Here is a 57,671-nt window from a genome sequence, read left to right on the forward strand (position 1 = left end):
AGTCGTATCCTAAAGATATTGCTGCGGTTACATAATCGCCCACTTCCAAAAATCTGGAAACTCCATTTCTTTCTTTCAAGGTTTTCTTGGTGTCATTCCAGCCGGCAATCCGATCCCCTACATAGTAAGCGCTCGCTCCTATTTTAAGTCCTTTTACATAATTATTGAAGGTATAAAAAACCGAGGCATTTGCCGTAGTTGCAGGCGTTCTTACCAATCTCTGATTTTCGACATAGCCGAAATCTGCAGGCGTATCTAAATAAACAGAATGGTTATAGGATGCTCCGGCGATAATGGATAAATTCGGATAAGGATTCCCGGTAATGTCCAATTCTACACCCTGGCTTCTCATTTTACCGGCAAACTCTTTAATATCTTTGCCCGACGTGTTTCCCTCAATAGCCTGGTAAAAGTTGCGGTTTTCAATCTGATAGAGAGACAGGTTTAGTGCCACAGCATTGTTCCAGAAATTCTTCTTCATCCCCACTTCAAACTGGTCGATGATCGAAGGTTTCAGCGCATTGTCATTAATGTCAACGCCCGAGTTCGCACTGAATGAATTGGTGTACGTTGCGAACAGTGATAAGTTATCATTTGGCATATAAACCAATCCTGCTTTTGGGGAGAATGCGCGGTTTGCGCTGCCGCTTGAGAAAGCAGTTTCGTTATTTGCGAAAGTTTTCTTTTCGGAATCTTTATTTTCAATGTAGGAATATCTTAAACCGGCCAACACTTTAAATTTGTCTGAAAGCTCAATGAAATCCTGTGCATAGATCCCGAATCTCTGCGTCGGGATTCTGTTTCTGTCTCTTATTTCTGCGGTGGGAGCTGCTCCCGAAACCCAGGTCGAGGGATCATCTAAATAAATCGTGCCGTCGGTACTTCCGTTGGTTCCGTAAAAGGCTTGCGAAAGATTGTACCCATAAGAGTCACTTGTTCCATAATCACCATCGGTACCGACCAAAATTTTATGGTTTACACTTCCGGTTTTAATTTCTCCGTTCACATTAATTTGGAGTGAGGTGTAATTCTGCTCAGCATAGGATCTCCCGACCGGTCTTTTCCAGTTCAGCCGGTCAGCTGCGTCATAAGACCACTGCACCCTTTCGGTAGAAAAATAATCCTTGGTATAATTCTGATAAGAAGCCACTGCATTCAAAGTCCAGAAATCATTGAACTGATGATTAAATGTAATTCCTGCCGTGGCCTGTTCCACATTCTGATATTGCCAGTCTGCGCCTACAAAAGCGTTTCGCGGCAACAAATTATTTACCGAGTAAGAACCGTTCTTATTGGTAATTGAGCCAATTCCGAAATCGGGCGTAAAATCATTTTTAAGATAATCTGCTTCTACAATCAGTTGCGATTTTTCACCGATATTAAAAGCGAAAGACGGATTGAAATAATATTTCTGGGATTCTACCACATCGCGGAAACTGTCTGCAGTTTCAAAAGCACCGTTAACACGGAAAGCTACATTTTTCGAAAGCGGTCCGTAAAAATCTACGGTAGGTTTATAGGAATTCCAGCTTCCGGCGCTAAAACCCACACTTCCGCCAAAATCAAATCTTGGTTTTTTAGTAATTAAGTTTACAACGCCACCCGCTGCTACATTTCCGTAGAGCATTGCGTTACCACCTTTCAACACTTCAACTCTTTCTAAACCGGAAACTTCAGGAAAAACGCCGCTGTTCACTCTTGCACCGTTCTTAAAAATATTGTCATTTCCAAAATTAAAACCCCGGCCACCGAAACTGTCCTGCGAATTCCCACGCGAGGAGGTAATGTATAGTCCATTCACGTTCTGCAGAACATCGCTCAACTGTTTGGCCTGCTGCTGCTCGATGATTTCGTGGGTAACGATCGCTACCGGCTGCGGGTTTTCCATAATCGTTAAATTCGATTTCGAGGAAAGTGGGCGCGCCTTGTTGGGATTCCCGGTTTTGTGAAGATTAATATCTTCGATCAGCTGAATCTTAATGGTGTCGCTCACAGGCTCATATTTCATCTGAGCATGCGCCGAAATGGTCACCGCAAGAACGCCGAGGGTTAAAATCTGTTTTTTCATTTTAAACTTATTTAGACTAATTTTAAATAACGGCTCAAAAGTAGAAAACCGTTTTTATACAGCCAAATCTATTTGGACTAATTCTAAATAAAATTAAAACAATTGTTTAATTCCCTGAAAATGAAAGAGCGAGAAAAACTGATATTTATCAGGTTTTACATTTCACCAGAAAACCGGCGGCAATAAAAGTGACATTAATGAAGAAATATAAAAGACCGTTCGGCGCAAAAGCAGTTCCCGCGAGAACAATTAAAATTCCGAAAACCGCAAAAACTGCCATTATCCTTTTTAAGAATAAATTACCCGGAAATATTCTTTGGTTGAACAGCCTGAAGAGTCCCAGAAACAGCGCACCATTTACACAGTAAATAAAAATAATTGGAATGGCAGACAGGTCGAAATTGCGCTGGTTAAAATAGGAATTGGTGTTGGTAAAATAATATACAAACATATAAAATACAACAATTACCAAGCCCAGAAACGCACTGTTGACCGGCATATTTGTCCTCTCGCTCAATTGGTTAAGGTTCCAGAATTTTCTTGATTTTTCCAGATTGGCAAACTGAAAAGGAACTCGGATTGTCGCCAAAAGCAAACCGTTTGCAGTTCCAAGAACAGAAATAATAATGAAAAGCTGCATGATCAAAGCACCGATATTCGAAGCAGTTTTCCGGGCAAATTCCGTTATGTAAGTATCTTTCAGTTTAATGATTTCGTCACTGCTCATGCGGAAAACAATGCCCAAATAGTACGAAATGTAAATCACCATTACGGCAAATGTGCCTATAATCAGAGCTTTCGGTAGATTCTTCGCTGAGTTCCTGATCTCACCGGAAATTTGGGTGGCAATATACCAACCATCAAAAGCAAAAGAAATCGGTATAAATGCTGCGGACAGCAGAAGCAAAAAAGACAGGTTATTTGTCGCACCTCCGGCGCTGGCTGAAAGTGTGCTGCCCGCCGCCACATCACCTTTCATCAAACTTAAAATACCGAGCGAAGCAATAAAAATCAGCGGTAAAACTTTCAGTACAGTTGTGAGTTGCTGGAAAATTCCACTGGCTCTGGGCCGGAGAATATTCAAGGCAAAAAAGATGAACAGATTCGCTAAACCAATCACGGTGAAATGCAGAAATGTAGGTTCAAAATTCAGGAATTCCGCACACAGGTGCGCGATGTAAATCCCGGAAACCGTAAACAAAACTGCCGTAAGTACCGGATAAAACAGGCTCATATACATCCACCCCACAAAATAACTGGCCGTGGTTCCAAAGCGGTAATTTACATAATTCAGGATCCCACCGTCCGTGGGAAGGATTTCTGCATAGTTTGCCATAGAAATACCCGCAAATACAACGCTGATCCCGACAATCACAAAACCAAGCAAGCCGGCTAAAACATTTCCCTGCGTGGCGAGAAGTACATCATCAACCTTAAAGAAAATGCCGGAGCCGATCACCTGACCGATGACCATAGAAATCGCGGTGAAAAGGCCGTATTTAGCTTCCAGCTTCTGTTCGTTCTTCATTTTTTCACCACAATTTTTATGAGTTTTTTAGCGGTTGTTATAAATGATTTTCATTAAATCTAATAAAACTGATTTACGTTCATTAATGGTTTTTAACAATCATTCATGTAATTCCAGCCAGCGCATTTCAAGATCCTGAATTTTTTCAGTCAAACTTTCAAGTTCTTTGGATAAGGCCGCGATTTTTTTATAATCGGTTTCTTTGTTCAGCTCGGCGAGGATTTCCTCCCTTCGCTTTTCGAGTCTGGGAATTTCCTTATCAATATTTTTTAATTCCTGCTGCTCATTGAAGGTTAATTTCTTGGCGGTGGAGTTTGCAGGAGTTGTAGTTGCAGCAGCTTTGGGCGCAGGCACGGCGATTTCTGCAGGTTTCTTATTCTGCTGCTGTGATTTCTTTTCGCGGTATTCGGTGAAATTCCCTACAAAATCTTTTATAATACCCTCACCTTCAAAAGCAAGAACGTGATCCACAATTCGGTCCATAAAATACCTGTCGTGAGACACGATGATCAGGCAGCCCTGGAACTGCAGCAGGAAATTCTCCAAAACGGTGAGTGTCGGCAGATCAAGATCGTTGGTCGGTTCATCAAAAATCAGGAAATTGGGATTCTGATAAAGAACGTACATCAAATGCAGTCTTCGCTTTTCGCCGCCCGAAAGTTTAGATATCGGCGCGTACTGCGTCTGGTCATCGAAAAGGAAAAGCCTTAAAAACTGCGAGGCAGAAATCGTCCGTCCATTGGCAAGCGGAAAATTCTCGGAAATATCTTTAATGAAATCTATGACGCGCTGATCCTCTTTATACTGCAGACCTTTTTGAGCAAAATAACCGAACTTGATCGTTTCGCCGGTTTCTATTTCTCCGGAATCATAAGGCTCCAAACCCTGAATTATATTTAAAAGTGTCGATTTGCCGGCACCGTTTTTCCCGACGATGCCCACTTTTTCGCCGCGCTGAAACTGATAAGAAAAATTTTTCAGCAGCAACTTATCACCAAAACTTTTGTTGATGTCTCTTAATTCAAGGATCTTGTTTCCCAGTCTTTTCATTTCAAAATCGAGTTCGAGTTTTTCTTTTCGTGTATCGGTTTTGGCTATTTTTTCAGTTTCGTAAAAGTCTTCCTGCCGTGATTTCGATTTTGTAGTTCGGGCTTTTGGCTGGCGGCGCATCCATTCCAGCTCTTTTCGGTAAAGGTTTTGCGCTTTATCGATGGTGGAATCCAGATTTTCTTCGCGAATGATCTTGTTTTCCAGATAAGTGGCGTAAGATCCGTTGTGCACATAAAGCTGGTGATCTTCCATCTCCCAGATGATATCGCAAACAGCATCCAGAAAATAACGGTCGTGTGTGACCAGAAGCAAAGTGACCATAGCTTTGGACAGGTAATTCTCCAGCCATTCCACCATATCCACATCCAGGTGATTTGTCGGCTCATCCATGATAAGAAGGGTGTGGCGGTGTTGCGCGCGGGTTTCCACCAACAGTTTTGCCAGCGCAACCCTTTTGATTTGGCCGCCGGAAAGGGTTTTCATTTTCGCTTCCAGATCGGTGATTTTCAACTGCGTGAGTATCTGGCTCATTTCATTCTCCAGATCCCAGGCTTCATGAATTTCCATTTCATTCAGCGCTTTATCCATATCATCGGGATCACCGGAAAGTAATGCATAATGGTAGTTTTTAAGTGCCATGATCGGTGCCGAATCCAAGGTCATCATAAACTGCTCCACATTCAGCTCACCTTCAAAATCAATTTCCTGATCGAAAAGCACCACCTGAATATCTTTATTAATGACCACAGTTCCGGAATCAGCGATTTCCTTTCCCATTAAAATTTTCAGCAACGTGGATTTTCCCGAGCCGTTCTTAGCTACAATTGCAATTTTATCGCCTTCATTAATATGAAAGGTAATGTCTTTGAAAAGCGTTTTCACGCCATAGGATTTCGAAAGGTTTTCTGTGGTAATGTAATTCATTTTCAGCGGGATAAAAGCAGGTATTTTAAAGCCGCAAAAGTACGCAATTTTGGCGTCTTAAAATCCGGCAGAATAAACACCAGGAAAGCCAGGTCGCATTTTACTTCCGTTAAACTGTGTTAAAACATTCTTTTTGTCAGTTTATGGAATGTTTTCTGTACGTTTTTAGCAAGTAACCACAAAAAGTACATAAAATGGAAAACGAAAAAGTAGTTGATCTGCTCAACGATTTGCTCACCAAAAATTACGACGCTGAAAAAGGCTATAAGGAAGCCGCAGAAAAAGTTGAACATCAGGCATTGCGCTCCTATTTCACAGCGCAGGCAAAAAACCGTTATGATTTTGGCCACGAAATAAAAGGTTTAATTGCAAAATACGGTGGCGAACCGGACAAAGGCACGAGCGTGGCCGGTGACATACACAGAACGTGGATTGCAATCCGCGATGCGTTCTCAAGTGGCGATAAAAACATTTATGAAGAATGCATTCGCGGCGAAGAAACATTTTCTGAGGAATACGGCGAAGTTCTAAATGAAACCGGCATTCCGTCCGATGTTGCTGAAACGGTTCGTAAGCAGAAAGCTTCCGTAGACAGAGCGCTCCTTTCACTAAGAACGATGGAAGATTTTGCTTAAAGAAGAACTTATCATTCAGTGGTTTTCAGTTTTGGAAACCATTTTTGTTGTGTTTTACAAGCGATTCAGTCCAGCGTCATTCTTTTTAAAGACCATAAACTTCCGTTATAGACATTAAGGTCGACCTTGGTATTGATGCCGTATACAATTCCGTTCTCCGTAAACTGCCAGATATCCCAGTCATCATCCGGCGAGGGTTGCGGTACATTATTATAGTTCGCAAGCCAGATCGGATAACCTTCGAATTCGCCACGCAGGAAATCTTTGTAGTAGTGATAATACGTGTATATGATTGGCTTTTTGCCGTAAGTTTCCTCCACAATGCGGCACCAGATCTTTAAATCATCCAGCAGTTTTCTTGTGGATTTGCGCCGCGGAATCTTTTCGATATCCAGAATCGGTGGCAGATCTCCGGATTCCAGCTTTACGTTGGCGAGGAAATTATTAGCCTGCATCACCGGATCTTCATCGGCACGGTAAAAATGGTAGGCTCCGCGAATAAGGCTGTTTTTTTTGGAGAGTTTCCAAAACTCCGCAAAGTGTTTGTCGGCTGAGCGGTTTCCCATAGTAGCACGTAAAACGACAAATTTTATGGGAATCGAGCGATTGGCAATGGTTAAACTGTCCCATTCAATATCTTCTTTTCTCTGATAATGCGAAACATCCATACCGAAAGTCTTATCGGCATAATCTGCAATGATCCCATTGATTCGGTCTTCTTCGGCTTCGGTATTTGAAAGTTTTTTGTGGGTAAACCTGTTGAAGTACATGGCGTAATAAAAGCCGATCTTCTGCTTTAAATAAAAGCCGGTCCCTAATAATGCAAGAGTGAGAAACAGTAGAAGAATTTCCCTGCGCAGCAGAAAATGTCTGCGGCGTTTTTTATGAATTTTACGCGCGGTTTTCCGTTTAATTTTTCGCTTGGCCATGGTTTGCAAAAATAGATTTTTTGCTACAAAATGCCTATAATTTGAAAGCTGATATCTCCCTTTGTCAGGCTTTAGTTCAAAAAAAATTCTTTCATAGAGAAAGAATTTGTTGTTTATTAAATTGCTTAATTACCATAAGGGAAATTACGCGAAACTTTTCTCATCATATGTTCCACTACGTCATCGGTTGACGTCATGATATTATCATCTAAGGTCTTGAAAAATCTCCACAGCAAATCACCACTTTGTCCATCATTAACGCTTAGTGTCAGAGTTCCTGTACCAGTTTTGCCACCAAAGCCGCCTAACAGTACTGCTGATGCAATTGCCCCAGCTTCAGATTTAGTCTGCTCAATTTCGTACTTTCCTCCAATCACTGCATCCACCCCAAGAATTTTCGCAATTTCATCTGCAGTCGTTTCGTCAAGTTTTTTATCTATTCCTGCCTTCTTTAACAATATATTTGTCTTGTCAACGTCTTGAAACTGTACACTATATTTATCTTTTTTCCTTAATAAAAAGGTATACATACTGCTTTGTATATTTTTGGACATTTTTTGTTCCTGTGCATCATTTTCCTCCTTGTTAAAATTTTTAGGAATTTTTTTGTAAGTTATTGTAACTAAAAACGGTACGATTGCAACCGTTTTTTGTTCTTTAATTTTTGTCTGTAATTCGGGAGCTTCAAAAATCTGCTTCTGGCCATTAATAGAAACGCCAACCATCAATAAGACAGCAATAAATAAAATTTTTTTCATAATTTATAATTTTTTTACAAAAATAATTTAATTTGGAAATGACGCAAGTTATTTTTAAAAAAAATCGCAAAAATGTTAGACATAATTTTTGTTATAAACCAAAACATATTTACCGGAATTTTATATCCTGGCCAAAAGCGTTAATTTAGAGTTAAAATTATTTCGCGGCTGAAGTTGGCTTAAAATGTGAAATTGATTGTAAATTCAACAAAAATATTTATCAGCAATGAAAACGAAATTATTAACCTTAGGAGCGCTCACCATATTTGCGGTTACAGTTTCTGCACAGGAAACAAAACCGACTTTAAAACAGGAAGTGAAAAAAGATGCAAAAGCAGTGGGCACAAGTGTGAAACAGGGCGCAGAATGGACGGGTGAAACCATAAAAAAAGGCGCGAAAGCCACTGAAAAAGGCATTAAAAAAGGTGCGAAGTGGACGGAAAAAACCGCGAAAAAAGGAGGGAAAGCCGTAAAAGAAGGGTACGAAGACACCAAAGATTATGTGAGAAAGGAAACGAAATAATGTCCAGAAAGATTAATAAAAAGAAAACCACGCGGACCGCGTGGTTGTTCTTTGATGTTTAAATCTTAAGCTCCGTAAGGAATCCAGATATTTTTAATTTCAGTCGCGTGGCGCAGAAATTCCGGACCTTCGCCCTGGCGCACATCGAGCCAGTTCCTGTACTTCCCGAAATTCACCCAGGAGCGTTTCATAGAATCCGTGGACAGCAGTTCCACATTCCGGCTGCCTTCTTTGGTACCGAAATACCAAATACCTTCAACATTATAATGTTTGGCGAGTTCCGCAGAAAGTTCTTCTTTTGGACCTGTTACAATATTTACCGTTCCCGCGGGAACATCTGAAGTTTCCAGAATCTGGTAAAAATCAGTTGCCGACAGCGGATGTTTTTGCGAAGGGACCACCACTACCCTGTTTCCCATGGCGATTGCCGGGATTACCGTCGAAATAAATCCCAGAAGCGGATTTTCTTCGGGGCAGATAAGCGCCATCACACCAACTGCTTCCGGCATGGCCAAAGTCACCATCCGCTGCACGGTAGAATGTGCGGCACCATCGTATTTATCGGCGTAAGCAGCGTAGGTATAAATTCTTTCAATGGATTTTTCAACCTCATCCTTTGCGGACTCCAACGATTGATTGGTCATCTCTACAATTCTTTCGGCAAATTCTTCACCACGGACGGCGAGGTTTTCGGCGATATAATAAAGGACCTGCGCGCGGGCATGACCGGTCATTCCACTCCAGGACTTTTCGGCATGAGCCGCCTCAACCGCATTTCTGATGTCTTTTCTGTTTCCTTCTGAAACTTCGCCGATATAGGTTCCGAAGGCATTTTTAATTTCCATGCTGTAACCGCCATCGGGTCGGGCCTGCTTGCCACCGATATACATTTTGGTCGTGCGGTCGATATCTGCAAGGCTGTTTGCGGTTTTAGCGGAACTTTTTGGTTTTTCAGTTTTTTGGTTGATGGGTTCTGCTGTAAATTCAGCTTCTACTTTTGGTTTGATGTATTCATATAAACCTTCTTTCCCGCCTTCGCGGCCAAACCCCGACTCGCGGTAACCACCAAAGCCGGCAGCGGCATCGAACTGATTTGTACAGTTGATCCAAACGCTTCCTGCCTTAATTTTGGGTGCAATATCCAGAGCCAGATTTATATTCTCTGTCCAGACGCTGGCAGCAAGTCCATATCTTGTATTATTCGCCAGCGCCAAAGCTTCGCCGTGTGACCTGAAAGTCATTGCGACCAAAACGGGTCCGAAGATCTCTTCCTGTGCGATTACTGCACTGGTAGGAACATCGGTGAATAAAGTCGGCGGATAGAACCAGCCATTTTCCGGCACAGCGTGTTTCGGTTGGTAGATATTGCAGCCTTCGCTGATGCCCACGTTCACCATATCGGTAATTGTTTTGAGCTGAACTTTATCGACAATAGAACCCACATCTACCGTTTTATCCATAGGATCGCCGATGCGAAGGGTATCCATTCTTACACGGAGTTTTTTATAAAATTTCTCAGCAACCGATTCCTGCACCAGAAGTCTGGAGCCTGCACAGCAAACCTGCCCCTGGTTAAACCAAATGGCATCCACGATTCCTTCGACTGCTGAATCCAGATCGGCATCTTCAAAAACGATGAAAGGTGATTTCCCGCCGAGTTCGAGAGAAATTTTCTTTCCGGTTCCGGCGATGTTCGTCCGCAGGATCTTGCCGACTTTCGTAGAACCTGTAAAGGCAACTTTCTGGATATCCGGATGATTTACAAGTGCATCGCCAGCGACAGTTCCCAAACCGGTGACGATATTAACCACGCCTTTCGGCAGGCCAATCTTTTCGCAAATCTCGGCAAATAGCAACGATGTTAAAGAAGTGTATTCCGCAGGTTTTAACACAATGGTATTTCCCATTGCCAGAGCTGGAGCCACTTTCCAGGCTAACATCATGAGCGGGAAATTCCAGGGAATGATCTGACCGATGACACCCACTGCCTCGTAATCACGAAATTCTGTATCCATGAGTTTTGCCCAACCTGCGTGGTGATAGAAATGTCTCGCCGCGATGGGAATATCGATATCGCGCGTTTCACGAATGGGTTTGCCGTTGTCCAGAGTTTCCAGAACTGCGAAAAGACGCGAATGTTTCTGGATCTGGCGCGCGATGGCATACAGATATTTTGACCGCTCGAAACCGCCGATCGCCACCCATTCCGGCAGCGCCCTTTTGGCTGCTTTTACAGCGCGGTCCACATCCATTTCGTCTGCGGCTGCAATCTTTGCGAGAAATTCTTTGTTGGATGGATTGGTGGAATCCATATATTTTTTCGAGGCTGGTTTTACCGATTCGCCACCGATGAAGAGTTCAAAATTTCGGTTGTGATTTTCCAGGAACTCTACAGCAGGAGCTGCACTTTCGGGAGCGGGACCGTAAACCATGGTGTCGTATATTTCTTTGATTTCCATTTTAATGAAGGTGTTGATGTGATGATTTGAGCAAGCTTAGAGACACAAATGTCACAATTCTGTTATTTTCAATTTTTCGGGAAACAGAATATTTAGTTTTCTGAAAACCTTATATGCTGTTTAATTATCCCTTTTCTGTTTAACTTTCCCGACTGCGCCCCGGCTTGAACGGAGCTCTTTTTGTGCAACGCAGTGGAACAAAAAAGCGGGAGTGGAAGACGGAAAAAGGCGCCCAAATTTTTACAAATGTCTGCCGGATCACGCCATCGGATGTCTGAAACCTGCACTGTAGCGGCCGGTGACGTAATGCTCCAACTGTCTTTCTATATCGCCCAGCAGGGAACTGGCGCCAAATCTGAACAGGTCTGGAGTTAACCAGTCGTTGCCCAATTCTTCTTTGATGAGCATCAGGTAATCCAGCGCCTGCTTGGCTTTCTGAATTCCGCCCGCCGGTTTGTAGCCCACTTTCACGCCGGTAAGTTCGTAATATTCCCGAATGCAGCGGATCATGACGAGACTTACCGCCAAGGTCGCATTTACAGATTCTTTTCCCGTGGAGGTTTTTATAAAGTCGGAACCGGCCATCATGGCTACCCACGAGGCTTTTGCTACTTTGGTATAAGTTGGAATTTCGCCGGTCGCAAGAATGGTTTTCATGTGTGCGTTTCCGCAAGCTGCACGGCATAATTTTATTTCGTCATAAAGTTCTTTCCACTTGGATTCGAGAACGAGGTCGCGTGAGATGACAATATCGATCTCAGAAGCGCCTGCTGCAACAGATTTTTTAATTTCGGTAATTTTATCCTCAAGAGAAATCTTACCGGCCGGAAATCCTGTGGAAACGGCGGCAATAGGAATGTGAGTTCCACGCAAAGCTTCTTTGGCAAATGGAATCAGGTTGTGATACACGCAAACGGCACCTGTTGTAAGGTGCGCGTCCTGCATACCCAAGGCACGGAGAATATCAGCACGCACAGGATTTTTCGCTTTTTCGCACAGCCGCAGCACATTGCCGCGCGTATCATCGCCTGCGAGAGTGGTTAGGTCGATCATAGAAACCGCCTTTAAAAGCCAGGCTGCCTGAAATTCTTTCTTCACGCTTCGGCGGCCGGGAAGTGTGGCGACCCTACGTTCCACTGCACTCCGGTTAATGTTGATCGCGTCGAAATACCGTGTGTTATAGGGCAAACCTTCATTTCGGACTTCTTCTGTGTGTGAAGCAGTTACGGAATGATTGTCCTCTAATATTTTATTCATAATACGGAATTTACTGTCATTTGTTAACAGTGTAAATTTAACCATTTCTGATTGAATGGAGTAAAATTTTATAAATTGTTGTCCTGCACAAATGCAGAACCTACAATGTGGCAGAATAAGGCAAACCGGCCTGGCGGGCAGTTATACTTTTAGCTGTCGGTTAATGCTCTGCTCCAGGGAAATGAAAGTTTCGGTTCTGGTAACACCTTTCAAATGCTGAAGTTTGTTCAGGATCTGCATCAGATGATCATTATCGCGGCAAAGCACCTTCAAAAAAATAGTATAGTTTCCCGTGGTGTAATGTGCTTCTACAACTTCATTTACATCGCGCAATGCCTTTACTGCTTCGGGATAATGGCTGGGCTGCTCCAGAAAAACGCCGATATACGAAACTACATTGTAGCCAATCTTCCGCGGATTTAAAAAAGAGATAGAATTTTCAATGACTCCCGCCTGCTCCAGCTTTTTGATCCGCTGGTGTACGGCGGTAGTGGAAATTCCCACGTTTTTGGAGATATGCGCCAACGAGGTCTTTGCATTATCCATTAGCATATAAATAATATCTTTATCGATAGGATCTAAATAATAACCTGAATTTTTCGCGCTTTTCATTTATTTTATTTTATTCGTAATTACTGATTAATTTTTCCCACTCCACGACAATCGGAAAATGGTCACTGTATCCACCTAAATATCTTGTGCCGGCATATGTACGGAACGGACGGCCCTCAAATTTCCGGTCCCAACTCGCGAGCTGCGGTGGGTTAAAAACTTCTGCAGCTCTGTACTGCAGCGGAAAATCTGAATTAAAGAAGTTATTGGACAGCACCACCTGGTCAAAAAGCAAGCCATCTTCCCGATGGAAGGTGGAGAAATTCCTGCTTTCGAAAAGATCGTAGAAAGGGTTTTTTAAAAATTCATTTTTTTCATCATCGTAACGCAAATCTTTTATATAATTTTCATCAGGGTTTTCGTTAAAATCACCGCATATCACTACGGCTTCATTTTGACCGGAAGTAAGCTGTAAAACAGTTTTACGCAATTCCCGGAGCATATATTGCCGTTTCGGCAGGTTCACATCATCTTCTCTTTTTGAAGGCAGATGAAGCACGAATACATTCAGAATCCTGCCTTCATACTGCAATCTGCAGTGCAGGATATCTCTGGTGGTATCGTAGTTTGCCGGATTATTGTCGGCTATTTCGAAGAAGTAAGTAAGTGGCTCCGAAGAAAGGAGCTGAAGTTTGGCTTTATCATACAGCAGGGCCACATCAATACCACGCTCGTCGAGCGAATCGTAGTGTACAACACCATAATTTGAATCGAAAGGCGCCATCGCCGCCAGTTCATCAAGGGGTTTCTGGCCCTGTATCTCGGAAAGGCCGATGAGCATGGGAAGTACGCCGTGTTTTTCCTGTATTAAGCCAAAAACATGCGCAATCTTGAAAAGCTTATTGTCGTATCTTTTTTGATCCCAGTTCCGTAATCCCGAGTTGGTGGGATCCAATCTATGTACCGGCGGAGGATCCGGTGAGAATAAATTCTCTACATTATAAAAGGAAATAAGTTCCTTGGAATCTGAGTATGGCATCAATTGAGACTTTCCTTTTTAGCAACGGTAAAATTAGGAAAATAATCCCTGATAAACCATACTATTGCAGCATATCAGGTCTCTTTTCTGCAGTAATTTTTACGGCTTGCTCATGAAGCCAGTCTTCAATTTTCTTTGAATTGCCGCTGAGTAAAATTTCAGGAACACTTAAACCCCGGTAAGTCGCAGGTCTCGTATAGATCGGCGGCGAAAGTAAATCATCCTGAAAACTGTCTGTAAGTGCGCTCTGCTCATCATTTAAAACGCCTGGTAATAGCCTGATTACCGCATCTGCCAGGACGCAAGCCGCCAGTTCACCACCTGTCAACACATAATCGCCAATGGATATTTCTTTGGTAATATGCAGTTCGCGGAGCCGCTGGTCAATTCCTTTATAATGACCACACAGGAAGATCAGATTTTTCTTTAGTGAAAGTGTATTCGCGATCTTTTGATTCAGTGTCTGTCCGTCGGGTGTTAAGTAAATTACTTCATCGTAGGTCCGCTGGGTTTTTAACTCCGAAATGCACTTGTCTATAGGCTCGACCATCATGACCATACCCGCACCGCCACCATACGGTTCATCATCGACCTGACGGTGTTTCCCGAGACCAAAGTCTCTGAGCTGATGAAAATGAACTTCGGCAACGCCTTTGTCTACGGCTCTTTTTAAAATAGATGTCTGGAACGGGCTCGCCATAAGTTCCGGCAGTACACTAATTATGTCTATTCTCATTGCTCGGTATTATTCTTATTGTTCGGAATAATGATGAGGCGCAGTGAGGAATCTTTATTAATGTAACTCCACATCCAGTTGAAGAAAATTGCAATTTTATTTCGGACAGAAAGTATCAGCATCAAGTGAAGAAACATCCAAAAATACCAGGCTATTACTCCCTGAAATTTAAAGTTGGGCAAATCGACTACCGCGCGGTGTTTCCCAATGGTCGCCAGACTTCCGCGGTCTATATATTCGTATTCTTTCCAGTCTGCGGGAGATTTTTTCAACAGGTTAGAAGCCAGATTTTTTCCCTGATTGATTGCTACATTAGCCACCTGTGGATGCGCGTCGGGATATTTTGGTGTTTCCATGTGGGCAATGTCGCCGATGGCAAATATATTTTCATAACCTTTTACACGGTTATATCGGTCGGTTACATATCTGTTTCTGATGATATATTCGGGCTTGATGCCGCTTATAATATTTCCGGTTACGCCGGCGGCCCAGATCACATTGTTGGAGGGAATTTCCTTTCCGCTTTTCATTACCACGCGGTCACCATCATAGCCTGTTACAAATTCATCTTTTAGGTATTCTACGCCAAATTCCTTCAAGTATTTCTCCGACATTTCCTGTGACTGCTCGCTCATATTACTCAGCGGCTTGTCGGTAGAGCTGATCAGGATTATCTTGAGATCGTCAAAATTCATGTTTGGATAGTCGCGCGGCAGAATATATTTTTTCATCTCGGCAAAAGCGCCCGCCAGCTCTACACCGGTGGGGCCACTACCCACGATCACAATATTCCAGTTACCGTCGTCGCTACGGCGGCGTTCGATGATCAGTTTTTCGAAAGTCAGCAGCACGTGATTCCGTATTGCAATTGCTTCCTGCGTATTTTTCATGCCAAAAGCAAGATGCTCCATCTGTTCATTACCAAAAAAATTGGTGCGGCAGCCGGTTGCGATCACCAGTTTATCGTAGGTAAATTCAGCATCGCAGGTAATGATTTTATTTTCTTCGGGAACTATTTTTTCCACTTCGCACATTCGGTACTGAATGTTGTGAGAGCGCTGGAAGATTTTGCGGAATGGGAAAGATATATTGCTCGGCTCAATCCTGCCGCAGGCTACCTGATAGAATAAAGGCTGAAACATATGGTGATTCACCTTATCGATGACGATCACTTTTTTTCTTTTACCGTTGAGTTTTTTTGCAAATTGCAAGCCTGCAAAGCCTCCACCGATCACTATAATTTTTTCCCTGGTTTCCATAATAACAAAATTACAGAATATTTTAGACTTTTATTATTCAGCGTAAAGCCATAAAAGCAAAAATCCCTGATTGCTCGGGGATTTTAGTTATTGTTGTTTTACGATTTGCGTCACTTTCTGCGTGTTGTCACTTAGCGTGTAGCGCATGAGGTATTTGCCGGGTCGGAGTTTATCCAGACGGATTTCACCTGAATTCATATTCACAGCGTATTCCGCAACCTGCATTCCGAGGATGGAATAAAAGGTAACTGATTTTATTTTTAAACCGTTGTCTTTGGATTTTACAATTATAAAATCCTTGGCAGGATTAGGATAGGCTATAATCACACCGTCATCGGACTTCTGTGTAGCAGAAATCTGATCCCGACTGACAGTTTGTGCGGAAACTTTTTCCGAGAAAACTGTTAAACTGCCGATAAATATTAAAGAAAATAATAATTTTTTCACCTTATAAAGATTTGATTTTATAATTATCCCTACAAATGTAAGAATTAGATAGAAATATACAATAGCTTTTTTAATAAAGTATATTTAAATTTGCAGAACCTAATTCAAATACTATTCCAAAACAATGATCATATATTCCAGAAACCGCAGATTACGTACGACTCCCGCTCTCAGAGCCTTGGTGCAGGAAACCGTTTTAACTACCAGCGATCTGGTCATGCCACTTTTCGTTATGGAGGGAACGCAGACCGAAATAGCTATTTCCAGTATGCCCGGCATCCTGCGCCGGACTATGGATCTCACGGTGAAAGAATGTAAAGAACTCTTTTCATTAGGCGTAAAAGGTGTCAATCTCTACATGAAAGTCTCGGAAAATTTAAAGGATAACCTTGGTACAGAATCCTGGAACAGAAACGGTCTCATGCAAAACACCATCAAAGCCATTAAAGACGCGGTTCCGGGAATGGTGGTCATGCCTGATGTAGCCCTTGATCCCTACTCGATTTATGGCCATGACGGAATCATCAGTAACGGAAAAATTGATAACGATGCCACTAATGACGCGCTGGTAAAAATGTCGGTGTCGCACGCCGAAGCCGGCGCAGATATCATCGCACCAAGTGATATGATGGATGGCAGGGTTGCCGCCATACGAACCGGCCTGGAAGAAGGTGGATTTACTGATGTTGGAATTCTGAGCTACGCGGCAAAATATGCAAGTTCATTTTACGGTCCTTTCCGCAATGCGCTCGATTCGGCACCCGTTGATAATGTAGAAATTCCGAAGGATAAAAAAACATATCAGATGGATTTTCACAATTCCCGCGAAGCCATGGATGAAGTGATGAAAGACATAGCCGAAGGCGCCGATATCATCATGATCAAACCGGGAATGCCCTATCTGGATATTGTATCAAAAGTTCGCGAAGCCATCGACCTTCCAATTGCTGTCTATAACGTAAGCGGAGAGTACGCCATGTTGAAGGCAGCTGCCCAAAACGGCTGGCTCGATAATGACAAAGCGATAATCGAAAGCCTAACCTGCATCAAGCGCGCGGGCGCAGACATGATCTTTACCTACGCCGCAAAAGAAGCGGCAATACTGCTCAACGGTTAACAGACCGACTTACAGGACATTTAAAACCAGGATTTTTTGTTCTGCACATAGGTCCGGTCAAACTGTTCGTCGCTCATGGTGAGGTAAATGATGCCTTCGATCAGTGGTACTACAGTTGCGATGCCGCAAGTGACAATATTCAGTACGATCTGAATAATTCCTTCAGTTATATACCCCAGGAAAAACTTGTTTGCACCAAAGGCTCCGAGCAGAATTCCCAATAAGCCAGCTGCAAGCTTTTTTTCGGATTTGTATGTATTGTTTGAAACAGGATTTGGACCTGTGTTTGGGCTGTTGTATCCGTAAGTTTCCATAATATTTTTTGTTAATAGTTTCAGGATCAGTCGAACACACTCACAGATTGTTACATCAAATATTTCCCAGATAGAAGAGGCCCAGGCATTTTTGGTTTTCACCGAGACCTAAAAAAGGGTTCAGATATTGAATCAAACCAGGCGAACTCCAGTAGCAGCCAATTTGATTGGCATTGCAGGTGAGATACATGTTTTGAACGGCCATCGCTGTAGAGGCGATCTCCTCCCATTCGGGAACTAAACCGCTGAAATTTACCGAAATAGTGATGATCGCCGCGGATTTGCCGATTTTTTCGGGAATATCCAGGTATTTTTTTTGAAGAAAATTTTGGGGTAAGACTGTTTCTTTGTAGATATCCGCGAGATGCCGGCCCAGCAGATCTTTTTCTGCGCCGCGAAAAACACGGAACAGCGATGGGTTTGTGCGCTTATGTTGTGGCGCAAACTGCGCCGAATTTAAAATTTCCTCTAAAACCCTATCTTCAATTTCACCACCGGCATAATTTTTTGGGAAGGTACTTTTGCGTGTTTCTATAATTTCTTTTAAGACTTCGGCCTTTTCCATTTTCATTTTTAAAAGATTACATGATGCTTTCGATTGTCTGGCTGATATTATTAAGAATAAAGGAATCACCCGGTCGTTTGCCAAACATGGTTTTGGCCATAGGACTTTCTTCGGAGATGGCGTAAAAGCGGTCGCCCTCGTAGAAAAATTCTCCCAGGGACACAGAAATGTAAAAGCGAGCTTTATTGGTAAAGACCACGGAACCGACCTGCACATGATCGGTGGGCGTATTTAAGACTTTGGTGAGTTTTTGCCGCAAGCTGTTTAAAAAGGCAAGCTGTTTCTGCATGCGGTAAATTTCCTCCTGCATTTCCTCGCGTATAGAATCGTATTTGGGCGTTTTCTTAACCTCCCGACTGGCTTCCGATGTGAACTCCATAAATTTCTTAAGCTTGTCGATCTTCCCCGCGATAATATCTCTCACGTGGTTTCGGACATCTGCTTTCAGAATGGTTTTGTTCTGCATTAACTTTAATTTTTAAATAAATATATAAAATTCTTTTTCAAAAAGCAGAAGTTGAAAAAATCAGGTCTGGCATTTTCGGAAAAGGAAAATCACAAAAAATAAAAGTTTAGAATAATTGCAGAAGTATTTAATATCGATTTAAGAAACGCCGTGCAGTTTTTGTCGCAAAGCTTCATAAAGTATTGCACCACAGGCCACAGACACATTAAGCGATTGTGTTTTGCCCTCTATCGGCAGTTTGATCTTTTCGTCGGAGTGATGCAAAACTTCTTTCGAGATTCCCGTTTCTTCATTACCCATCACCAAAGCGCAGGGTTGTGTAAAATCAACATCATAAATAAGTTTTTGCGCCTTTTCGGAGGCGGCAAAGATCTGAAGCCCCGACTGCTGAAGGAAATCCACCGTATGCGCAAGATTTTTTTCTTTGCAGATCTTCAGATTGTAAATTGCGCCGGCAGATGTTTTTATCGCGTCAGAATTAATGGGTGCGGCTCCCTTTTCCGGCAAAATCACGGCGTGCACGCCTACACATTCTGCGGTCCTGCATATCGCGCCAAAATTTCTTACATCTGTTAACCTGTCCAGAATTAAAAGAAAAGGCGTTTTTCCTTCTTCAAAAAGTTGGGGCAGAACATCTTCGATGCTTTCGAAAGGAACATCGGAAATAAAAGCGACAACGCCCTGGTGGTTTTTACGCGTGAAGCGGTTAAGCTTCTCTACCGGAACATAATTCGCGCGGATCTTATGCTTGGCCAACAGGTTCTTCAGTTCATGATAAATCTCGCCCTGCAGCGCATTCTGCAAAAATATCTTGTCGATGGTTTTTCCTGCTTCCAGCGCCTCCATAACGGGACGTAAACCAAATATAAAATCGTCTTTCATTTAATTCTTGTAATTTTTTTGATGAAACTTTCATCATATTAAAATTCGGAAGGACTTAAAATTCCTCTCCTATCAATGCCCGCTTTTGAGCCATCGCATAACCCAGGTGTTGGGACTCGTGCATGTTGTTGAAAATAATGGCGTCCTGAATGTTTTTCAGATCCAGTCCGAAACTCGTAGTATACGGCGTATAGTCTGAAAAAAAATCAGCATCGTAATCCTTCATGAGGATCTTTGATGTTTCTGTAAGCAGGAAAGCGAGATCATCGACTTCAGACTGCTGTACATTCAGGTTTGGCAAAGTTCCTTTTTTATAAGTTTCGATCCAGTACTTATCAATCCGGAAAGGATTTCCGCTGAGGTAATAATGGAGCAGTTGCTGTGTGGCCACGGTGTGCGCAATATTCCAGTAAATATTGTTATTGAAACCGTCGGGGATCAGCATAAGATCCTGCGCCGAAGTATCCTGTAAAATTTCGAGCAAATTTCTGCGAACCTGGCGGTGTGCCTGAAAATGATAATTCATTTATACTGGTTTTAATGGGTCAAAATTAGGTTAATTAACTGAAAAAGACAATAATGTAGAACTCAATTAACCCGCTGCGCGGTTATTCAGCAACAATCACAATGTTTCTGTGCTCCGGCTTTTTCTTTTCTAAAGTTAATTTGGACTGAACACCTTTAATAAAAGAGAATACAAAGGGCTTTAAAACAGCTTACCTGAAAAGTAAGAAAACAAAGATTTCGTCCAGCTAAACACACCCACTTTGATGCTCAACCTACTTCTGATAGCTTTTAGGCAAAATCCTTTTAACAAACTTTAACGCATCCTTGGCATTAATTGTGTTGACTGGTCAGCGTATTTATTGGAACTTTACACCTTAAACTCTTTATTAATAATGTCAGAATTACATCAGGCGGAAGATATCAGACAACTCACCGAAAAAGTACGGGAACAGAATTACTTTTTCACACTACTGAAACAGGAAATCAACAAAGCAATCATTGGCCAGGAATATATGGTAGACCGCTTACTTATCGGTTTGCTGGGCAACGGCCATGTTTTGTTGGAAGGTGTTCCCGGTCTTGCCAAAACCCTGGCGATCAAAACCCTGGCCGACGCTGTGGAAGGTGAATATTCGCGAATTCAGTTTACACCCGACCTTTTGCCTGCCGACGTAGTTGGAACCATGATCTACAGCATCAAGGAAAATGATTTTTCCATAAAACGCGGTCCCGTATTTGCCAATTTTGTACTTGCTGATGAGATCAACCGTGCTCCTTCCAAGGTACAGTCGGCGCTGCTCGAAGCAATGCAGGAAAAACAGGTAACTATTGGCGATGAAACTATGGCGCTGCCCAAACCTTTTCTGGTCCTGGCTACACAGAATCCGATCGATCAGGAAGGAACCTACCTTTTACCCGAAGCGCAAAGCGACCGTTTTATGCTGAAATGCAACATCACTTATCCTGATTTTGAAGACGAAAGAAAAATCATGCAGATGATTGCCACATCGCATATGCCGGAAATACGGCCGGTCATTTCCCTGCAGAATGTTGTAGAAGCCAAGGAACTTGTAAACAAGATCTACCTCGACGAGAAGATTGAGAAATATATCCTGGATATGGTTTTTGCTACGCGTTTTCCCGAGAAATACGGCCTGCCGGAATTAAAAAATCTGATCAGTTTTGGAGCATCACCCCGGGCGTCAATCAATCTTGCGATCGCTGCCCGGGCAATGGCATTTCTGAAAAACCGCGCTTTTGTAATACCGGAAGATGTAAAAGAAATTGCCAAAGACGTGCTGCGACACAGGATCGGATTAAGTTTCGAGGCGGAGGCCGAAGAAATAACTGCTGATCAAATTGTTGATAAAATTTTAGCGAAAGTTCAAGCTCCTTAAAAAATTCTAAATCGTAAATTCTAAATTTTAAATTTTAAATCAATTCAGATCGATCATTTAAAATCCAGAAATCAAAATCCAAAATAATTTCAGTGCAGATAAAAGACATCATTAAAAAAGTAAAGCAGATCGAAATCCGCACAAAAAGGAAGTCGGAAGCTACTTTGATGGGTCAGTATCACAGTGCCTTCAAAGGTCAGGGAATGACTTTTTCCGAAGTGCGCCCCTACCAGTTTGGTGACGAGATCCGCCGCATCGACTGGAATAAAACAGCGCGTTTCCGCGAACCTTTTGTAAAGGTGATGGAAGAAGAGCGCGAACTCATCATCATGCTGCTGGTAGACATTTCTGCTTCAATGGATTATGGCACCAAAACACAGCTCAAACGCGAGTTCGTGGCCGAGATCGCCGCAAGTCTGGGTTTTTCCGCCGCCGGCAATAACGATAAGGTTGGCCTCATTTTGTTTGCTGACAAAGTGTACAAAGTCATTCCGCCGCAAAAAGGGCGCAAACATATTCTGGCTATTATCAGCACAATTCTGTCGGCAGAATATGTTCCTGCACCTTCTAAATTTGATGCGGCTTTGCAGTACATGATGGGTATTTTCAAAAAAAGATCCTTCATATTTTTATTCTCAGATTTTGAGGATTCTTATGACCTGAAAATCCTGCGCGTAGCCTCGCAGAAACATCAGATCCTCGGCATGCGGATTTACGATGAAAAAGACAATGAGATTCCTGATATCGGTTATGCTCTTTTTCAGGATGCTGAAACCGGGAAACAGATTTATGTAAATACCTCCAATGCAAGATGGCGCTATGAGTTTGCCGAAAAACAGAAACAGAAAGTGAAAAACCTTGAGGAAGACTTCGCCAGTTCCGCCGGAACACTCATTAATATAAATACCGGCGAAGATTATTCTAAAGTACTTTACCGGTATTTTAAAAAATAAGACTGGAAGGGATATTGAAATATCCGCCGATTTTCCCTCCTTTAATAAATGTCATTAGTTTTGAAAAAAATATTATTACTCGTTTTCATTCTCAGCTGTTCCGCGGCCTTCCCACAAGTCCTGGGCAGCAGGCTCGACAAGGAAACCCTGGCTCTGGGCGAAGTTGGAACCTTCAGGATCTCAATTTCCGATCTGCAGGGCAAAGATGTAGTTTCGGCCCCCAAGAATGAACTGCTGCCTTTTCATTTTGAGGAAATAAAAGACAGCATCGATAAACAGGCTGACAGTTACACCAGGATCATTGAGTTTGCCGTTTTCGAAGAAGGTAAATTCACCATTCCCGCGTTGGACTTCCGCATCGGCGGAAAGCTTTACCACACCATCCCTTACGAAGTTGAAGTCGTGAACACCGCTCAAAAAGGTGATCAGATCAACGATATCATGAAGAATAAAGAAGTCAAACTTGTTCTTCAGGATTACTGGCAGTTATATAAATGGTATATTTTAGGCGCCCTGATCGTACTTGCGCTCATATTTATCATTTATCAGCTCATTAAATATGGCAAACGCAGAAAAAGTTCGCCCGTAGTCATGACAAACCAAACGCTGAAAGATCTTGAAAACCTAAAGAAGAAAAAATTCATCGAAACCGGAAATTACCGCGCTTTCTATGTAGAGCTTCTGGACATTTCCCGAAATTTCCTGACCAAACAATACAGGATTCCGGCAGATGTACTGCTGACCGATGACCTGATCGGGGTCTTGAAGGAAACAAATTCCGTCTCCCCGGAAAATGAGCAGTTACTTTCGGATATTTTCCTTCGTGGCGACCTGGTGAAATTTGCAAAAACTTTCCCCGGCGAAGCGGACATGCAGAACGATTTTAATGGAATTAAGAATTTCGTGAAACGCTCCGCAAAAGATCTGGAGGCAGAAACTTTAAGAAGCGGTGTATAACCTGTAGAATATGGCATTTAATTTATTTAATTTTGAATTTTACAGTCCGTGGTTTTTGCTGCTGTTCCTGGTTTTTCTTCCCCTGATCATTCGCGATACGCGGAAAAATGAACGCACAGGAATTAAGGTGCCTACGATCAACAATATGCAGGAAAGCCGCGGTATCAGCGCTGTGCTGTTTTTCCTGAAAATATCGAAATACCTCCTGCTTTCCGGACTGATCATTGCCATGGCGCGGCCGCGGACATTCACCATTTCTCAGAATGAAGACGACAGCAAAGGCATTGACATCATGCTTTCCGTAGATGTTTCACTGAGCATGCTCGCAAAAGACCTGGAACCTGACCGCTTGACCGCACTGAAAAATATTGCCAAAAAATTTGTAAGCCAGCGGCCGGGCGACCGAATTGGACTTGTAACATACTCAGGCGAAGCTTTTACCAAAGTTCCGGTCACATCCGATCATACGGTGGTTATTGACGAACTCGAAAATCTGAATCCGCTCGAACTGCAGCCGGGAACCGCGATTGGCGAAGGACTTTCCGTAGCTGTAAGTCACCTTCGGAACAGCAAAGCCAAGTCTAAGATCATTATTTTGATGACCGATGGCGTGAATACCATTGAGAACGCATTGCCGCCGCAGGTAGGCGCTCAACTCGCTAAGACAAATGGTATAAAAGTGTATGCAATTGGTATTGGCACAAATGGTTACGCGCTCATGCCGACACAAACCGATATTTTTGGCGACCTTGTATTTACAGAAGCTGAAGTGAAAATCGATGAACCTGTACTGCGCGAAATTGCCAGTACCACGGGCGGAAAATATTTCCGTGCAACTTCAAATGAAAGTCTGGAGGAAGTTTATAACGAAATTAACCAACTGGAAAAATCTGAACTCAAAGTGTCAAAACTTTACAACTATCAGGAATATTTCCGGATGTTCCTTTGGTTTTCGCTGGGAATTCTGCTTTTAGATGCACTTTTGCGTTGGGTCGTTTATAAATTTTTAAGTTAGAATGTATTTTTTTAGGAGCAACCAAAAGTGAGTTTCTCCGCGGACCGAGCCCGTCTTCCGTTCCGCCTTGCAGGCTCACTGCACCCGGGGCTAGAAGTTCAGGTAGTTTGTCTCCCCAAAAGAAATTAATAATAAAAGCTGAAACTCAGATTAAAGTTCGGTTTTTTGAAAAAATAAAATGAACTGGTATTTAGGAAATTATTGGTATCTCTTACTGCTGCTGCTTTTGCCGCTGCTTGGATTTCTTATTGTGAATTATCTGCGCTGGAAAAGCCGCAGGAAAAATGCTTTCGCAGAAGCCCGTTTTCAGGAAAATCTTTTCGAGAAAACATCGCGCTTCTCCGGGATCTTTCCACTGCTTTATCTTTTAGCTACTTTGTTTCTGATTCTTTCCATTGTCGATCTGCTCAGCGGCAACGAAGAAATAAAGACAAAACAGAAAATGAACAACGTCATTTTTCTGCTCGATGTTTCCAATTCCATGAATGCCCAGGATGTTGAACCCAACCGTTTGGATGAGGCCAAAAACATCATCATCAACACCATGGCGAAAATGAAAAACGACAAAGTGGGAATTGTAGTTTTTGCCGGCGAAGCTTCTTCGATAATGCCTTTAACAACAGACCTTACTGCTGTAGAAACGTATATCGGAGCGGTTGAAACAAATATTGTAAAAATTCAGGGAACGGATTTTCTGGCAGGGATGAAAACTGTGGTTGATAAATTCAGGAATATTCCGAAAGGCGCGCGAAAAGTCATCATACTGAGTGACGGCGAGGATAACGAATCCAATGCGAAACCTGCCATGAAATTAGCCCGGAAAGAAGGCATCAGCATACTTTCCGTAGGAATTGGAACAGAAGAAGGCGCACCTATTCCTGAGTATGTGTTCGGTCAGTTGATGGGTTACAAAACCGATGTCAATGGCCAGACCGTGATCTCCAAAAGAGAAGTGAACGCACTGCAAGAGATGGCCGCTGAAACCGGCGGCTCCTATGTAGACGGCAACAATCTGGAGAGCGCTACCGCCCAGATCATAGATGATCTCCAAAATAACAGATCATCTTCGGAAACGTACGTGAAATCGCAGAACGCCATTCATTATTATGCCTGGTTTCTTGGGGTTTCCATTTTATTTTTTCTTCTTATCTTTCTCCTCAATCCGAAGAAAGACTTTAATATCTAGCGTATTAATCGGACTTTAACCCAACTTTAACAATTTTTGACAAAAACCTTAACAATAAAAGGAATAATTTTGTGGCAATGAACTGCAAATCAATTTTTTCGGTGTTTCTTGTGCTTATGGCGGGACTGTTTTTATCGGCCCAGGAAAATTACAATACCCTTGTTTTTGAAGGTAACAAAGAATTCAACAAAAAAAATTACGAAACCTCCGCTTCCAAATACACCGAAGCTGTAAAACGCAATGATAAAGATTTCACTGCGCATTACAATTTGGGGAACGCTCTTTATAAAAGAAAGCTTTATGAGGAAGCGAAAGCCGAATATGAGAAAGCCGGTGAACGTGCTGCAACACTTCAGGACAAAGCTGCCGCGCTTTACAATTTAGGCAACGCAAACATGCAGCTTAATGACTCTAAAAAAGCGGCGGACCTTTACAAAAAAGCATTGAAGCAGGATCCATACAATGAGAATATTCGGAAGAATTATGAAATTGCCATGCTGAAAGAAAAAGAAAAGGATCAGAAAAAAAACGACAAAGATCAGTCCGGTGGCGGTGGCGATGATAAAAATAAAGATCAGAACAAAGGCCAGGACAAAGGAAACACGCCGGATACGCAGGGAGGCAGCGGCAAGAAAGATAAAGGCGAAGGCCAGGGAAACGATCCCAATGAAAATAAAAATGACAATGCCGGCAAAATGCCGAAGGATCTGGAAAACTCCCTGATGAACCGGATTGAAAATAAAGAACGGGAAACCGCAAAACGGATCCTGAACAAAAACTCCTACTCGATGCCGCAAAGCAACGAAAAGGATTGGTGATGAAAAAATCTATTTCTTATATAACATTTCTTTTCTTATCTGTTCTCAGTTACGGGCAGGTCACTTTGGCCGTGTCTGAAGTGAAGGATCCCAAAGTGAACCAGCGCTTTAACTTAACTGTGCTGCTGGAGATCAGCGGTGAAAATATGGAACAGGAAACACCCCTTAGGATGCCGGATCTGTCCAAATTTGAAGTCATAGGTTCAGCTTCCGAACAGAACACGATCGTTGTCGACGCTAAGAAAGGCGATGTCATCAACCAGATGATCTATCAGTGGGTGCTTACACCTAAGCAGGCCGGTCGGGTTAAATTTGGTTCTGTGCTGGTGACCGTAAATGGCAAGATTTACAAAACCGAACCATTCGACATCAATGTAAGGGAAAACGAAAAAAAGGCTTCGGTAGCCGCGGTTGATGATGATGTGTATCTCAATCTGGAAGTTGACGACCGCACAGTGTACGCCAATCAACCCGCAATTGCGGTCTTGCGCGCTTACAGCAGGAATTACGGAAGTTTCCGGAAAGTGAGCGGAATTCATTATCCTACGCAGAAAAACATCAGGATCAAACCGATTAGTTTTGCGAAATCTGAAATTGAATCAACTTCGGGTATCGCTTCGCAGGTGATCGCTGCCTTCATGATTTTTCCTTCGGAAGCCGGAAATATCGAAATAAGTCCTGTAATTGCAAAATATTTAAATGCATCGAAAGAAAACCGAATTTCTTCTAACCGTATAAAACTGAATGTAAAAAAACTTCCGGCCGGAATGCCGCTGGATTTCAAAAATGCAGTAGGAAAATTCAATGCTACGGTCACCCACACCAATGCGACAGAGATACCGGAGGTAGAAAAACCTGTGAATATAAGTCTGCGACTCAACGGTACAGGAAACTTCGGTACGATGCAGATCCCGACTCTAAAACAATCCGAAAATTACACTTTTTTTCCGCCGCAGATCTCCACCAAAACCACGGCCAAAGAAACCGGGCTGGCGGGTGAGATCATCGCCGATTATGTGGTGATACCTAAAAAACCCGGACTTATTTCGATCGCATTTGAACCGTTTTCATTCTTCGATCCCAATACAAAAAAATACGTGGACCTTGGTGAGAAATCAGTAATGCTCAATGTAAAAACCCACGCCGAAATCCTGGACGGAAAATCGCCGCTGGAAAAAATGAATGACTACACCAATACCGTGCTCGAGACAGTGAACACGCCGGTCTTGCAGACACACAATCTTAAAATTAAAAGTAAAGACGAGATCAACTGGAAAATTGTTTTGGGAAATCTGGCACTGCTGACCGGTGTTTTTGCGATGTTCTTACTGGTGCAGAAAAAAGTGCGGAAGCAAAGACTGAAACCGGTTCCTGCCGTGAAAACTGTCACTACAGTTGCACAAACCGAAGAACTTATCCGCGATCAATGGGATCCGCATTTTGATGATCACTTGGCTTATTTGAAAAAACTTGCGGAAAATAAAGATTTCGATCAATTTTTTGCAGCGTACGACGAGCTTAAAAAAGACACCAAAAGATATTACAAACTCGCCGGCGAAAGCGATTTCAAAAACTGGCTCGAAGAAAAAGGCGGCACTCAGTATCTGGAGAAATACAGGTCGTTAACCGAACAGATACAGATTGAAAAGTTCGCACCTTTTCATACTGAAGAACATATCGAGACAATTCTCAAAACGATTGAAATGCTTTACGCAGAAATTATAAAATAATCAATTTATTTTTATATTTTTGCGAAATTAATAATTCCAGAAAAAATGCTTGATGAGTTCTCTTTAAAAGAAACGCTAACCGCGACTATGGTTCTTTTCGCTGTCATAGATATTGTCGGTTCCATTCCTATTATTGTAGGTTTGAAAAAAAAATTCGGAAAGATCGAGGCTGAACGTGCTTCGATCGTGGCAGGTATTTTAATGATCGCGTTTCTTTTTATAGGTAACAAAATTTTGAAACTTATCGGAGTTGATGCCAACTCTTTTGCGATTGCCGGCGCATTTGTCATTTTTATCATCGCTATAGAAATGATTTTGGGAATTGAAATCCAGAAAAATTCCGAATCGAAATCGGCCTCGATCGTGCCGATTGCTTTTCCGCTGATCGCCGGTGCCGGAACTCTTACCACTACCCTTTCACTCCGCGCAGAATATCATGACATCAACATTATCTGCGGCATTATTCTGAACACAATTTTCGTATATTTGGTGCTGAAATCTGCGAACTGGCTCGAAAACAAACTGGGCGACGGAACACTTCAGGTTCTTCAGAAAGTTTTTGGAATAATTCTGCTTGCGATCTCAATTAAACTGTTTACCGCGAATTTCGCACAACTTTTTTCGACTTACGTTAAATTTTAAATAAAGCAAAATGCAACTCTTCTATAAAATATTCCTCATTCTTTTCGTCATCTTCATCGGTTTCAATCTTTATGTAATGGAATGGGATTTGGGTTTCTGGCATGAGGAAAACGCCAAGTTTATCTTCTCGATCTCGGCAGCTGTAGTGGGAATCATTATTGTAGGGATTATGCACCAGATGAGTAAGCTGAGTGCAAAAAACAAATAGACTGCGGCAAAATTTCTTTAGAAATTCATTACATCTTTTACCACGCCATTATTTTGTGTAAACTGTAACAGTTCTTTCACAATAAATTCCTTTATCCTGTCTTCCTGTTTATTGGCCGGGAAAAGCAGATGCACATTCGCACCGGCATCAAGGGTAAAAGATAAAGGCAGACCGGTTTCTTTTCGGAATTCCCAGATCTTGTTGATGACATTTAATGTACCGCTTTTCATCAGTATAAATGCGGGCTCACTCATCATCATCATCGCGTGCAGGGTTAATGCTTCGTGTTCTACAAGCTGAAAAAAAGCGGTAAGGTCGCCCGTTTTCAATATTCGTTTCAATGTCGAAAAATTTTCGTGCGCTTCCTGAAAACGCCTTTCTGCGTACGGATTGGTATTCATTAAGGAATGTCCGACTGTGGAACTCACGGATTTTTCGCCCTCATGAATGAGCAACACCCAGTCATTGAAATTCCGGAAAACATCGTGAATGTCCGAATCCGGATAAGGTACTGCGTAGAGATCAGAACTTCCTGCAACCTCCCTGGTTTCCCCCCACACCACCAAACCGTCATAAAGACTACGGCATGCACTGCCGCTGCCGAGTCTCGCCAGAAAACTCTCTTTTCTAAGTTTGGTATCGCAGTCTAAACTTCCCGAAAAAATTTCATCGAGTGCCATAAGACACTTTGCTACGGCGCCAAACCCAGAAGCCGAACTCGCGATGCCGGAACTGTGCGGAAAAGTGTTTTCAGTTCTTATGATGTATTTCCCTTTTAAAATCCACGGCAGATACTCCTCAATACTTTTAAAATATTTTTCGATTTTTGATGCAAATTTTACTTCTTCTTTTCCCGCTAAAAAAGTCTGCACCGAAAACTTGTCTTCTGCAATGAATTCCAGTTCCGTATTGGTTTTGCAGTTGCTTAGCGTATAACTGATGCTGGGATTTGCAGGAATCTGGCCGGCATATTTCCCCCAGTATTTGATCAGAGCAATATTCGACGGGCAGCTTTGCGCCACCTTTTGAGATGAGATTTTAAAGTAGGTATTTCCGGAAAATTCGGTCATTTTTTTGAGGTTTAGCAGTGATTTTTATTGTTCCACATTTAGGAACTGTACATTTTGTCGATAGTGTCGGCGTATTTCTGAAGCACGACTTTTCTTTTCACTTTGAGCGTAGGTGTAATTTCTCCGCTGCCGACTTCAAATTCTGCAGGCAAAAGCACAAATTTTTTCACCTTCTCAAATCCGGTAAAATGTTTCTGAATACTGTCGATCCTCGCCTGATAAAGGTCACGTATTTTATCCATTCCTACAATATCTGTCCAGTTGGTAAAAGTAATGTTCAACTTCGGAAGTTCTGCCTGCAGCGATTCAAAATTCGGAATAATCACCGCAGTTACATACGGTTTTCCTTCTGCCACAAGCATCACATGATCGATTAAACCGTCATTGGAAAGAAGGTTCTCGATAGGCTGCGGTGCGATATATTTTCCGTTGCTGGTTTTCATCAGATCTTTGATCCGGTCGGTGATGAAAAGATTTCCGGCATCATCAAATTTTCCGGCATCGCCGGTCTTAAACCAGCCATCGCCGGTAAAAACTTCGGCGGTTTCCTGCGGTTTTTTGTAATATCCCTTCATAATACCGCTTCCTTTGGCCAAAATCTCGTCATTCTCACCAATTTTCAGCTGCGTGTCACCCAAGGGTATACCCGCAGAACCGTGCACATAATGGTGAAAAGGAAAGGCCGTGAGCGTGGCCGTAGTCTCGGTAAGCCCATAACCAACGGTCATGTGGATTCCCAATGCATCAAAAAAGCGCGTGACTTCCGGCGAAACGGAAGCACCGCCACAAGGCATGAACCAAAGCCGGCCGCCCATTTTATTCTTGATTTTATTAAAGACGAGTGAACCTGCAATTTTATTTTTGATAAGTAAAGGCAGCGGAACAGGTTGATCCAATCGTTGGAGTTCAGCCACCTGCGAGCCGATTTGAAGCGCCCAATCGAAGATTTTCTTTTTGGTAGGCGACCCTTTTTCAACTGTTTCAAGTACACCGGCGTAGATTTTCTGATAAAACCTCGGCACCGCGCACATCATGGTCGGTTTTCTTTCCGCCAGCGCGCTCGCGATCAGTTTGGTATTTTCCAGGAAATACACCTTAGCTCCGCCATACAGTGCAAGGATAGTCCAGCTGCGCTCAAATACATGAGTTAATGGTAAAAAGGCGAGCGAAGTTTCATTTTCAAAATTTTTAAATTTAAAGAAATCGAAATGCGCCTCTACGGAAGTGTAAAAATTTCCGTGTGTGATCATGACGCCTTTCGGCACGCCTGTAGTGCCCGACGTATATATGATCGTCGCCAAATCCGCGTTTTCTTTTTTTGAAATCTCAAAGTCTTCCGCACCATCAGCAATAAAATCACTGAAATACTGGCTGCGGTCTTTTTTGATCCAGATCGATTTTTTAGCGGCAACGATCTCCTTTAAATAAACACTATCAGTTAAGATGCCGTAGGAATAATCATACTGCTCCTGATTCCCGACAAGTATAAGCCTGCACTCAGATTCGTGGAGTATATAAGCCGCCTGTTCCTGGTTGTTGGTTGAATAGATCGGCACCGTGATTGCTCCCAATGCCAAAATTGCCAGATCGAAAACGATCCATTCCGCGGAGTTGTCGGAAAAAATAGCAACTTTGTCGTTTTCCTTAACACCGGCGGCCTGAAGCGCGTTGGCTGTTTTAAAAACAATGCGTCGGAAATCTTTCCAGCTGAGTTCGGTCCACCGGTCTTTTTTCTTGAATCCAATCGCTGATTTAAATGGAAATTTTCCGGCGTTTATATTTAATAATTCTGCAATATTCATTTTAAAGGTTCGCTTTTTTATGCGAGATATAGTTTTTTAAATGAAAATCTATACTTTCGGAAACCGGTATAAATTTATAACCGAGGCGCTCTCTGAGCTTTTTGCTGGAGACCTCGTGGTGGGAAGTTACGGCTTCTACATTTACTTTTGTCAAAAGCCGCAGCTGTGGAAAAAGCCAACCGAAAAAGAAGTTTATGATCCGGCCAATTTCCAGCAAAGTTTTGGGAATTACTCTGGCCTGGGATTTACCGAGTTTTTGTCGGACTTGATTGGCGAGCTCAATGATTTTTTTATTTTCTGAGACCAGAATAAATCTTTCATCCACCATATTTTTCTCCATCAATGTAATGGCTATTTCTGCCACGTCACGTACATCCACGTAATTTGAACTGCCGCTCATGGCGTAAGGATATTTTTCGAAAGCCTCGAAAATCTCGCCGCTGCTTGATTTCCAGTTGCCGCTACCCAAAATCACACCCGGATTTACAATCACGGTTTGAAGTCCTTCTGCAGAGGCGCGCCAAACTTCCATTTCTGCAAAATGTTTGGATTTGGCATAGGAAGAGTGTGGGACTTTTGGGTTGAACTCTGAATCTTCGGTGACATTGCCCGTTTCATCAACACCATCGAAAACCGCAATTGAGCTTATGAAACAAAACTTCTTCACAGTGGAATTTTCACAGGCATAAAGCAGATTCCGCGTGCCGACTATATTGGAGTGATACATTTCCTGCCGGTCATCGGGATGAAAACTGACTTTAGCGGCGCAGTGATATACTTCTGTCACACCGATCAAGGCTTCCTGCAAAGAAAATACATCATCAAAATTAACCTCAATCCAGTTTATCTGAGCGAAAAGTTCCTCAGCATTGTCGGTGTAAAAACTGAAAGAACTTTCAACGTCCTGAAGGTTGCTGGTTTTCCGTTTCGTGGCGCGCACGGTTTTTCCGCGCTTCAGCAGATCCAAAACGATCACTCTTCCGAGGATTCCTGTAGCGCCTGTAACTAAAACCATTTATAATTTTAAATAAAATATCGGGTACAAATTGCCAAATTAAGCTTCGTCTTCGGAAAGGAAATTTCTTACCGCTTCGCTGAAATCCTTTGGATTTTCTGCCTGTACCCAGTGTCCGGCATTTTTCACAGTCACGATCGAAGAGTTCGGAAACTGCTGTTTTATCTGATATTCATCCTGCGGTAAAATATACTGGGATTTTGCCCCGGCAATAAATAAAGTTTTCCCATTGAAAACACCAAATTTAACTGCATTTGATACAAACTCATGATACTTTGCCGCAAGTGTGTCCAGGTTAAACCGCCAGGCAAGTTTTTTATCATCGGTCCAATAAAGGCTTTTAGTCAAAAACTGAATTACCGATTTCTCGGGAATGTAGTGCGAAAGGACATCCTCCGCTTCCTGTCTGGAAGTCACTGTATTAAAATCTACACTTTGGAGCGCCTTCAGAATTCCCTGATGATGCGGTGGATATGATTTTGGTGAGATATCAACGACAATTAACTGATGCACTTTTGAAGGATAAGTTAATGCAAACTGCATTACGGCCTTTCCGCCAAGCGAATGACCGAGCAAATTTGCCTGCGATAAATTGTGGAACTCCATATAGTGCAGAATGTCCTGCGCAAGATCATCGTGCGACATTTCCGAAGAGTGAAAACTCTTGCCATGGTTTCGCAGATCAATAAGGTGAACGGGAAAAAGCTCGCCCATCTCCTTGCCGAAACTTCCCCAGTTATCGAGCATTCCAAAAAGCCCGTGAAATACAAGCAAGGGCATTCCCGGTTTTTCCCCGCCATAAATCTTTGAATGTAAAATATGCTGCGTTTCCAAAAGCTAAAATTTAAATAATGTTAATAAAACTTCATCATGAAAGTTTTAAAAAAGAATTTCAAAGATAATTATTAATTGTGAAGAACCTCGATTTACCATTTTGCCAGCCGCTTCAGATATGCCTGAACCGTATTTTCCAGGCCCATGTACAACGCCTCCGAGATCAGGGCATGACCAATTGAAACTTCAAGAAGATTCGGGATATTATCGGAAAAATATTTTAGGTTTTCAAGGCTCAGGTCATGACCGGCATTAATGCCAAGTCCGTATTTATCGGCTTCTACTGCCGCTTCAATATACATTTTTATCGCGTCTTTCTTATTTGCCGCATAATTTGCAGCGTAAGCTTCAGTATATAATTCAATGCGGTCGGTGCCGGTTTCTTTTGCAAATTTCACCATTGCCGGATTTGGATCCAGAAAAACCGATGTTCGGATACCGGCGTTTTTAAATTCAGAAATCACATTCTGCAAAAAGCCAAGATTTTTTTCGCAGTCCCAGCCGGCATTTGAAGTGATCGCATCTTCGGCATCGGGAACTAAGGTAACCTGGTCCGGTTTTATCTCCAGAACCATATCGATGAAAGGACGGTGCGGATTGCCCTCAATATTGAATTCGGTGTGAACAAGCGGTTTCAGGTCATAAACATCTTTCCGCGTGATGTGCCGCTGGTCAGGTCTCGGATGAATTGTAATTCCCTGCGCACCAAACTCCTGAAGTTTTACTGCTGTTTCAGTTACGCTCGGCAGATCGCCGCCCCGCGCATTTCGAAGGGTTGCAATTTTGTTGATATTGACACTGAGTTTCGTCATTTTTTAAAATTTTGTAAACTGTATGATTTCCAGATCGAAGTCCTTGGAAGCCACTAAAAGGTGATCGAAGATATCTGCCAGGATCGCCTCATATTTTTCCCAGGCAGAATCGTTTGTAAAGCAGTAAATCTCCAGCGGCATGCCGTGCGGCGTATTCTCGAGCTGGCGAACCATAATAGTTCCTTTTTGATCTATATGCTCACTGTTCTTTAAGTAATTAAAGGCATACTCACGGAAAACGCCAATATTGGTCAGCTGCCGGCCATTGATCACCAGATCTGCATTCTCCAGCGTTTCTCTTTCTTTTACGATCTCTTCTTTCTTTTCGGTAAGATAACCTTTAATTAAATTAATCTTGGAGAGGCGGTTCACCTCATCAAGATTTAAAAATTTAAAAGAGTTAATATTAAAGATTATAGCACGTTTAATTCGGCGGGTATTACTTTCGGACATCACCTGCAGATTCCTGATCTCGGTTGTCAACAGGTCGTAAGTGGGAATCGTAGAAATCGTTTTATCGAAATTCTGGATCTTTGTTGTTAACAGATTCAGATCTTCAATCGTACCTTCCAGATTATATTTCGGGATGCCGATCCAATCGCCTACCTTAAGATTTTTTGAGGTTGCTACGTGAATCCCGGTCACAAAGCCCAGGATCGTATCGCGGAAAACCAATACCAGCACTGCGGTGATCGCTCCCAAACTCCCCACAATTGCCGAACCGCTGATGCCGAAGATAACACAGATCGCAATGACTGAAGAAACAAAAATCCCGAAAATCTTCACGGTCTGGGAAACAGCATTTAGTGCGATAATTTTGTAATAATCCTGCTTCAGTACGAAATAGTTCCGCAAGGCTGTAAGTCCACGGTAAAGCATGCCGGCTACCACCAATACGATTACCAGACTCACCATCCTTTCAAGGAAGATAAAACTTTTCGGGTGTCGGTAAAAAATCGAGAACAGCGCAAAGCTTCCGACCAGTAAAGCGATCAGGTGGGCAAGGGAATTCGTAATCCGCGACTGATAAATCGATTTAAGTACCGGATATTTTTTATTGTCGAAGAAAACTCTGAAAACAGTGTTAATCAGAAGCGCAATAAGAAAATCTACAAGATAGATCAGCGCAATAAGAAAAAGGAATTTGAAAAGGATCTGAAAGAACAAAACCCAACTGTCGGGGAAATGATCTTTGACAAAAAAGTGAATGGTATCACTCAGTGTCTGCAGAAAATCTTTGGTATCTATAAATTCCTTTTTCATCCCTGCAAAATTAAGAATATTGTTTGTCTTTCCCCGATTTATAACTACTTTTAACAAAATTTACCATTCATGGAGAGTTCACTGATAATCCTGGTTTGTGTCATATTATTAATTCTTGGGATGGCCGGTACATTTCTGCCTGTACTTCCCGGACTGCTGCTGAGCCTGGCCGGTTTGCTGATTTACAAGTTCGGTACCGATGCGCCTTTGCCGATGATTTACATCTATATTTTTATTGCGCTCACTATTATTTCTACCATACTCAATTACGTAATCCCGGCACGTACCAACCGCAAATATGGCGGCACGCGCTGGGGAAGTGTGGGGTCTGTCGTAGGAACAATCGCAGGTATGTTATTTATTCCGCTTCCGTTTGGTTTTTTGATCGGTATGTTTCTGGGTGTTTTTCTGGGCGAGCTTCTGCACGATGCTTCAGATAAAAAGAAAGCCTGGAACTCAACCAAAGGAGCACTGATTGGCTTTTTGTACGGTACGGGATTTAATTTCATCGTGGCTTTGGCAATGTTTTTGGTTGTTCTTTTCGATATCTTTAAAAGTTAAACTTATGATACACAGACTGATCCTTTCCACTATAAGTATGCTCACACTTGCAACCTGCCAGAATCAGGCAGTCAACACGCAGAGCAGCAGTGAAAAAACCGAAATTAAAACAACGCCAAAATCCACGCCCATTAAACCTTCAAAATCAACCGAGCCGGAAATGTCCACAGGATTGCCGCCCGATAAAGAAGCAGTGAGAATTGCAGAAGAAGAAAAAGCGAGTGCTGCATCCGCTCAGGCCGGAGTTGTCTATTTAAAGGAGGGCGAGAATAAATTCCTGAAGGCATATGAAATGAATGTCACCTTTAAAAAAATGATTGAGGACAGCCGCTGCCCCAAAGATGTAAATTGCGTCTGGGCAGGAGTTGCCACGGCAGAAGTCGAACTTATAGGTCTTGCCACGCGGCCGGTCACCGTAAAACTAAGCACTGTGAGCGATGCAAACCGCGGCTACAGCAAAGCTGAACAATTCAACGGTTACCAGATCTCGCTCGTGAATGTAGCGCCGGAAACTACCGCAGCCAAAGGTTACAGTTCACTTAAAGGCAATTACCAAATTGGAATTAAAATTCAGAAAGAGGGCGCGGGGACTTCAACTACCGAACGCGGCGGAACTACCACGAAATAGGCGCTCTGTTTTTTGACTTTAAAAAATCATTGATACTCGAGAAAGGCTTGCTGCCGTAGAAACCACGATAGACCGAAAAAGGAGAAGGATGTGCAGCCTTTAATATAAAATGTTTGGTCCCGTCAATAAGCGGGGCTTTTTTTTGCGCAAATGCACCCCAGAGCACAAAAACTACATCTTCCTTTTTTTCTGACACTTCCTTGATGATGAAATCTGTAAACCCTTCCCAACCGAGATCTTTGTGAGAATTGGGTTCGTGCGCACGAACCGTAAGTGTTGAATTTAACAGTAAAACGCCCTGTTTTGCCCAGTCATCAAGCTCATGCCTGGTGCGGATAATTCCGGTATCGTCCTTTAACTCTTTGAAAATATTCTTGAGCGAAGGCGGCGCCGCAACCGACTCCGACACAGAAAAGCATAGACCGTTGGCCTGACCTGCATTGTGATACGGATCCTGCCCAATGATTACAACTTTTACCTTATCAAAAGGAGTAAGATCCAAACTACGGAAAATCTGATGCTCGGGCGGAAAGCAGATATTTTCAGCATATTCGCAGCGGACTTTTTCAATAATATTTTTGTAGAAAGCTGTGTCTTTGAAAGGTGAAAGAACTTCGTCCCAGGTCATACTGATGGAGATTTTGGAAATGAGAATTTTAAATTTTGAATTTTTGATTTAAGTTACGAATCCATTTCGTTCAAAAATATGGTTTTATGATCAGATTTCAATGGCCAGATCTGCTTTGAAGCAGGAATTTTCGGGTGTTTCCACAGGATAGCGGTTAATTTGCTCCTCAAGCACTGAACTTTGTAACTGTTGAACTAAATAATTAAATTTGCATGTGCATATAAATAAAGATGAACTAAATGAACTTGAATTTCCGGAACTTCTTGCGGAAATCTCACCCTTTGCCTATTCCCCAAAAACTGCGCAAAAAATTGCTGAGCTGCGGCCAATGCCACGCGAAGAAGCTAAACTTTCCCTGAAAAAAGTGGCTGAGTTCCTCTCAAGTTTCGAAAGTGATAATGCGATCCCTTTTAATGAATACGAGGATATTGACCAGGAGTTAAACCTGATGCTCATTGAGAATTTCAGGTTAGATAATCGCGCTTTCGTGCGGATCAAAAGCCTTACAGAACAGATCGGGCGGCTGCAGAAATTTTATCCCCAGTTTGAAGATCTTTTTCTAAACCTAAACAATGATGTGAAAGATCTGGATTTCCGAAAGGAAATTATCGACAGGATCGACCGAGTCCTGAACCGGTTTGGTGAAGTTAAAAGCGATGCGTCACCCATATTGAAAACCTTAAGACAAGACATCTCGCATGCCCGAAAAGCCATTCAGGAAAATTTCAACAGAACACTCACCGCACTTTCCTCCACAGATTTTCTGGATGACATCCGTGAAAGTATAATGGATGACCAAAGGGTTCTGGCCGTAAAGTCTGCCTATAAAAAGCGCGTGCCGGGCAGGGTTTTAGGCGTTTCAAAAACCGGCTCCATCACTTATGTACAACCTGAATCCGTAGTTAAGCATCAGTTCAAACTGCGCGAAGATATAGAAGAGGAAAAAAAAGAAGTCGATAAAATCCTGCGGAAACTCACCGCGGAAATCGCTGAATTTCACACTGAACTTTCAGCTTATCAGAACTATATTTTCGGACTCGACCTTACCCGTGCCAAAGCAAAATTTGCCGAAAAGATCCATGGCGTTCTGCCAAAAATCAACGCACATAAAACCATGCGCCTGGTTCAGGCGTATCACCCGCTGCTTTGGCTGAGGAATCAGGCTGAGAAAAAAAAGATATTTCCGCAGTCCCTCACTTTTACCGAACACAACCGGATCATCTGCATTTCCGGTCCAAACGCCGGCGGAAAATCCATCACGCTGAAAACTGTCGGGCTTTTGCAGCTGATGTTGCAGAGCGGCCTCCTGGTGCCTGTACACCCGAAATCGGAAATGTTTTTCTTTGGTAAAATCATGACGGATATCGGCGACAACCAATCGATTGAGAATCAACTTTCGACCTATTCATCGCGGTTAAAGAAAATGTCGAAGATCATCCGCGAGGCCGATGCAGAAACACTGTTGCTTATTGATGAATTCGGTACGGGATCGGATCCTGAACTGGGCGGCGCGCTGGCGGAAGCTTTTCTGGAATTTTTTTACGATAAAAAAAGTTTCGCCATCATTACCACGCATTACACCAATATTAAAATTGTGGTCGAACAGCTGCCCAATGCGCAGAACGCCGCTATGCTTTTTGATGAGCATTCGCTGGAGCCACTCTATAAACTAGAGGTTGGCCAGGCCGGAAGTTCGTTCACCTTTGAGGTTGCTGAAAAAAATAAGATCCCACAATTCATCATTAATTCCGCCAAAAAGAAAGTGGAACATGACCTGCTGAATCTCGATAAAACGATCGTGAAACTGCAGCAGGAAAAATTTGAAGTTGAAAAACTCAAAACCGACCTCACCGAAAAAAGAGATTCTACCCAAAACAAAAAAGACAATCTGGAAAAACTGAATGAGCAGCTTCAGCAAAAACTTTTTAATTTCCAGAAACTCTACGAAGATGAACACCGGAAACTCCAGTTTGGAAATAAGATTGAAGGTTTTATAGATTCTTACATTAAGGGAAAATCCAGAAAACTTGTGGTAGGTGATTTTGTGAAGATCCTGGAACAGGAAAAATTCCGGAAACTCGGCGCCGATAAAGATGAAAATAAACGCCTGCAGATCGTAAAACGTAAGATTACGCAGCAACTAAAGAAAGTTGATGTTCAGGAAAAAATTGTAGAGACGCACGGAAAACTGGAAAGCAAACGCCAAAAAGAGCGTGCGGTTTGGATGAAAGTCGGCCAGCGCGTGCGGATTCCCGGCTCCACAAGTGTTGGTACAATTGAAAAAATTGAGAAAAACGGAAAGGTCTCGGTAAACTACGGAAGTTTTAAAACGCAGATATCAGGTGATGAACTGGAGCGGATCTAGCGGGCTCCGCGGTGGGCAGTTGACGGTGGAGAGTTGACAGTTGACAGTTGACAGTTGACGAAAAAATTTTAGATTTTAGATTTTGAATTATAGACCTTTCGGTGTTAATCCCGGGAAATTTTGCTACAATAAAAAAAGCGCTTAGAAAACTAAACGCCTTATCAAATCTTAAAAGTGGTTTCTCCAGGAATCGAACCAGGGACACATGGATTTTCAATCCATTGCTCTACCAACTGAGCTAAGAAACCTTTTGGTTATTGAGTGGTGCAAAAATAGCATCTTTCTCTTTCTCCTCCAAATCATTTTTGAATATTTTGCCAAAAACCGCGAAAATTACTGATTCTCAGCGGCAATATTTTCTTCTTTCTGAATTTGCTCACTCATTTCTTCAAGTACAGGCTTGATTGTGCTTTCCGGAAGTTCACTGATTCGGATGTACATCAGGCCATCGATCGCATCATTGAAGTTCGGATCTACATTAAATGACACGACTTTCGCGTTTTGCTTGATGTATTTTTTAATTAAAACCGGCAGGCGCATTTCGGGTTCAAGATCGTCGATGATCTTGTCGAGCTTATTCAGATCAGATTCCACCTCATCAAAAAACAGATATTTGTCGCGCTCCCGCAGTTTTACTTTAAATTCTTTTTTTGGGTGTATATACTGCGCTACGGCTGAATCGTAGTAATTAGACCGCATAAATTCAATCATAAGTGATTTCGAAAATTCCGAAAATTTATCTGAAATACTTACACCACCCATTAAAAATTTATGTTCGGGATTTCTGAGACATACATGTACGATGCCGCGCCACAAAAGAAAGAGCGGCAAAGGTTTCTGCTGGTATTCAAAGGAAATATAGGCGCGGCCCATTTCAATTACCTTTCGGAAAAACGGGCGCAGTTCCTGATCAAACTCAAAGAGCGAACTTGTATAAAACCCTTCTATTCCGTGCTTCTTCATCACTTCACTGCCCAATGCCATGCGATATGCGCCGGCGAGTTTTTCTGCTTTATTATCCCACAGAAAAAGGTGATGGTAATGCTCATCATACTCATCCAGATCAAACGGCAGGTTGCTGCCCTCGCCGATCCTGCGGAAAGTAAGTTCGCGCTGCCGCCCGATTTCGCGCATGATCGATGGAATCTCGCTGTAAGAGGCAAAAAAAACTTCGTAATTCCCATTTCTGAAAAGCATTTTATCTTTCTCTGTCAGCGTCTTTATTTCGTTTACGAGATCTGCTTTTGGTGTTTCGTCGATGATATTCTGCACCACGTTAGCCTCTTTTCCGATGGGAAAATTCAGCTTTAGATTGACGAGTTTCAGGTTTTCTGCCAGCGATTTTCTCTTTTCATAATACGACTTCAACATGTAGATTTTCTTCTGCAGAAAATTGCCAAGTTCTTCTACAGACTCGTGATCATCTAAAATCTTTACCGAAACGGGTTTGCCGATACGCACACGAATGGGTTTCTCGCGGTTATGCATCATTTCTGACGGCAGCAGCAGCGTCTGCAGATCGGGATGAACCTTTGAAACCTGGTAAAAAAGCCGGCTGTTCTTTGCATGAAAGTACATCGGAACCACGGGAACTTTGGCCCTTTTTATCAGTTTTAAAACCGGTGTGGCCCACGCTTTATCCAGAATCTCATTAAATTCATTGTTCTTATTTGAAACTTCACCCGCCGGAAAAATCCCGACGCAGCCGCCGTTGGCGAGATGTTTTAAAGTTTCGCGCATTCCCGTGGCGCTGTTCTGCATCTCCTTTCTGGTTTCAAAAGGATTTACAGGAATAACGTAAGGTTTCATCGGTTCGATTTTCTCAAGCAGAAAATTGCCCATTACCTTAAAGTCCGGCCGGATCTCGGTGATGATCTTGGCCATCAAAATCCCGTCGATGGCGCCAAGCGGATGATTTGAGACCAAAATAAATGGCCCTGTTTTCGGAACTTTTGCCAGATCTTCTTCGAAAACGATATATTTTAATTTGCGTAACCGCACGAAGGAATCGAAAAAATCTTTGCCGGATTTATTTTTTAACTGGTCATACAGTTTATTGACTTCGGTAATTTTTGTAAGTCGCATGATGGCGGAAGCTACAGGGTTTTTCAGAAATCCCACTTTGCTTAAGCCCGATGCTTTTATTAAATCTTCCCTGGAAATGAGACTCATGCTGCTAGTTTGTTACGATCTGTATGGTTTTTTTGGAAATTTGCTCCAACAGTATATTTTTGTTCGCGTAAAATTTATTTAAATCCTCTAATTTAGCATTTCTCAGCGTATAGAGTGACACGCTTTTTACCACGTCAGCATTGAAACTGATCTGAAGTTCCTGCAGCAGTGCATCTAAAGTTCCATATTTATCCTCCAGGCAAAGTGCAAGTGAAATTGCAGAATTCTGCATGAGGGAGATTTTAATTTTATTTTTTGCGAGCAACGCAAAGATCTGACTTAAATGTTCCTCGGCAATGAAGGCAAAATCCCGCGTCGAGATATGCATTAAATGTTGATTCTCCTTCAGAATATACGATTCTGCGCCCGCTGACTGCGAAAGACTGCCTACTTTGGTACCCGGTTTTTCAGGTTCCAGAAAAGACTTTACATAAAAGGGAATATTTTTTTGTTTTAAAGGCTGCAGCGTTTTCGGATGGATTACTGAGGCGCCGTAATATGCCATTTCAATCGCTTCTTCATAGGAAATATCCGAAATAAGTGAAACATTTTCAAATTTTCGGGGATCGCCGGTCATTACGCCGGGAACATCTTTCCAGATCGTCATTGCTTCAGCATTTAAGCCGTAGGCAAATATCGCGGCAGAATAATCTGAACCTTCACGTCCCAGAGTAACTGTAAAATTATTCGCTTCTGCACCGATGAAACCCTGGGTGACATAGCATTTTTTAAGATCAAGAGCCGATATCCTTTTCTGGGTTTCGTCCCAGTTGATGTTGCCCTCCCGGTAGCTGGTATCGGTAATAATATATTTACGCGCATCGAGCCACAGATTTGCAAACTGAATTTCATTTAAGTACAGACTCACGATTCTGGAGGAAACCATCTCGCCGCAACTTACCACCTGGTCGTACACGAAGTTGTAATCGGGAACTACATTATTCTGCAGAAACACTTCAACATTTTTAAAATAAAAAGAGATTTCCTGAAATACCGGATGCTCATCAGAAAAGAGACCGCGACATATTTGGAGGTGAGCGTCCTCTACTTCTGCCAGTTGTGCACGGAAATCGGATTTCTCGAAATAAACCTGCACCACTTTCTCCAGCGCATTCGTGGTTTTTCCCATAGCAGAAACTACGAGCAGGCAGTTTTCAAACTTTTGCGAGTTCAGCACAGCAGCCACATTCTTTACACCATCGGCATCTTTTAGTGATGCACCTCCAAATTTAAAAACCTTCATTAATTTATTACCTGTCAAGTGGTTAAGTGAAAACTTTTCATTAATGAAAATTTCCAGAGGTCAAAATTATCATTTTAGCCTGAAATAAAAAAACATGCAGGCTTAATGCCCGACTGTTAAGATTTATGTGCCGTAAAAAAGTTTTGTCCGGAATAATTCTGGCGGTGCACAGAAGCGGAGATGTGTACATCTTAACTGAAAGAAAAGCCACGAAATTCAAAGAATTTTCCGAAATTTGTAAGAATCCAAAAAGCATAAATATGTCAGAACAGAATTTTCAGACACTCGGTGAGTTTATTATTGATAAGCAGGAAGACTTTCAATATTCCACGGGTGAACTTTCCCGACTTCTCAGCGCAATAAGGCTGGCCTCGAAAGTGGTAAACCGCGAAGTAAATAAAGCAGGAATTGCAAATATTATCGGGAAAGCGGGAAATGAGAATATTCAGGGTGAAGAGCAGCAAAAGCTTGATGTACTTGCAAATGACATTTTTATCGAAGCACTTTCGCAACGGGAAGTTGTGTGCGGAATTGCTTCAGAAGAAAGCGATGATTTTATAGAAGTACGAACCGGACCGAACGCCCACTTAAGTAAATATGTGGTGCTTATCGATCCTTTGGATGGTTCGTCGAATATTGATGTAAATGTTTCTGTAGGAACTATTTTTTCGATTTACCGACGTGTTACCGAGCCCGGAACTCCCGTAACCCTTGCCGATTTCTTGCAAAAAGGTGTTAACCAGGCCGCTGCAGGATATGTTGTTTACGGCTCATCGACAATGATCGTATATACCACCGGTAATGGCGTGAATGGTTTTACACTCGATCCAAGTTTAGGAACGTTTTATCTGTCGCATCCGTGCATGAGCTTTCCCGAAAAAGGAAATATCTACTCGATTAATGAAGGAAATTACGCGAAATTCCCGCAAGGTGTGAAGGATTACATTAAATACTGTCAGCGCGAAGAAGGCGACCGGCCTTATACCTCGCGATACATCGGCAGTCTGGTTTCCGATTTTCACCGGAATATGATCAAAGGAGGAATTTACATTTATCCATCAACATCGCAGTCACCGAACGGGAAACTGAGGTTGCTTTACGAATGCAATCCAATGGCAATGCTCGCCGAGCAGGCAGGTGGAAAATGCACCAACGGCTTTCAGCGAATCCTGGAAATTGAACCGACCGAACTTCACCAACGGGTACCGTTTTTCTGTGGGACAAGTGAAATGGTGGAAAAAGCCGAAGAATTCATGGAGAAATACAATCAATAATTAATGACTGCGGATTTCAAAAGCCACATTTTACAATTTAAACGCCCGGGTGGAACTTCCCGCGGCGTTTTGCATACCAAGGAAACATATATTCTTACCGTAGAAGAAAACGGCCGAAAAGGTATTGGCGAATGCGCACTCTTTCGTGGCCTAAGCTCCGACGATGTTCCCGGATATGAAGAAATCCTGAGCTGGTTCTGCGAAAATATAAATGCTGAACCTGAACTTCTGGAAGAGCGGCTGAAGCGTTTTCCCTCCATCTGGTGTGGTTACGAGCAGGCGCTTTTAAATTTGAAGAACGGCGGTAGTCTCTATTTCCCAAGTGATTTCACCGCCGGAAAGGCTTCTTTAAAAATAAACGGCCTAATCTGGATGGGCGACGTACCATACATGCAGGCGCAGATTCAGGAAAAACTTGCAGCGGGTTTCGACTGCATTAAACTGAAGATCGGTGTAGACTGGCCGGCCGAGAAAAAAATCCTGACCACCCTGCGCCGGGAATTTTCGCGAGATCAGATCGAACTGCGTGTTGATGCCAACGGCGGTTTCACTTCTGAAGAAGCAAAAACAGTGTTGCGCGAACTTGCGGAGCTGGAAATACATTCTATCGAACAACCCATCAAAGCAGGCAACAGAAATCAGATGCAGACGCTCTGCCGTGAAACACCAACGCCAATTGCACTGGACGAAGAGCTGATCGGCGTTGTAGGTATCTCACAAAAAAAGCAGCTTTTAGAAAAAATAAAACCACAGTACATTATTCTGAAACCTTCGCTGATCGGCGGTTTTTCCGGAACGGACGAGTGGATTTCGATCGCTGATGAGATGAATATCGGCTGGTGGATCACCTCCGCGCTCGAAAGTAATATCGGACTGAATGCCATTGCCCAGTACACCTTTACAAAAAAGCCGAAAATTCCGCAGGGTTTGGGAACCGGTGGTTTATTTACAAATAATTTCCCCTCGGATCTGGTGCTGACTGGCGATCAGCTTTCCATGGTATAGAATATTTTATTTTAGTTTCTGTCTTTAACTAAAACCCAACCTGTATAAGTCCTGCCATCCGGTAAAGTGATAATATACCAATAGCTATCGGTATTTACAACGCGCGACAGCGTGGTTCCGTCCCAAACAAACCGCGTTGAACTGTCCTGTTCGAAAACTTTCTGCTGATAGCGGTTGAATACTTTTAAGTTCGCCGATTTTCCGTTGAAAACATTCAGATCATCAATGATCCAGGTGTCGTTGTAACCATCAGCGTTTGGAGTAAAAGCGTTTTTAATGTCCAGGATCAAGCCCTCTTTTTTCTCGGGAAGACATGTTGAACCTTCAAACTTCACATAAAAAGTGGTGACACCAAACGGCAGATTTGGAAATACATTATTTTCGCTGAAGTTGATGCCGTCTTTCGAATAAAGGATTTTTTGACTTCCTGTGGCGATTACAGTAATTGTGTTTCCACTGGCCACCAGATCGGTGATTACAGGAACCTCATAATACTGAACCGTAAACTTCGTGGAGAATGTACAGTCATTTTGGGCAGTTACATTAATGGTATAAATGCCGGGAACCGTCACTTTTGGAAGCTGATCTGAAGTGGAAACTATTTTCCCGGAAGGGTCGAGCCATTCAAATTTCTTAATATTCAGCTTGGTAAAATCCGGTTTTATATCAATGGAACTTTCTTTACAGAAAAAATATTCCGGTAATGTAAACATTGGCGTTTTTTTCAATGTTAGATTGATTTCCGCTTTTTCCGGGCAATATCCTGCCGCAGACACCTTCACAAAAATTTTCTGAGGTCCGGCATTTTCATCATACAGGAAAGCTTTTGGCGACGCTATCTTATTGGTAGAATTCTGTAAATCGATTAAGCTGGGGTAATATTCAAAAGTTGCTGCACCAGCATAAATCGTGTTTTGAAACTGGGTCAAGTCTACATTCTCTTTACCATCATTCCCAATATCGCAGGTATTCGTAACCGTATATAAACTGCCGTTGAGCGTTATTTTTGTTCCCGGTCCCAGATCAACAGAAGCCGTATCAAAACATCCGGGAATATTTTCAACGCGCACCCAGATCTTCAGCGGCAAAGAGGCAAAAGAAAAATTAGCAGGATCTGCAATTGGATTGCTATTCATATCTGCATCTGCCTTTGTTTTAAAAAAAGTGAAAATATGATTTGCACTTTGTGTGTAGACCATGTTTGCAGTATATTTCGTGAGATCTACCTTATAAAGACCATCGAGATTATCATCGCATATATCAGTGATCTTGGAGTTGGCCGCTTTCGGTGGGTTAGATGTAGAAAGTTTTATTGGCGCCACAGAATAACAGCCGGTGGTTTTGGAGGTAAATCTCGCCCATACAGTTACTTCGGATCTGGTGGTCGTCACCGGCGAAGAGATCTGCGTGGTGACAATTCCGGCGTTGGCTTCGTTTTCAGTTTTATAGTAGGTAATTGCAATATCACTGATTGGAACTGAATTCTGATCCTGTGCAAAAAGCTGTGGTAAAGCATCGGTGAGGTTAAATGATTCGTTAAGATTAAAATCATAATCACATTTCTGCAGCAAAGCAGGCTTTAAAATGATTACCGGTAAAAAGTTCAGGGTAATATTGATGGTGCTTACGGAATAACAGCCACCTGCAAAGGAAACTTTAGCATAAACCGTACTGTTTTTCGGTATTACAAAGGACGTGGGATTACTGATCAGGCCCGACAAAGAATTGTTTGTGGCGTTATAATTAAGATAAAACTGTACGGTAACCGCGTCGCTGCCTGAATAGATTTGCGGCTGCAAGGCGGTAAGGTCAAAAGGTTCATTACCGTCGTTATTATTATCACAGATTGAATTCCTTACCACGTCAAGAGTTGTTTGAACCACCGGTGTGGGAACCAGATTTAAATTGATTTCAAATACCTGGGCGCAACCGTAAGAGTCAATTCTCACATAGAGTTTGGTGCTGCCCTGTACGTTAAATACTGTGATTGAATTAGTGTTGGTGTCAGCATCTGCCTGGGTTGCAAAGTACGTGACACTTGCATTTTGCGGACCTTTGATTTTGGCACTCAGGTTAGAAAGAGTGTAGATTTCGGAACCGTCATTATCAAAGTCGCACACATCGAACTGGGTTTGATGAATGATGACATGTACCAGATTAAATTTTATTTCCTTCACGGCGTAGCAACCGGTTGCATCGGTAAACCGCACGTAAAAAGTTCGGGTCACAAAGCTGCCATCCAGCGTAACGGTTTGGAGCGGCGAAATTTCATTTACATTATCATCTGCATCGGCTGCAGAATTAAAAAATCCGAACGAAATTCCTATGGGAGACTGCAGCAACATATCCAAAGATGCGGTCTGCAAATTTACAGAAATATCTTCGGTGCCATCAAAACAGATGTAGAGCGACTTGTTTTTAGCTACTACTTCCGTAAATGTGATTTCCATGTTTACCGTCGCAATACTGTAACAGCCACCAGGAAACTGAACCCGCACAAAGATCTGGTAATTTCCTTCCTTAATGTGCGTCATACTGCTACCTGCGCCCGATACAGCTTCACCGTATGTATTGTAAAAGCTGAGCACCACATCAGCTTCTGAAGTAACCAAAGGCCCAAGAATCCCCTGAAAATCGAAAGGCTCCAGGAGATCATATTTATAATCGCAGGTGGTAAACTGATAAGTAATCGGTGAATTTACAAGTGGACTCGGTAAAAAACTGATGCTGATCGGTCCAAAGACCTGGCTGCAGGTTGCAGTTTTATAAGTCACGTATAATTGTGTAGTTGCCGTAAGTGTAGTAGCAGTCACCTCGTTCGTTTGGGCCGCAGCGTCAGCAGCAGTCAGAAAATAGTGGATCGAACCGTTAATGGGCGCATTAAAAAGTTTATAGTTCAACCCGGAAAGCTGAAAGTTATTTTCCACACCATCGTTATTGGCATCACAAATTTCCACCGTGTCTGTAAGCAAACTGTTGGAGATCATGGTCAGGTTCAAAACAGAAGTTCGGTAACAGGTTGGATCTGAAGGATTCTGAACCCGAACATAAAACTTTTTGTTGGCAGTAATTTCCAGATTTTTGGGTTGCGGATTGGCGCCGCTTTGGGCTTCTGCCAGCGTATTGTGAAAGCTGAAAATTAAGTTACTGGGATCCTGAGGCGTGAGTTCACCTGCATAATCATCTAAATTTATATTGAAGGTGCTGCTGCCACATAGAATTTTATTGAAATTTCTGGCTAAGGGATAATCCGGTGCAAAACTTACACTTGCCGTATCCTCCAGCGTATACTCGAAATTTCCACAAAGGGGATATTTTACTTTTACGGTGTAAATTTCATTCTTTTCGGGACACACACTTACCGTGGCGCCGCTGCCGACATTTTGGCTGGCGGAATTAAACCACGTAACCTGCGGCATAATCGGAGCGCCGGCCGGGCTGAATTTCCATGCTTCGTTCTGTGCCGCCCATTTACCGGTATTTCTTCCCTCAGGCGAATAGCCGATCGTTCGGTCATCATTAATGATACCCAGGAGGGAGTTCTCGAATTTCGCGGCTGAACAGGGCAGCGGTTTGTTTTCTACAAAAACTTGTATAATATTTGAACCTTCGGAAAGAACAATCTGCGAGGTGGCAGTTTCGTTACAGCCCAGCAGGCGTCCTTTGTAGAAGTTGATGATGAGTTTTCTGCAGGGAGCACTCCCAACGATGCTGTAATAAATTTCGGAGTCATTGTCTCTGGAAAAAACCATGTCATTGTATACACCGAAAATGCTCGAGCGCGGCAAAGTGGCACTGGGATTAAGCCCGTCAATATTTGGATAATTGATATTTCCCAACTGTGAAGTGTTGAAAGAAACTACACCATTGGTCCCGATGATCACCGAACTGTAATTCTGGCCGAAAAAGCAGAAATTAAAGGGGATCTCAACTTTCGTAAAAAACGAATCGTCGCCGTCAGCGAGCAGCGGCGTTCCTGCATTAAATGCAGCGTATGGCGTAAAATCTTCAGATGAAACCGTGTAGGAATCGGTCTTATGAAACTCCGGATAAGTTGCTGTGAGCTGAAGGCAAGAGCCAGTCAGCGGGTAACTGCAGTCGATCAATGGATTTTCGTTTCCGGAGATATCAGTGATTTTTGCTCCTTCACAAAACTGCTGGCCGGCAAATGGGGTACAAAAATTTATTAAAGCACAAAATAGAAAAAGTAATTTCTGCTGCATAATTACAGTGAATTTTTGGGTTACTTTTCAAAATTTGTGTTTTTTTTAGCGGAGGTATGCTAAAGTACATGCACGGAATATCGTGATAACTGCAGCAATTTCAATACCAGTTAAATGTAATCGTTTTTTTGCAAAACTTTACTTAACATAATAATCTGCAAAAATAAGAATATTCTGCTGATTTGCCAAACAGGTTTAAATAGTTTCGTGAATGACATTTGTCAGGTAAAAATATTCCGATTTATTTCCCCGAAAAATCGCCTGAGCACCGGCTTCGAACGAATCTGCGGACTGAATTCTCTAACTGCGGGAGTTCTGTTTCACGATGATTTACTGATCGTCGTGCAGATCACCGACATTTTCGGTTATAGTCGATTCAATATCGACCTTCAAGCAGATGTGCAGACCTTTATCCACAGGCAGAAAGCTAAATTTACCGCAAACACCTTCCATGCGTGAGCGCATATTTTGCAAACCGTTTCCGTAAGCGGTGTCCGCCTTCAACCCAATACCGTCATCTTTAATATCAATATAAAAAGACCGGCCTGTCTGCTTAAAATGTAAGGTAACGTTTTCGGCTTCGCTGTGTTTATAAATATTGTTCAAAATCTCTTTAACGCAGAGAAAAAGGTTGCGCCGCTTATCGGCGGAGATCAGGTCGTACCCCACTTCATCCTTAAAAGTATAAACCTTGATATCACTTTTGGCGAAAAATGTGTGGGCGTACTGGATCACATAATCTGTAAAATCCTGCAGGTGATCATTTCCGGGTTTTATATTCCACAGCACCTGTCGGAGTGAACCACTGAGGTCGGCACAGGACCGCAGCAGTTCCTGCACATCATTGCGAATTTCCGGATCGCTGACCTTATGTTTAATGAATTCTGCCTGAAGTTTGATCGCAGATATTCCGGCGCCCAAATCGTCGTGCATATCGTGGGAAATCCTCTCCTGCTCCTCTTTTGCTTTATTTTGAAAATCGATCTCCTTTTGCAGCAGCTGGGTGCGGTATTCCATTTCTTTCAGCATTCTTTCTTTTTGAAAAAGCGTCTGCCGGCGGTTATATAAAACCGTGATGAAAATCAGAAAAACCACGACTGTGACTACGACCATGATGGCAATAACAATGGTGATCTTCAGTTCCAGAGGTACCGTTTTCATAGCGCAGTTTTCGGCGTTTTTCTTGTGACACCCACCAGAAATGCAAGATACGTGAGAACAACTGCGGCTTTAAAGATCTTATCTATCACAATTAAAAAACTAAGATCATTTTCCGCAAGCCAGTACATAAATGAACTTCTGAACAGAAAAATAACGCTCCAGACCAAAAGCGCGGCACTGATCCAGAACGCCTGCTTCTGCAGTATGTTTTCATTGTCAGTATGCGCGGTTTCTTTTAACAGCCATAAAAGCGATAGAAAAATATAAAACAGCGAAATTGTAAAACCCAGTTCGGAGGCAAAAGGCTGCGCGGAATTATAAACAAAAAACGAGCTCGAAACGAGGGTTGCCAAACCGATTCCAATTATTAATTTAGCGTGAGATGATAACTGCACCGCGTAATAATAGGTGAAATACGCAATATAAAAGAAAGTCGCCAAGGTATAAACCAAACTTTTATCGGCGAAAGGCTTCATTGCCATTGTTTCGGCAAGCACAACAACCCCAAAATAGAGATAGAGATAATCTTTGCTTTTGCGACCGTGTATTACGGAGAAAATAAGACACAGAATTGCTGTAACGAAATAAGCACCGAAGAGGATAGTTCCAAGCATAAGGCCACAGATTAAGCGATTGATCAAATTCTTCTACCTGCGGCAGCTCCCTGGCAAAAAATTACTTTTTTACTGAAACTCTCATCATTTGCAGTGGATAAATTTAGTAAAATTTTGAGTGTTTTCACCTTTTTTAATCCGGATATTTTGTGTAAAGTTTTTCTTATAATTTATCTAAAACAACAGCCAGCATTCAGACTGTTATTGTGTTAGATGATTTGAATTAAGGTTGTTTCCACCATGATCATTACTCACTAATTTCCCACGGCCGCTGAAAAAATTTTATTAAAAACGATAACCAAACGAAAGTCCCGACCGGATCCCTGCCCACGGACCATCAACCTTGACTGTCGCGCCGCCGGCATCGGTAGTGGTCGTGTATTTTACAAACGGAATATCCAGATTTGCGATGCTGTCCTGTAATTCCGCCTGCTCGGCCGGGGTTAAAGTCTGTGCAGAATTCCCGCGGAAGTTTCCTGTTCCTTTACCGTAGTGTGCACCTACGAGCCATAGATCCAGCACCCAATTATTGGCTTTTCCCAAAAACCACTGCACGCCAACCATCAGACCGCCACTGTTTCCGGTGGCTTTTCCGCTGAGCGCCAAAGGAACAGTGCGGGTTTCATAATCCTCATCGATCACCACACGGTCGAGGTTGAACGAAGTGTAGCGGTAATAAGGCGCGATATAAAAACCATGGCCATATCCTGAACCCAGATAAATCCGCGGTTCAACGGTAAAATTTGTAAGCGAAACCTCTGCATTCTCAAAATCGGTATCTTTTGTAAAGCTTTTGCTGAAAGGCGCACTTCCTTTTGGCACCGTACCAAAGCCTACGGCAACCGAAAATTTTCTGCTAATAATGCGTTCGTAGGTGAGATTAATGTTTCGGAAAGCATAAGCCGTAACATTTGTTTTCACAATGTTCATTCTTTCGGGTGCAGTTTCCTGTGAAAAAAGTGCAGCCGAAAACAGCAGGGTAAAAAATAATTTTTTCATGGTTTTTAGTTTTTTAAAATTTTAGTTTAGGTCATTACATCGTATTTTATATTTACATTAAAGAAATACCGGATTATCGCTCAAATATATAATTAAAAACTCAATAATACGTGATATTCACAATATTTCATCATCTTGAATTAATTCACACCTAAAAATAAAATAAATACTCTCTTCGGTTGCGCAGTAAACCATTAAAGGGTGGAAAATCGGTGTGAGAATAAGTTTTTCCTTTCCGCAACAATCAGTAAATTTGCCTATTACAAGAATCAACAATGGAAGAAGAAAAAAAGCCCCTCAACTTTATTGAGCAAATTATAGAAGATGATCTGGCAAACGGTTTCAAAAAAGAAAATCTGCGTTTTAGATTTCCGCCCGAACCCAATGGTTATCTGCACATTGGCCATACGAAAGCCATCTGCATCAACTTTGGTCTGGGGCAGAAATATAATGCACCCGTAAATTTGCGTTTTGATGATACTAATCCCGAAAAGGAAGAGCAGGAATTTGTAGATGCGATAAAAGCCGATATCGACTGGCTCGGTTTCGAATATGATAAAGAAGTATATGCTTCCGATTATTTCGGTCAGCTTTATGAGTGGGCTGTGCAGATGATCAAAGATGGAAAAGCCTACGTTGATGAACAACCATCTGAAGAAATCACCGCGCAGCGCAAAAACCCGTTCGAAGAGGGAATTGAATCTCCTTTCCGAAACCGACCTGCGGAAGAAAGTCTGGCGCTTTTCGAAAAAATGAAAAACGGCGAATTTGAAGAAGGTGCTATGTCGCTGCGTGCAAAAATCGATATGTCGTCGCCAAATATGAACATGCGCGACCCGGTTATGTACCGGATTCTGAAAAGACCGCATCACCGGACCGGCAACCAATGGAAGATTTATCCCATGTATGACTGGGCGCACGGCGAATCCGATTATATCGAACAGGTTTCGCACTCACTGTGTTCGCTGGAATTTGAAAACCACAGGCCGCTGTATGACTGGTACCTCGATCAGGTATATGAAGAAAATACAGTGCGCAACAAGCAGCGTGAGTTCGCCAGAATGAATGTCACTTATATGATCACCTCCAAAAGGAAGTTACAGCGGCTTGTCGCAGAAAAAGCCGTGACAGGTTGGGATGATCCGCGTATGCCGACAATTTCGGGCTTGCGGCGACTTGGCTATACACCGGCAGCGATCAAAAATTTTATCGAAAGAGTGGGCGTCGCAAAACGTGAAAACCTGATCGAAATCCAACTGCTGGAGCATTTTGTGCGCGAAGACCTCAACAAAGTAGCGACACGTGTTATGGCCGTTGTGGATCCCGTGAAACTGATCATCGAGAATTATCCCGAAAATGAAGAGGAATTGCTCGACACGGAAAATAATCCGGAAGACGAAAACGCAGGGTCACGGGAGATCCCTTTTTCACGGGAACTTTATATTGAACGGGAAGACTTTAAAGAAGAAGCCAACAAGAAGTTTTTCCGGTTGAAACTGGGTGGTGAAGTACGGCTGAAGTCCGCATACATCATCAAAGCGGAACACGTAGAAAAAGACGAGAACGGTGAAATAACGACCATCTTCGCCACTTACGATCCTAAAAGCAAATCCGGCAGCGGAACGGAGGAAAGCTTAAGAAAAGTAAAAGGTACCCTGCACTGGGTTTCCGCAAAACACGCGCTTCCGGTGGAAGTCCGCATTTATGACCGGCTCTTTACCACGCCGCAACCCGATGCCGAAAAAGAAACCGATTTTCTGAATTATTTAAATCCCGACAGCTTAAAAATCGTGCAGGGATTTGCAGAACCGAGCCTTCAGCACGCTGAAACGGGCCGGCCTTATCAGTTCCAAAGAATCGGCTATTTCACCAAAGACCGTGATTCTACAGGCGAAAATCCTGTATTTAACCGCACGGTTACTTTAAAAGATTCGTTTAAACCTGAATAAACATTACAACTCAACTTAAAGACTTCGGATTTCTCCGGAGTTTTTTTTTCCCAATATAGCTGCTTAAAAATGTAATTACTTTCGGAAATACCCGCCATTAAATAAATACAAAAAGCCGCCTCATTGCTGAAGCGGCTTCATATATAAAGGTCTTAAAAATTATTTTTTAATCGCTTTGAAGGATTTTACAGTACCGTCTTCCATATGAAGCGTTACAATGTAAAGTCCTGATTTCAATTCTGAAAGATTAAGCTCAGCCGAAGCTTTCAAAGTTTTGAGCTGTCTTCCGGAGACATCGCTCACTGAAACTGACTGTACACCTTTCACATCAGAAATCTTCAACACATCCTGGAAAGGATTCGGGTATACAGAAAGATCTGCTTTGTTTACACCGACTGTAGCCATTCCCGGAGTCGTAAGTGCAATTGTATAATCTTCTGTCTGACCGTTGGTCATATTCGAACAGCCATCAGCCAAAGCAGGATTCAGAGCTGTAGTAGAACTGCTGAAGTTGTACTTGATTCTCATTCTCTTGTTCCCGGCCGTAGCGTTCGCTGGAATTGCGATGTTGCCGTTCAAAGTGATCGTCGCGCCTGTTCCACCTTTGAAGTTTGCAGGATCTACGAAATACTGCTCACCGGCATCAGTGAAGTTACCATTGCTGTTCCAGTCAATAAATACAGTCATACCAAAACGGTTGGCACCAAGACCAGTACCCGTTACAGTTAGCGGATAAGTGGCGCCGGCAACTGCGTTGAAAACGTAGCTTGTAAAATCTTCGTAAGCAGGTGAGCCTACTGCTGCAGATGACGTATTCGGTCCTTTACCCGCAAAAGTCACAGCTGAAATTGGATAGGTACTCGCTGGAATAGTGGAAACGATTGGTCCACAATAGGAAACCTGATTGTTTGTTGAGAATGAAATTTCAGCACAACCCTGTGCATCACCAATAGTATTTGAAGGGACTAACTTGGCATAAAGCACCGAGTTTGCAGGCAGGTTTACATTTACTGAAGTTCCTGCTACAACATTATTATAAACATCTGTACCACCTGGAGTAGTTCCAACGGTCAGTTTATAATTGATGGCACGTTGGGCAGACGCCCAGCTGAATAATGCAGCTCCACTTGGAACTGTAGAACCGGCTGCCGGTGCGGTAAGCACTGTACAGTCCGGCACTGTGGTAACGCTCGTATCCTGCTCAATGTTGATATTATCTACATATACAGCACCTGCGGCAGAACCTTTCACCATCCATACACCTAAACCGATTGTACTGTCTGGCTGTAAAACGCCTGCAGGAATAGAAGCACTCAATGGCTGACATGCAGTGACTGCTGCCGCAGTTAAACTAACTGTGGTACCCACAGGAAATACAGACCAGCTTCCGGTCACTTTGTCTTTGATGAAATATGCAAGACTGATCGTACCCACAAATCCAGCAGGTTTTTTATAGCTGGCTGTTAAACTTACACGCTGTCCGTTGCTTGTCTGTGGAATTCCGCTGGTGTCGATCATCCATCCGGAGCTCGCTATTGCAGAAGTAAAAAGGGTTTGACCGCCGTAGCTGCCGGAACAGGCTGCCGCAGCCTCTACAGAACCACCACCAAACTGACCGTACTGAGCACCTACATCCTCGAAATCACCATTGTAATTAAACTGTGCATTTGCACCTATTCCTAAGGCCAAAAAGCACGATAGTAAAAATTTGTTCATAAAACTGTATTTATTTATTTGCCGACAAAACTAGCGATAAAAAACCAATTAACTCCGCAATAAAATACATTATCAGTGAAGTTTTGTAAAGTTCGTTTCATATTAAGTAATCCGCAGGATTTCGGAGTATACAACCCGACGTAAGTTGATACGACAGGATTTTTCCTGCAATATTTATTTAATGAATCTTTATTAGCATTTTTTTAGTTTATGAAATTGCTCAGGTATTCTTATTTGCTTAGCCAAGCGGTTTATTTTCCGAATAAAAAAGGCCTCTTAAGCTGGAATTATCTTTTTGATATCACCGCTTGTTTTTTTCTGTTTAATGACTTTGATGAAACTACCGTTTCCAAGAAAAACGAACTAAAGTCTGTGCAAGTGTTTTTTTATATTTACCTTCGCATCAAATTTTTTTTACACATGAAAAAGTTATTTTCATTCCTTATATTATTTATTTCTGTACTTATCTTTTCTCAGGAAACCATAGACTTTCAAACTTCCAGCTTTCAGGACATTCTGGCAAAAGCCAAAAAAGAAAAAAAACTCGTTTTCATCGATGCGTACGCCTCCTGGTGCGGACCCTGCAAACTCATGGAGAAAAACATATTTCCCCTGCCAGCGGTGAAAGAATATTACAACGCCAACTTTGTAAACGCGCGTTTCGATATGGAAAAAGGTGAAGGTCGCGATTTGGCTGCGAGATACGGCATCCGCTCCTACCCCAGTTTTCTTTTCCTGAATGGTGATGGCGAAGTCGTGCTCCAGAACTACGGTTATATGGGCGAAGCAGATTTTCTGACCATCGCCAGGGAAGCCAACGACCCGAAACTCCGCACTGCCTCCTATAAAGAACTATTTGAAAAAGGTGAAAGAGATCCGGAAATTCTGCTGAATATGATGCGTGTGTATGCTACCAGCGATTATGATCTGGCTAAAAAAGTATCTGAAAGATATTTTGAAGTAAAAAAAGACACTCCTTTAACAAAAGATGATCTGGGACTTTTGCTTTATTTCCTGAAGTCGCCGCAGGATGCCAACTATAAAACTTTTGTTGCCAAAAAAGCGGAGATCGAAAAACTGATGTCTCCGGATATTTACGAACAGTTCGATGCCAATATCAAGATCTCGAAAATTTTGGAATCCGCGCTCGATTTAAAAACCGGCGTGATCAATGATGCATATTTTTATGAAAATGCCACGCCATTAATAGGAAAAGTAAATGCCGAAACGGCGCTTAACCGTATGAAGGTTCTTTTTTACCCTACCGTAAATAAATATGCGGAGTATGAAACTGCGGCACTCCAGTATTATAACGTGTCCGAAGACTTCGATACCGAAGAACTGTTGAAGGCGGCGTGGATCCTGAGCGAACACAGCTCCAACCTGCCTGCACTGAAGAAAGCCGAAGAATGGGCC

Annotated in this window: 50 protein-coding genes and 1 tRNA gene (2 of these 51 only partly in view); 19 read left to right on the forward strand and 32 right to left on the reverse strand. The window is 42.5% G+C overall.

Annotation, left to right across the window (positions count from 1 at the left end):
- The 3 genes from H562_RS0112100 to H562_RS0112110 form a co-directional block, all read right to left on the reverse strand.
- Positions 1-2,068 carry the 5' portion of a TonB-dependent siderophore receptor gene (locus tag H562_RS0112100; RefSeq protein WP_027377741.1) on the reverse strand. The gene continues 131 nt to the left of window position 1, outside the view, so 2,068 of the gene's 2,199 nt are visible here — the first part of the coding sequence; its start codon is at positions 2,066-2,068; the stop codon falls past the left edge of the window.
- A 148-nt stretch (positions 2,069-2,216) separates the two neighbouring features.
- A complete protein-coding gene (locus H562_RS0112105; RefSeq protein WP_027377742.1) occupies positions 2,217-3,596 on the reverse strand; it encodes an APC family permease in 1,380 nt (459 codons plus the stop codon).
- Positions 3,597-3,695: 99 nt separating this feature from the next.
- Positions 3,696-5,570 (reverse strand): ABC-F family ATP-binding cassette domain-containing protein, encoded by a 1,875-nt coding sequence (locus tag H562_RS0112110; RefSeq protein WP_027377743.1) that lies wholly within the window; start codon positions 5,568-5,570, stop codon positions 3,696-3,698.
- A gap of 194 nt (positions 5,571-5,764) precedes the next feature.
- On the opposite strand from H562_RS0112110, the gene H562_RS0112115 reads away from it, so the two are divergent.
- On the forward strand, positions 5,765-6,205 hold the full coding sequence (locus H562_RS0112115; RefSeq protein WP_027377744.1) for a ferritin-like domain-containing protein: 441 nt from the start codon (positions 5,765-5,767) through the stop codon (positions 6,203-6,205).
- A 65-nt stretch (positions 6,206-6,270) separates the two neighbouring features.
- Here the strand turns inward: H562_RS0112115 and H562_RS0112120 are convergent, their stop codons facing one another.
- Together H562_RS0112120 and H562_RS0112125 are read right to left on the reverse strand one after the other, a co-directional pair.
- Positions 6,271-7,134, reverse strand: a complete 864-nt coding sequence (locus H562_RS0112120) for a glycoside hydrolase family 25 protein (RefSeq protein WP_027377745.1) — start codon at positions 7,132-7,134, stop codon at positions 6,271-6,273.
- A 125-nt stretch (positions 7,135-7,259) separates the two neighbouring features.
- Positions 7,260-7,892: a hypothetical protein gene (locus H562_RS0112125; RefSeq protein ID WP_034691123.1), complete on the reverse strand. Its 633-nt coding sequence runs from the start codon at positions 7,890-7,892 to the stop codon at positions 7,260-7,262.
- 226 nt (positions 7,893-8,118) lie between these two features.
- Between H562_RS0112125 and H562_RS15095 the strand changes: the two genes are divergently transcribed.
- Positions 8,119-8,415 (forward strand): hypothetical protein, encoded by a 297-nt coding sequence (locus H562_RS15095; RefSeq protein ID WP_027377747.1) that lies wholly within the window; start codon positions 8,119-8,121, stop codon positions 8,413-8,415.
- Between the two features lie 65 nt (positions 8,416-8,480).
- Here H562_RS15095 and H562_RS0112135 read toward each other — a convergent pair whose 3' ends face one another.
- The 7 genes from H562_RS0112135 to H562_RS0112165 form a co-directional block, all read right to left on the reverse strand.
- Complete coding sequence (locus H562_RS0112135; RefSeq protein ID WP_027377748.1) at positions 8,481-10,874, reverse strand: aldehyde dehydrogenase family protein; 2,394 nt, start codon at positions 10,872-10,874, stop codon at positions 8,481-8,483.
- Between the two features lie 258 nt (positions 10,875-11,132).
- A complete protein-coding gene (gene deoC, locus H562_RS0112140) occupies positions 11,133-12,131 on the reverse strand; it encodes a deoxyribose-phosphate aldolase (RefSeq protein WP_027377749.1) in 999 nt (332 codons plus the stop codon).
- Positions 12,132-12,272: 141 nt separating this feature from the next.
- Positions 12,273-12,743, reverse strand: coding sequence for an Lrp/AsnC ligand binding domain-containing protein (locus tag H562_RS0112145; RefSeq protein ID WP_027377750.1), 471 nt, complete (start codon positions 12,741-12,743; stop codon positions 12,273-12,275).
- A 10-nt stretch (positions 12,744-12,753) separates the two neighbouring features.
- The gene (locus H562_RS0112150) at positions 12,754-13,722 is read right to left on the reverse strand and encodes an endonuclease/exonuclease/phosphatase family protein (RefSeq protein ID WP_027377751.1); all 969 of its coding nucleotides are present in this window, start codon (positions 13,720-13,722) and stop codon (positions 12,754-12,756) included.
- A gap of 61 nt (positions 13,723-13,783) precedes the next feature.
- Entirely contained in the window at positions 13,784-14,458 is a 675-nt protein-coding gene (trmD, locus tag H562_RS0112155) for a tRNA (guanosine(37)-N1)-methyltransferase TrmD (RefSeq protein ID WP_027377752.1), read from the reverse strand.
- Positions 14,455-15,717: an NAD(P)/FAD-dependent oxidoreductase gene (locus H562_RS0112160; protein WP_027377753.1), complete on the reverse strand. Its 1,263-nt coding sequence runs from the start codon at positions 15,715-15,717 to the stop codon at positions 14,455-14,457. Before H562_RS0112160 ends, trmD begins: the two co-directional genes overlap by 4 nt.
- 87 nt (positions 15,718-15,804) lie before the next feature.
- Complete coding sequence (locus H562_RS0112165) at positions 15,805-16,164, reverse strand: T9SS type A sorting domain-containing protein (protein ID WP_027377754.1); 360 nt, start codon at positions 16,162-16,164, stop codon at positions 15,805-15,807.
- A 124-nt stretch (positions 16,165-16,288) separates the two neighbouring features.
- Between H562_RS0112165 and hemB the strand changes: the two genes are divergently transcribed.
- Complete coding sequence (gene hemB, locus H562_RS0112170; RefSeq protein WP_027377755.1) at positions 16,289-17,281, forward strand: porphobilinogen synthase; 993 nt, start codon at positions 16,289-16,291, stop codon at positions 17,279-17,281.
- 20 nt (positions 17,282-17,301) lie between these two features.
- On the opposite strand, the gene H562_RS0112175 is transcribed toward hemB, so the two are convergent.
- The 5 genes from H562_RS0112175 to H562_RS0112195 all read right to left on the reverse strand — a co-directional run bounded on the left by H562_RS0112175 (position 17,302) and on the right by H562_RS0112195 (position 20,034).
- Positions 17,302-17,595: a TM2 domain-containing protein gene (locus H562_RS0112175; protein WP_027377756.1), complete on the reverse strand. Its 294-nt coding sequence runs from the start codon at positions 17,593-17,595 to the stop codon at positions 17,302-17,304.
- A gap of 55 nt (positions 17,596-17,650) precedes the next feature.
- Complete coding sequence (locus tag H562_RS0112180) at positions 17,651-18,160, reverse strand: nitroreductase family protein (RefSeq protein ID WP_027377757.1); 510 nt, start codon at positions 18,158-18,160, stop codon at positions 17,651-17,653.
- Positions 18,161-18,176: 16 nt separating this feature from the next.
- Positions 18,177-18,626 (reverse strand): hypothetical protein, encoded by a 450-nt coding sequence (locus H562_RS0112185; RefSeq protein WP_027377758.1) that lies wholly within the window; start codon positions 18,624-18,626, stop codon positions 18,177-18,179.
- A gap of 138 nt (positions 18,627-18,764) precedes the next feature.
- On the reverse strand, positions 18,765-19,508 hold the full coding sequence (gene rlmB / locus H562_RS0112190; protein ID WP_027377759.1) for a 23S rRNA (guanosine(2251)-2'-O)-methyltransferase RlmB: 744 nt from the start codon (positions 19,506-19,508) through the stop codon (positions 18,765-18,767).
- 55 nt (positions 19,509-19,563) lie between these two features.
- Positions 19,564-20,034: a DinB family protein gene (locus H562_RS0112195; protein ID WP_027377760.1), complete on the reverse strand. Its 471-nt coding sequence runs from the start codon at positions 20,032-20,034 to the stop codon at positions 19,564-19,566.
- 373 nt (positions 20,035-20,407) lie between these two features.
- On the opposite strand from H562_RS0112195, the gene H562_RS0112200 reads away from it, so the two are divergent.
- The 9 genes from H562_RS0112200 to H562_RS0112240 all read left to right on the forward strand — a co-directional run bounded on the left by H562_RS0112200 (position 20,408) and on the right by H562_RS0112240 (position 28,921).
- The gene (locus tag H562_RS0112200; RefSeq protein WP_027377761.1) at positions 20,408-21,412 is read left to right on the forward strand and encodes an AAA family ATPase; all 1,005 of its coding nucleotides are present in this window, start codon (positions 20,408-20,410) and stop codon (positions 21,410-21,412) included.
- A gap of 92 nt (positions 21,413-21,504) precedes the next feature.
- Positions 21,505-22,365: a DUF58 domain-containing protein gene (locus H562_RS0112205; RefSeq protein WP_027377762.1), complete on the forward strand. Its 861-nt coding sequence runs from the start codon at positions 21,505-21,507 to the stop codon at positions 22,363-22,365.
- A 60-nt stretch (positions 22,366-22,425) separates the two neighbouring features.
- On the forward strand, positions 22,426-23,322 hold the full coding sequence (locus H562_RS0112210) for a BatD family protein (protein WP_156832000.1): 897 nt from the start codon (positions 22,426-22,428) through the stop codon (positions 23,320-23,322).
- Positions 23,323-23,332: 10 nt separating this feature from the next.
- Positions 23,333-24,337 (forward strand): VWA domain-containing protein, encoded by a 1,005-nt coding sequence (locus H562_RS0112215; protein WP_027377764.1) that lies wholly within the window; start codon positions 23,333-23,335, stop codon positions 24,335-24,337.
- 178 nt (positions 24,338-24,515) lie between these two features.
- Positions 24,516-25,523, forward strand: a complete 1,008-nt coding sequence (locus H562_RS0112220; RefSeq protein ID WP_027377765.1) for a vWA domain-containing protein — start codon at positions 24,516-24,518, stop codon at positions 25,521-25,523.
- 77 nt (positions 25,524-25,600) lie between these two features.
- Entirely contained in the window at positions 25,601-26,341 is a 741-nt protein-coding gene (locus H562_RS0112225) for a tetratricopeptide repeat protein (RefSeq protein WP_027377766.1), read from the forward strand.
- Complete coding sequence (locus H562_RS0112230; RefSeq protein ID WP_027377767.1) at positions 26,341-28,071, forward strand: BatD family protein; 1,731 nt, start codon at positions 26,341-26,343, stop codon at positions 28,069-28,071. The genes H562_RS0112225 and H562_RS0112230 overlap by 1 nt, the downstream gene beginning before the upstream one ends.
- 45 nt (positions 28,072-28,116) lie before the next feature.
- On the forward strand, positions 28,117-28,713 hold the full coding sequence (locus H562_RS0112235) for a MarC family protein (RefSeq protein ID WP_027377768.1): 597 nt from the start codon (positions 28,117-28,119) through the stop codon (positions 28,711-28,713).
- Positions 28,714-28,723: 10 nt separating this feature from the next.
- Positions 28,724-28,921 carry a hypothetical protein gene (locus H562_RS0112240; protein WP_027377769.1) on the forward strand — a complete coding sequence of 66 codons (198 nt, stop codon included), beginning with the start codon at positions 28,724-28,726 and terminating at the stop codon, positions 28,919-28,921.
- Between the two features lie 17 nt (positions 28,922-28,938).
- Here the strand turns inward: H562_RS0112240 and H562_RS0112245 are convergent, their stop codons facing one another.
- The 6 genes from H562_RS0112245 to H562_RS0112270 all read right to left on the reverse strand — a co-directional run bounded on the left by H562_RS0112245 (position 28,939) and on the right by H562_RS0112270 (position 35,717).
- Complete coding sequence (locus H562_RS0112245) at positions 28,939-29,991, reverse strand: diphosphomevalonate/mevalonate 3,5-bisphosphate decarboxylase family protein (protein WP_027377770.1); 1,053 nt, start codon at positions 29,989-29,991, stop codon at positions 28,939-28,941.
- Positions 29,992-30,029: 38 nt separating this feature from the next.
- The gene (locus tag H562_RS0112250; RefSeq protein WP_027377771.1) at positions 30,030-31,793 is read right to left on the reverse strand and encodes an AMP-dependent synthetase/ligase; all 1,764 of its coding nucleotides are present in this window, start codon (positions 31,791-31,793) and stop codon (positions 30,030-30,032) included.
- A gap of 1 nt (position 31,794) precedes the next feature.
- Positions 31,795-32,808 (reverse strand): NAD-dependent epimerase/dehydratase family protein, encoded by a 1,014-nt coding sequence (locus H562_RS0112255; RefSeq protein WP_027377772.1) that lies wholly within the window; start codon positions 32,806-32,808, stop codon positions 31,795-31,797.
- A 39-nt stretch (positions 32,809-32,847) separates the two neighbouring features.
- A complete protein-coding gene (locus H562_RS0112260; RefSeq protein WP_051190504.1) occupies positions 32,848-33,588 on the reverse strand; it encodes an alpha/beta fold hydrolase in 741 nt (246 codons plus the stop codon).
- A 146-nt stretch (positions 33,589-33,734) separates the two neighbouring features.
- Complete coding sequence (locus tag H562_RS0112265; RefSeq protein ID WP_027377774.1) at positions 33,735-34,454, reverse strand: pyridoxine 5'-phosphate synthase; 720 nt, start codon at positions 34,452-34,454, stop codon at positions 33,735-33,737.
- Positions 34,455-34,457: 3 nt separating this feature from the next.
- Positions 34,458-35,717, reverse strand: coding sequence for a mechanosensitive ion channel family protein (locus H562_RS0112270; RefSeq protein WP_027377775.1), 1,260 nt, complete (start codon positions 35,715-35,717; stop codon positions 34,458-34,460).
- A gap of 69 nt (positions 35,718-35,786) precedes the next feature.
- On the opposite strand from H562_RS0112270, the gene H562_RS0112275 reads away from it, so the two are divergent.
- Together H562_RS0112275 and H562_RS15430 are read left to right on the forward strand one after the other, a co-directional pair.
- Complete coding sequence (locus tag H562_RS0112275; RefSeq protein WP_027377776.1) at positions 35,787-36,278, forward strand: DUF456 domain-containing protein; 492 nt, start codon at positions 35,787-35,789, stop codon at positions 36,276-36,278.
- A gap of 4 nt (positions 36,279-36,282) precedes the next feature.
- The gene (locus H562_RS15430; RefSeq protein WP_051190495.1) at positions 36,283-36,906 is read left to right on the forward strand and encodes a hypothetical protein; all 624 of its coding nucleotides are present in this window, start codon (positions 36,283-36,285) and stop codon (positions 36,904-36,906) included.
- Here H562_RS15430 and H562_RS0112285 read toward each other — a convergent pair.
- A complete protein-coding gene (locus tag H562_RS0112285; RefSeq protein WP_027377777.1) occupies positions 36,893-37,534 on the reverse strand; it encodes a uracil-DNA glycosylase in 642 nt (213 codons plus the stop codon). The two genes, H562_RS15430 and H562_RS0112285, sit on opposite strands and share 14 nt — an antisense overlap.
- A gap of 214 nt (positions 37,535-37,748) precedes the next feature.
- Between H562_RS0112285 and H562_RS0112290 the strand changes: the two genes are divergently transcribed.
- Positions 37,749-39,899, forward strand: coding sequence for an endonuclease MutS2 (locus tag H562_RS0112290; protein ID WP_027377778.1), 2,151 nt, complete (start codon positions 37,749-37,751; stop codon positions 39,897-39,899).
- 175 nt (positions 39,900-40,074) lie between these two features.
- On the opposite strand, the gene H562_RS0112295 is transcribed toward H562_RS0112290, so the two are convergent.
- The 3 genes from H562_RS0112295 to H562_RS0112305 all read right to left on the reverse strand — a co-directional run bounded on the left by H562_RS0112295 (position 40,075) and on the right by H562_RS0112305 (position 43,314).
- A tRNA-Phe gene (locus H562_RS0112295) sits at positions 40,075-40,147 on the reverse strand.
- A gap of 85 nt (positions 40,148-40,232) precedes the next feature.
- Positions 40,233-42,071, reverse strand: coding sequence for a lysophospholipid acyltransferase family protein (locus H562_RS0112300; RefSeq protein WP_027377779.1), 1,839 nt, complete (start codon positions 42,069-42,071; stop codon positions 40,233-40,235).
- A gap of 4 nt (positions 42,072-42,075) precedes the next feature.
- On the reverse strand, positions 42,076-43,314 hold the full coding sequence (locus H562_RS0112305) for an aspartate kinase (protein ID WP_027377780.1): 1,239 nt from the start codon (positions 43,312-43,314) through the stop codon (positions 42,076-42,078).
- Between the two features lie 260 nt (positions 43,315-43,574).
- Between H562_RS0112305 and fbp the strand changes: the two genes are divergently transcribed.
- A complete protein-coding gene (gene fbp / locus H562_RS0112310) occupies positions 43,575-44,588 on the forward strand; it encodes a class 1 fructose-bisphosphatase (protein ID WP_027377781.1) in 1,014 nt (337 codons plus the stop codon).
- Positions 44,589-44,591: 3 nt separating this feature from the next.
- Positions 44,592-45,593 (forward strand): o-succinylbenzoate synthase, encoded by a 1,002-nt coding sequence (locus tag H562_RS0112315; protein ID WP_027377782.1) that lies wholly within the window; start codon positions 44,592-44,594, stop codon positions 45,591-45,593.
- An 11-nt stretch (positions 45,594-45,604) separates the two neighbouring features.
- Here the strand turns inward: H562_RS0112315 and H562_RS0112320 are convergent, their stop codons facing one another.
- The 4 genes from H562_RS0112320 to H562_RS0112335 form a co-directional block, all read right to left on the reverse strand.
- On the reverse strand, positions 45,605-49,816 hold the full coding sequence (locus H562_RS0112320) for a T9SS type B sorting domain-containing protein (RefSeq protein ID WP_027377783.1): 4,212 nt from the start codon (positions 49,814-49,816) through the stop codon (positions 45,605-45,607).
- A 330-nt stretch (positions 49,817-50,146) separates the two neighbouring features.
- Positions 50,147-50,977: a sensor histidine kinase gene (locus H562_RS15105; RefSeq protein ID WP_051190496.1), complete on the reverse strand. Its 831-nt coding sequence runs from the start codon at positions 50,975-50,977 to the stop codon at positions 50,147-50,149.
- Positions 50,974-51,591, reverse strand: a complete 618-nt coding sequence (locus tag H562_RS15435; RefSeq protein WP_027377784.1) for a hypothetical protein — start codon at positions 51,589-51,591, stop codon at positions 50,974-50,976. Before H562_RS15435 ends, H562_RS15105 begins: the two co-directional genes overlap by 4 nt.
- 285 nt (positions 51,592-51,876) lie before the next feature.
- Positions 51,877-52,590, reverse strand: coding sequence for a DUF3575 domain-containing protein (locus H562_RS0112335; protein ID WP_027377785.1), 714 nt, complete (start codon positions 52,588-52,590; stop codon positions 51,877-51,879).
- Positions 52,591-52,865: 275 nt separating this feature from the next.
- On the opposite strand from H562_RS0112335, the gene H562_RS0112340 reads away from it, so the two are divergent.
- On the forward strand, positions 52,866-54,539 hold the full coding sequence (locus H562_RS0112340; protein ID WP_027377786.1) for a glutamine--tRNA ligase/YqeY domain fusion protein: 1,674 nt from the start codon (positions 52,866-52,868) through the stop codon (positions 54,537-54,539).
- Positions 54,540-54,698: 159 nt separating this feature from the next.
- Here the strand turns inward: H562_RS0112340 and H562_RS0112345 are convergent, their stop codons facing one another.
- Positions 54,699-56,255: a GEVED domain-containing protein gene (locus H562_RS0112345; protein WP_027377787.1), complete on the reverse strand. Its 1,557-nt coding sequence runs from the start codon at positions 56,253-56,255 to the stop codon at positions 54,699-54,701.
- A 420-nt stretch (positions 56,256-56,675) separates the two neighbouring features.
- Between H562_RS0112345 and H562_RS0112350 the strand changes: the two genes are divergently transcribed.
- Positions 56,676-57,671, forward strand: the 5' portion of a protein-coding gene (locus H562_RS0112350; RefSeq protein ID WP_027377788.1) for a thioredoxin fold domain-containing protein. 177 nt of this gene lie beyond the right edge of the window; only the first 996 of its 1,173 coding nucleotides appear in the window; its start codon is at positions 56,676-56,678; the stop codon falls past the right edge of the window.

It is taken from the genome of Kaistella palustris DSM 21579, from assembly GCF_000422265.1.
Taxonomy (GTDB): domain Bacteria; phylum Bacteroidota; class Bacteroidia; order Flavobacteriales; family Weeksellaceae; genus Kaistella; species Kaistella palustris.

Excerpts from the sequence above, each read along its gene's own strand:
- H562_RS0112180 (WP_027377757.1), bottom strand. The coding sequence starts at position 18,160 with ATGGAAAAGGCCGAAGTCTTAAAAGAAATTATAGAAACACGCAAAAGT.
- H562_RS15430 (WP_051190495.1), top strand. The coding sequence starts at position 36,283 with ATGATACACAGACTGATCCTTTCCACTATAAGTATGCTCACACTTGCA.
- rlmB (WP_027377759.1), bottom strand. The coding sequence starts at position 19,508 with ATGAAAGACGATTTTATATTTGGTTTACGTCCCGTTATGGAGGCGCTG.
- H562_RS0112105 (WP_027377742.1), bottom strand. The coding sequence starts at position 3,596 with ATGAAGAACGAACAGAAGCTGGAAGCTAAATACGGCCTTTTCACCGCG.
- H562_RS0112115 (WP_027377744.1), top strand. The coding sequence starts at position 5,765 with ATGGAAAACGAAAAAGTAGTTGATCTGCTCAACGATTTGCTCACCAAA.
- H562_RS0112230 (WP_027377767.1), top strand. The coding sequence starts at position 26,341 with ATGAAAAAATCTATTTCTTATATAACATTTCTTTTCTTATCTGTTCTC.
- H562_RS0112250 (WP_027377771.1), bottom strand. The coding sequence starts at position 31,793 with ATGAATATTGCAGAATTATTAAATATAAACGCCGGAAAATTTCCATTT.
- H562_RS15105 (WP_051190496.1), bottom strand. The coding sequence starts at position 50,977 with ATGAAAACGGTACCTCTGGAACTGAAGATCACCATTGTTATTGCCATC.
- H562_RS0112145 (WP_027377750.1), bottom strand. The coding sequence starts at position 12,743 with ATGAAAAGCGCGAAAAATTCAGGTTATTATTTAGATCCTATCGATAAA.
- H562_RS0112340 (WP_027377786.1), top strand. The coding sequence starts at position 52,866 with ATGGAAGAAGAAAAAAAGCCCCTCAACTTTATTGAGCAAATTATAGAA.
- fbp (WP_027377781.1), top strand. The coding sequence starts at position 43,575 with ATGTCAGAACAGAATTTTCAGACACTCGGTGAGTTTATTATTGATAAG.
- H562_RS0112300 (WP_027377779.1), bottom strand. The coding sequence starts at position 42,071 with ATGAGTCTCATTTCCAGGGAAGATTTAATAAAAGCATCGGGCTTAAGC.
- H562_RS15095 (WP_027377747.1), top strand. The coding sequence starts at position 8,119 with ATGAAAACGAAATTATTAACCTTAGGAGCGCTCACCATATTTGCGGTT.
- H562_RS0112305 (WP_027377780.1), bottom strand. The coding sequence starts at position 43,314 with ATGAAGGTTTTTAAATTTGGAGGTGCATCACTAAAAGATGCCGATGGT.
- H562_RS0112110 (WP_027377743.1), bottom strand. The coding sequence starts at position 5,570 with ATGAATTACATTACCACAGAAAACCTTTCGAAATCCTATGGCGTGAAA.
- H562_RS0112150 (WP_027377751.1), bottom strand. The coding sequence starts at position 13,722 with ATGCCATACTCAGATTCCAAGGAACTTATTTCCTTTTATAATGTAGAG.
- H562_RS0112270 (WP_027377775.1), bottom strand. The coding sequence starts at position 35,717 with ATGAAAAAGGAATTTATAGATACCAAAGATTTTCTGCAGACACTGAGT.
- H562_RS0112135 (WP_027377748.1), bottom strand. The coding sequence starts at position 10,874 with ATGGAAATCAAAGAAATATACGACACCATGGTTTACGGTCCCGCTCCC.
- H562_RS0112160 (WP_027377753.1), bottom strand. The coding sequence starts at position 15,717 with ATGGAAACCAGGGAAAAAATTATAGTGATCGGTGGAGGCTTTGCAGGC.
- trmD (WP_027377752.1), bottom strand. The coding sequence starts at position 14,458 with ATGAGAATAGACATAATTAGTGTACTGCCGGAACTTATGGCGAGCCCG.
- H562_RS0112200 (WP_027377761.1), top strand. The coding sequence starts at position 20,408 with ATGTCAGAATTACATCAGGCGGAAGATATCAGACAACTCACCGAAAAA.
- hemB (WP_027377755.1), top strand. The coding sequence starts at position 16,289 with ATGATCATATATTCCAGAAACCGCAGATTACGTACGACTCCCGCTCTC.
- H562_RS0112175 (WP_027377756.1), bottom strand. The coding sequence starts at position 17,595 with ATGGAAACTTACGGATACAACAGCCCAAACACAGGTCCAAATCCTGTT.
- H562_RS0112260 (WP_051190504.1), bottom strand. The coding sequence starts at position 33,588 with ATGCCCTTGCTTGTATTTCACGGGCTTTTTGGAATGCTCGATAACTGG.
- H562_RS0112255 (WP_027377772.1), bottom strand. The coding sequence starts at position 32,808 with ATGGTTTTAGTTACAGGCGCTACAGGAATCCTCGGAAGAGTGATCGTT.
- H562_RS0112240 (WP_027377769.1), top strand. The coding sequence starts at position 28,724 with ATGCAACTCTTCTATAAAATATTCCTCATTCTTTTCGTCATCTTCATC.
- H562_RS0112265 (WP_027377774.1), bottom strand. The coding sequence starts at position 34,454 with ATGACGAAACTCAGTGTCAATATCAACAAAATTGCAACCCTTCGAAAT.
- H562_RS0112235 (WP_027377768.1), top strand. The coding sequence starts at position 28,117 with ATGCTTGATGAGTTCTCTTTAAAAGAAACGCTAACCGCGACTATGGTT.
- H562_RS0112315 (WP_027377782.1), top strand. The coding sequence starts at position 44,592 with ATGACTGCGGATTTCAAAAGCCACATTTTACAATTTAAACGCCCGGGT.
- H562_RS0112275 (WP_027377776.1), top strand. The coding sequence starts at position 35,787 with ATGGAGAGTTCACTGATAATCCTGGTTTGTGTCATATTATTAATTCTT.
- H562_RS0112185 (WP_027377758.1), bottom strand. The coding sequence starts at position 18,626 with ATGCAGAACAAAACCATTCTGAAAGCAGATGTCCGAAACCACGTGAGA.
- deoC (WP_027377749.1), bottom strand. The coding sequence starts at position 12,131 with ATGAATAAAATATTAGAGGACAATCATTCCGTAACTGCTTCACACACA.
- H562_RS0112245 (WP_027377770.1), bottom strand. The coding sequence starts at position 29,991 with ATGACCGAATTTTCCGGAAATACCTACTTTAAAATCTCATCTCAAAAG.
- H562_RS0112125 (WP_034691123.1), bottom strand. The coding sequence starts at position 7,892 with ATGAAAAAAATTTTATTTATTGCTGTCTTATTGATGGTTGGCGTTTCT.
- H562_RS15435 (WP_027377784.1), bottom strand. The coding sequence starts at position 51,591 with ATGCTTGGAACTATCCTCTTCGGTGCTTATTTCGTTACAGCAATTCTG.
- H562_RS0112225 (WP_027377766.1), top strand. The coding sequence starts at position 25,601 with ATGAACTGCAAATCAATTTTTTCGGTGTTTCTTGTGCTTATGGCGGGA.
- H562_RS0112320 (WP_027377783.1), bottom strand. The coding sequence starts at position 49,816 with ATGCAGCAGAAATTACTTTTTCTATTTTGTGCTTTAATAAATTTTTGT.
- H562_RS0112195 (WP_027377760.1), bottom strand. The coding sequence starts at position 20,034 with ATGAATTATCATTTTCAGGCACACCGCCAGGTTCGCAGAAATTTGCTC.
- H562_RS0112335 (WP_027377785.1), bottom strand. The coding sequence starts at position 52,590 with ATGAAAAAATTATTTTTTACCCTGCTGTTTTCGGCTGCACTTTTTTCA.
- H562_RS0112215 (WP_027377764.1), top strand. The coding sequence starts at position 23,333 with ATGGCATTTAATTTATTTAATTTTGAATTTTACAGTCCGTGGTTTTTG.
- H562_RS0112285 (WP_027377777.1), bottom strand. The coding sequence starts at position 37,534 with ATGACCTGGGACGAAGTTCTTTCACCTTTCAAAGACACAGCTTTCTAC.
- H562_RS0112345 (WP_027377787.1), bottom strand. The coding sequence starts at position 56,255 with ATGAACAAATTTTTACTATCGTGCTTTTTGGCCTTAGGAATAGGTGCA.
- H562_RS0112120 (WP_027377745.1), bottom strand. The coding sequence starts at position 7,134 with ATGGCCAAGCGAAAAATTAAACGGAAAACCGCGCGTAAAATTCATAAA.
- H562_RS0112220 (WP_027377765.1), top strand. The coding sequence starts at position 24,516 with ATGAACTGGTATTTAGGAAATTATTGGTATCTCTTACTGCTGCTGCTT.